Origin of the sequence: Streptomyces caelestis (assembly GCF_001279005.1) — a bacterium.
In the GTDB taxonomy this organism is placed as follows: Bacteria; Actinomycetota; Actinomycetes; order Streptomycetales; family Streptomycetaceae; genus Streptomyces; species Streptomyces heliomycini.
Window position 1 is genome coordinate 54,568 of sequence record NZ_LGCN01000221.1, and the last position, 43,135, is coordinate 97,702.

The following is a 43,135-nucleotide window of genomic DNA, read 5'->3' on the forward strand; positions in this document are numbered from 1 at the left end:
CGGCCGGCGCGGGCCGTGGCCGTAGGCTCGCCGCATGAGCGAGATCGGCCTGCGGGAGCGCAAGAAGCGGCGGATGTACCGGACCGTGTCGGACATCGCCGTCCGGCTCTTCCTGGAGCGCGGCTTCGACGCCGTGTCCGTCGCCGAGGTGGCGGCCGCGGCCGAGATCTCCAAGCCGACGCTCTTCCGGTACTTCCCGGCGAAGGAGGACCTCGTCCTGTACCGGATCGCCGACCACGAGGGCGAGGCGGCCCGGGTGGCCGCGGAGGGGCCGACGCCGGTCGAGGCGCTGCGGCGGCACTTCCTGGACGGACTGCGGCGGTGCGATCCGGTCACCGGGCTCAACGACGATCCCGAGGTGCTGGCCTTCCACACGCTGCTGTACGGCACACCGGCGCTGGTGGCGCGGCTGTACGGGCATCTGGAGCGGTCCGAGGAGGCACTGGCCGGGGCGCTCGGGGGCGGGCTCGACGCGCGGCTGGCGGCGGGGCAGATCATCGCCGTACGGCGGATCCTCGCGCAGGAGAACTGGCGGCGGATCGCGGCGGGGGAGCGGGTCGAGGACGTGCGGGACGACGCGGTGGCGGCGGCCGGGCGGGCGTTCGGGGCGCTGGCGGAGACGCTGTCACGATTGTTGGACTGAGTAAAAAATGTAACTCGGTTGCTTTACTTGGTACGCTCGGTGGAATGACACCACCCGAGCACGCCCTCGACCGGGAACGCGCCCACCACGACCGCTGCCGCACCGCCCTCGCCGCCATGGCCGCCGGCGCCGACGAACGGGTCGTCACCGGCGAGGACGTCTCCGCCTCCGGAGCCGACGCCGAGGTCCTCGGGTACCGGCTGCGCAGCCACGCCGAGGAACTGCGGGAACTGCCCCCGGGGCCGCTGTTCTTCGGGCGGCTGGACTTCGCGCGGGGCGACACCGGTCACCCGGGGCAGAGCTACCACGTCGGACGGCTGCGGATCACCGAGCACCCCGCCGCCCCGCCCCTCGTCGTCGACTGGCGGGCGCCCGTCTCCCGCGCCTTCTACCAGGCCACCGCCCGCGATCCGCAGGGCGTCGCCGTGCGCCGGCGGTTCGGCTGGGCGCCCGGCAGCCGGGGCGACTCCGCCGATCTGACCGGTCTGGAGGACGAACACCTGGAGCGGGGGGAGGAGCGGGTCAGCGACATCGTCGCCCGGGAGATCGAGCGGCCCCGCACCGGCCCCATGCGGGACATCGCGGCCACCATCCAGCCCGAGCAGGACGACCTCGTCCGCGGGGACCTCGGCCTCTCCGTGTGCGTGCAGGGCGCCCCCGGCACCGGCAAGACCGCCGTCGGCCTGCACCGGGCGGCCTACCTGCTCCACACCCATCCGCAGCGCGTCCGGCGCGGCGGGCTGCTCGTCCTCGGCCCCAACCCCACCTTCCTCTCCTACATCTCCGAGGTCCTGCCCGCCCTCGGCGAGACCGGGGTGCGGCAGTCGACCCTCGCCGAGGAGATCGCCCGGCACCCCGTCACCGGGACCGACGACGAGCGCACCGCCGTCGTCAAGCACGACGTCCGGATGGCCGAGGTGCTGCGCCGGGCCCTGTACGCACGGGTGCGCACGGCCCCGGCCGGCTCCCTCGCCGTGCCCGACGGCTCGTACCGCTGGCGCCTGGAACCGGAGGAGCTGGCGCGGATCGTGACGGAGGTACGGGCCGGGCAGCCGCCGTACGGCGTCGGGCGGGAGCGGGTGCGGGCCCGGATCGTGCGGGCCGTGCGGGAACGGGCCGAGCGGCGCGCCGGCCCGCGCGGCACCGCCTGGGAGCGCCGGATCGAGCGGGCGCGGCCGGTGTCGGCGTACGTCGACGGCGTGTGGCCGCGTGCGCGGGCGGAGGAGGTGGTGGCCGGGCTGCTGGGCGATCCCGAGGCGCTGGCCGTCGCCGCCGAGGGGCTGCTGGACGACGGGGAGCAGAAGGCGGTGCGGTGGACGGGACCGCCGCGGTCGTGGAAGTCGGCGCGCTGGTCGGCCGCGGACCTGGTGCTGCTCGACGAGGTCGCCGGGCTGGTCGAGCACCCCGAGGGGTACGGGCACGTCGTGGTCGACGAGGCCCAGGACCTCTCCCCGATGGAGTGCCGGGCCATCGCCCGGCGGACCGCCTTCGGCTCGCTCACCGTGCTGGGCGACCTCGCGCAGGGGACGACCCCCTGGGCGGCCCGCTCGTGGCCGGAGGCGCTGCGGCACCTGGGGAAGCCGGACGCGCCCGTGACCCCGCTGACCACGGGCTTCCGGGTGCCGCGGGCGGTGGTCGCGCTCACCAACCGGCTCCTGGAACGGCTGGACGTCGACGTGCCGGCGACCCGCTCCCCGCGCGGCGACGGCGAGCTGCGCACGCGGCGGGTCGCCGGGCCGGACGGGGTGCCGGACGCGGTCGTGGCCGCCGTGCGGGACGCGCTGGGGCGGGAGGGCTCCATCGGCGTCGTGGCGGCGGACGCGGACGTGCCCCGGCTGCGGCGGGCGCTGGCCGGGGCGGGGGTGGAGGCGTCGGGTCCGCAGGCGCCGGGCGCACGGGTCGCGGTGGTGCCGGCGAGCCTCGTCAAGGGCCTGGAGTACGACCACGTGGTGGCCGTCGAACCCGCGGCGATCGCGGAGGCGGAGGAGCGGGGGCTGCACCGGCTGTACGTGGTGCTGACCCGGGCGGTGTCCCGGCTGGAGGTGGTGCGGGCGCGGGAGCTGCCCTTCTGACGCCCGCTCAGCGGCGGGCGAGCACCTCGGCGACCCGGGTGAAGCCGTCCGTGCCGTGCCCGAGCGCGATGACCCGCCGGGCCTGTCCCTCGATCACCCGCATCACGCTCGCGTCGATGCCGTGGGCCTCGGAGGCGTGGACGACGTGGGCCATGGTCGAGGCGGCCGAGGTGATCGGGTTCAGCTCGCCCGAGTACGTGCCCGCGTCGGTGTCGGCCGCGAACTCGGTGAACAGGGGCGGGAGGATCGCGGCGATCCCCTGGGCGAAGGGGGCGAGCTCCGTCGCGGTGACGCCCTCCGCGCGGGCCACGGCGAGGGCGTGGGTGTAACCGGCCATCGCCGTCCAGAAGACGTCGAGCAGCGCGATGTCGTACGCCGCCGCCCGGCCGATCTCCTCCCCGAGGTGGGTGTGGCTGCCGCCGAGCGCCGCCAGCACGGGCCGGTGCTCCCGGTACAGCTCCTCGGGGCCGCTGAGGAGGAGGACCGCGTCGTCCGTGCCGATGGCCGGGGTCGGGGTCATGATCGCCCCGTCCAGGTAGCGGACGCCGTGCCGGCCGGCCCACTCGGCCGTGTCCCGGGCGCGTCCGGGGGTGTCGGCGCTCAGGTTCACGACCGTGCGGCCCTTGAGGGCGGCGGCGACGGCCTCCTGGCGCAGCACCGCGTCCGAGGCGTCGTAGTTCACCACGCAGACGACGGTGAGCGGGGCGGCGGCGACCGCCTCCTCGGGCGAGGCCGCCGAGGCCGCGCCCCGGGCGGTCAGCTCGGCGTCCCGGCCGGGCGTGCGGTTCCAGACGGTGGTGCGCACCCCCGCGTCCAGGAACGCGCCGGCCAGCGCCCGGCCCATCGGACCGAGACCGAGGACGGTGACGGAGGGCTGGTCGGTGTGCGTGGACATGTTAGAACTCCCTTGATATTCATGGCAATTACTGAGGAAAGGGGCGGGGCATGGTGCACCGGCGCCACGATCCGGACGTCTGCGGGGTGACCGCCGCGATCGCCGTGATCGAGGGCAAGTGGAAGACCACGCTGCTGTGGCTGCTGGAGTCCGGCCCGCACCGGCCGGCCGCACTGCGGCGGAAGGTGCCGGGCCTCACCGAGAAGGTGCTGACCCAGGCGCTGCGCGAGATGGAGGCGGACGGACTGGTGCGCCGGGAGGTGCACGACGTACTGCCGCCGAAGACGGTCTACTCCCTGACCGCGTTCGGCCGCGAGCTCGCCGGGGCGCTGGCTCCCCTGTCCGACTGGGGTCACCGCCGCCTGGAGAGGCTGACCGGGGCCCCGGCCTCCTGACGGGCGGCCGTTCCCGCTCCCTTCCCGTCCGGCGCCCGCAACCAGGTTCGCCGGGCGCCGCCGCGCTGCCAAGTACGCACAAAAAAGTGCGTGTGCCCGCCGTCGGGACGCCTCGTGGCGCTCGTGCGGCCGCGTTAGGATCCGGTGTTCCGCACGCAGGCACGCAGGGGAGTCACGTGAGCGAGACCGAGGGCACCGCCGCCCCCCGCCCCCTGCTGCTGGCCGACGGCCGGCCGGCCGCGCGGGCCTGGTCGCTGGACCCCGCCCTGCGCCACCTCAACCACGGTTCGTTCGGCGCCGTACCCCTGGTCGCCCAGGAGCGGCAGCAGGAGTTGCGCGCGCGGATGGAGGGCGCCCCGGTGGTGTGGTTCTCCGAGCTGCCGCGGCGGCTCGCGGCGGCCCGGGCCGACCTCGCCGCCTTCCTCGGCGCGGACCCCGGCGACCTCGCCCTGGTGCCGAACGCGAGTGCCGGCGCGAGCGTCGTGTACGCGGGCCTGGACCACCGGGGCGGCGGGGAGATCGTCGTCACCGACCACGGCTACGGCGCCGTGACGACGGGCGCCGAACGGCTGGCCCGCCGCTGGGGCGGCCGGGTGCGCACCGCCGGGGTGCCGCTGGACGCCGACGAGGAGCAGGCGTACGAGGCGGTGATGGCCGAGGTGGGCGAGGCCACCGGGCTCGTCGTCCTGGACCAGGTCACCTCGGCGACCGCCCGCCGGCTGCCGGTGGAGCGGATCAGTGCTCAGACGCGGCGGCGCGGCGTCCCGCTGCTCGTGGACGGCGCGCACGCGCCCGGCCTGATCGCCGCCCCGCTCGAGGGGTGGGACGGCGACTTCTGGACGGGCAACCTGCACAAATGGGGCTGCGCGCCGCGCGGCACCGCGGCCCTGGTGGCGCGCGGTCCGCTGCGGGAGGGGCTGTACCCGCTGATCGACTCGTGGGGCGCCGCCGACCCGTACCCCGACCGCTTCGACCAGCAGGGCACGCTCGACGCGACCGGCCCGCTGGCCGCGGCGACGGCCCTCGACTTCGTCGACCGCGTCTGGGGCTGGCCCGCCGCCCGCCGGTACATGGACGAGCTGGCCGGTTACGGCGCGCGGATCGTGGGCGCCGCGCTCACCGAACTGACCGGTGCGGACGCGTCCGTCGACGTCGGCATGCCCGTGCCCGGCATGCGGCTGGTGCGGCTGCCCGACGGCCTCGGCGAGAGCCGCATCGCGGCCGACGCCCTGCGCGACCGGGCCCCCGCGGAGCTGGGCGTCGAGGCGGCGTTCACCAGCTTCCGCGGAGTCGGCTACCTGCGGCTGTCCGCGCACGTCTACAACACGGCCGAGGACTACGAGTACTTCGCCGAGAAGTGCGTCCCCGTCCTCGGCGAGTGGGCCCGCGCGGCCCGGTGAGGGGTGCCGCGCGGGCGGCCCGGTGACGCTTCGCGGCCCGCCGTTCGCGCCACGGGTTCCCGCCGTTCGCGGCAGGCCTCCCGCCGGGCCGGGCCGGGCCGGGGCGTCCGGCGGCGGGCCGGCGTCGGTCCCGTTCCTCACCGGGGCGCCGTCGGGCGGGCCGGTCACGCCTTTCGGCCGGCCTCCCGCGCCACGCGCTCCAGACGGTCCCGGTAGGCCTTCCACCAGGCCGGATCGTCCGACGGCAGACTGGTGCCGGTCGGGCTCTCCCCCGCGGCGCCGTCCATGAGTTCGCGGAGGATGTCGGCGTGGCCGGCGTGCCGGTGGGTGTCGGCGATCACGCGGACCACGGCGTGGTGCAGCGTCAGCTCGTCCCTGCCGTCCGGCCACCACGGCACCCGGCCGGTCGTGTCCAGCGGCAGCGCCTCGATCGTCGCGTCCGCGTGCGCCCACGCCCGGCGGTACAGACCGGTGACGTCCTCGCGCGACTCCTCGGCGGTGGCCCACATGTCCCCGTTCGGTTCCGCGCCGTCCGCGAGCCAGGGCATCGGCTCGCCGGACGGCCGGCCGAAGGTGTCGCCGAGGTAGCCCAGTTCCACGCCGGCCGCGTGCTTCACCAGCCCCAGCAGGTTGGTGCCGGTCGGTGTCAGCGGGCGGCGGACGTCGTACTCGGGGAGGCCGTCGAGCTTCCACAGCAGGGCGTCGCGGGCTTCCTGGAGATAGCGGCGGAGGTCGGACTTGGCGGCATCGGTCGCGGCGGTCATGCGGGCCAGTCTGCCGTGCGCGGCCCGCCGGGCCGGCGGCCTTCGCGCACGAGGGTGCCTCCGGGCACATCGTTCACCTCGCGCCGGGCCCGGTCCTCTCGGCGAACGCGTCGCCGGTCCCGGGGCCCGGCGACGTCCACCGGCCCGGCGGTGCCGTCGACGAGGGCGAGCACGAGGCCGCGGGTCGGCCCGAGGCCGGTCCGCACCCGGTCGTCCGCCGCCGGGGCGCGGCCGGTGACCGAGGGGCGTGACGTCGGGACGAGGAACGCGGCCCCGTCCCGGAGGAGGGAGAACGGGACGGGAGGGGCGCCGTCCGGAGGCCGACGTCGTTCTCGGGTCTCGCGCGGGTGTCCCGCACCCGTTGCCCGAGTCCGCGCGGCGGAGCGTCCGTCATGGCTTCTCCCCGCCCTGGTGCACGTCAGCGTGCGAGGGCGGCCGGCGACGCGGCCTCCCAGGCGAACCCGTCCGGGTCGGTGAAGGCGCCCGCGCCGCCGCCGATCACCAGCCGGTGCGATCCGCCGCCCTCCTCGGGGACGCCGAGGTCCTTGGCGAGGGCACGGCGCCGGTACAGCGCCAGCTTCACGGGGCTCGACGCCCCGCCGGCGAACTCGGCGTACGTACGGCCGAAGCTCTTCGCCACGGTGAGGCCCCGCGCGACGTAGAACCGCTTGCTCGCGGCCACGTCCGCGACGCCGAGCAGCAGCACGATCTCGTCGATCCGCCGGGTGACGGGGCCGCGGTCCTTCTTCGCCGAGGTCGCGACCTTCCAGATCGTCCCGTCCGGGTCCCGCACGACGCCCCCGTACCCCCAGAGCGACTTCGCGGCCGGCTTCAGCGGTACGGCGCCGGCGTCCACGGCGGTGCCGATGAGGCTGTCGACGTCGCCGGGCTGGGAGACCGTGAGCCCCAGGGTGAACCCGCGAAACCCGTGCGTGGCCTCCTCCGAGGCCCGCAGACGGATCTGCCCGTCCAGCCCGAAGGCGGCGGAGTGGAAACGGCGGGCGGCCGCGGTGTCGGCCACGTCGAGGGTCACGCTTTCGATGGATGCCATGCCCACCACGCTAGGCGCGCGCGGCCGTCCGGGGCTTCTCGAATCCTGACCGGTCCTCCCCGTGGCGGCGGTCTCAGCCCTTGACGGCCTCCGCGATCCGCAGGGCGGCCTCGGCCGGGGTGAGGCGGGTGGTGTCGACGACCTCGGCGTCGGCGTGCAGCCAGGTGCGGGCCGCCTCGGCGTAGGGCTCCAGGTGGCTGAGGCGGAACGGGGAGTCGGGGCCGAGGACGGTGTCCCCCGCGATGCGCGCGCGGAGGGTCTCCCGGTCGGCGTGCAGGACGAAGTGGCGTACCGGGACGGCGTGGCGGGCGAGGCCCGCGCTGATCTCGCGCCAGTACTCCTCGACCAGGACGGTCATGGGCATCACCAGGGTGCCGCCGGTGTAGTCGAGGACCCGGCGGGCGGTCTCGACGACGAGCGGCCGCCACGGCGGCCAGTGCTGGAAGTTGTCCGTCATGGGCAGCCTTGGTGTGATGTCCATGAGCGTCTCGCCGACCTTCTCGGCGTCGAACACCCGTGAGTCCGGGAGCAGTCGCTGCACGAGCGCGGCGGTCGTCGTCTTGCCCGCGCCGTGGGTGCCGTTGATCCATACGATCATGGCCCCACGCTAGCGCCCCACGTGTCCGCACCCGCTCGGCCCACGGCAGGGCCATGGCGTGCCGGCCGGGCCGCGTGCGCGGGAAGTCCCCGGCCCGGGCGAGGAAGTCACCGGCGTCCTCGGTGAGGTGCCGTCCGTCCGGGCGCGTGCTTCACGATCCCTCCTCGCCGCGGGCGCGCACGGGCGGTTTCCGGCTCCCGAGCGTGCCGTGGCGCACTTTTGCAAGCAGGTGCTTGCAAGAGTTAGCGCGATGGGGCAGTGTGGAGGCATGGCCTCGCTCAACGTCGGCAATCTCGGTGAGTACCTGCGCGAGCAGCGGCGCAGCGCACAGTTGTCGCTGCGGCAGCTCGCCGAGGCCGCCGGGGTGTCCAATCCGTACCTCAGCCAGATCGAGCGCGGGCTGCGCAAGCCGAGCGCGGAGGTCCTGCAGCAGGTCGCCAAGGCGCTGCGGATCTCCGCCGAGACGCTGTACGTCCGGGCCGGGATCCTCGATGCCGAGCGGGACCGGTCCGAGGTGGAGACGCGGGCCGCCGTCCTCGCCGATCCCACGCTGACCGAGCGTCAGAAGCAGGTGCTGCTCCAGATCTACGAGTCGTTCCGCAAGGAGAACGGGTTTGGGATCGCCGAGGACGGTGAGACGACGCCCGCGGATCCCGCCGACGCCCCGGCGGACGGCACGATCGGCGACGGCGACAGCGACACCGGTCCGCGGCGGACGGCCGGCTGAGCCGGACCAGGGCGCCGGCCGCCCGCCGCGGACCACATGAAACCCCCAGTCGACAACGCATCCGGGAGGACCCTCACCATGGCCATCACCGACGATCTGCGCAAGACCCTCAGCGACCCGACCCCGCTCTACTTCGCCGCCGGCACCGCCGACCTCGCGCTGCAGCAGGCCAAGAAGGTGCCGGCCCTGGTGGAGCAGCTGCGCGCGGAGGCCCCGGCCCGTATCGAGGCCGTGCGCAACACCGACCCCAAGGCCGTCCAGGAGCGGGCGACCGTCCGGGTCCGGGAGACGCAGGAGACGCTCCAGACCAAGGTCGGCGAGCTCTTCGGCTCGCTCGACACCGACCTGAAGAAGCTCGGTGAGAGCGCCCAGGACCTCGCGCTGCGCGGGGTCGGCATCGCCGCCGAGTACGCCGTCAAGGCCCGGGAGACCTACGAGAAGGTCGCCGAGCACGGCGAGCAGGCCGTGAAGACCTGGCGCGGCGAAGCCGCCGAGAGCATCGAGGACATCGCCGTCGCGGTCGAGCCGCCGGCCGAGCCGAAGCCCGCGCCCCGGCTGGAGCCGGTCGAGGTCAAGGACGACAAGCCCGCCGCCGCCGGGGACGCCGAGGTGAAGAAGCCCGTCGCCAGGAAGCCCCCGGTGCGCAAGGCCACGGTGAAGAAGCCGACGCCGCCCGCGAAGTAGCAGGAGGCGGGGCGGAACCGGACGGGCCGGGCACTCTCGCGGTGCCCGGCCCGTTGTCCGGGTAGCCGACCGCCGGATGCGGGTACGGTGACGGCGTAGAGGACGAGCCGAGTCTGGTGGTGGACGTTGTGCTGATGCAGGGCTTCGCGGGGTTCATGTGGTTGCTGAGCGTGGCCCTGATCGTGTTCAGCGGCTTCGCGCTGATCGACGCCGCCACGCGTCGTGAGGACGCCTACCGCGCGGCGGACAAGAAGACCAAGCCGTTCTGGCTGCTCGTCCTCGGCCTCGCCTTCGTGGTGAACCTGATCTTCAACATCCTGTCGTTCCTGCCGGTCATCGGACTGATCGCGACCATCGTGTACATGGTCGACGTCCGCCCGGCCCTGCGCGGTCTCTCCGGCGGTGGGCGCTCCCGCAGGGGCTCCAGCAGCGACGGCCCCTACGGCCCGTACAACGGCGGCCGTTGACGGGGGGCGGCCCCGCCGTTCACGCCGCCCGGTCCAGCAGCAGCACCGCCACGTCGTCCGTCAGCTCGCCCCCGTTGAGGTCCCGGACCTCGTTGACGGCGGTGCGCAGCAGCTCCTCCCCGCGCAGTCCCGCGGAGAGCCGGCGGCGGATCATCTCCACCATGCCGTCCTGGCCGAGCCGCTCCCCGGTGTCGCCGACCCGGCCCTCGATCAGGCCGTCGGTGTAGAGCATCAGGCTCCACTCGGCGCCCAGCTCCACCTGCGTCCGCGGCCAGCGGGCGCCCGGCAGCAGGCCGAGCGCCGGGCCGTTGTCGTCGTACGGCAGCAGACGCGCGGGGTGTCCGGGGCGGGCGAGCAGCGGCGACGGGTGGCCGGCCAGGCACAGGCCCGCCCGGCGGCCGTCCGGCGCGATGTCCACCGCGCACAGGGTCGCGAAGATCTCGTCGTCCGGCCGTTCGTGCTCCAGCACCTGCTGCAGCGTGCCCAGCAGCCGGTCCCCGCACAGCCCCGCGAGGGTCAGCGCGCGCCAGGCGATGCGCAGCTCCACACCGAGGGCGGCCTCGTCCGGGCCGTGCCCGCAGACGTCGCCGATCATGGCGTGCACGGTGCCGTCCGGGGTGCGGACGACGTCGTAGAAGTCCCCGCCGAGCAGGGCGCGGGAGCGGCCGGGGCGGTAGCGGGCGGCGAACCGCAGCGGGGAGCCGTCCAGCAGCGGGGTGGGCAGCAGGCCGCGTTCCAGCCGGCGGTTCTCCTGGGCGCGCACGCGGCCCTCGGCGAGCCGCCGCTCGGCGGAGTCGGACCGCTTGCGCTCCACCGCGTACCGGATCGCCCGGCTCAGCAGCCGGCCGTCCAGCTCGTCGCGGACGAGGTAGTCCTGGGCGCCCACCCGTACGGCCTCCGCGCCGCGTTCGGCGTCGTCGGCGCCGGTGAGCGCGAGGACGGCGTGCCGGGGCGCGAGCTCCAGGACGTGTTTGAGCACGGCGAGCTCGTCGTCACCGTCGCCCGCCCGGCCCGGCGCGGGCAGCGCGAGGTCCAGCAGGATGCAGTGCACGTCGTCGGTCAGCAGCCGTCCGGCCTCGGTGAGGTTGCGGGCGGTGCGGACGCGGATCGGCTTGCCGGACCGGTCGAGCAGTTCCGGCACGATCGGCGACCCGCCGGGGTCGTCCTCGATCAGCAGCAGCGTGAGGTGGGCGGGGGCGGGCGTCTCGGGCCGGTCCGGCGCGGAGCCGGCCCGGTCCGTGGCGTTCTCGGACGGGTTGGCCGCGCGCGGGGCCGTCACCTTGGCCTCCGAGGAGTCCTGGGCGGAGCCGCCGTTCGGTGCGGCGGCCGGCGCCTGACCGCTTTCCGCGGCCGGGATCGTTCTCTGCCGCGGTACGGGTGCGGGCATTGTCGCGGGTTCCTTCCCTCCCCCCGAGGGCACGGTGGGGGCTTTGGCCGTAGGCCCGTGCCCGGCTCCCACCTCCGGGTGCGAGCAGGGGACGCCCCCTTCGAACGGGGACCATAGCGGCTGACGGCGCCGCGGCGGAATGGTGCGAACCACGCCGCTCCGCCCTCGGCCACCGTCATATGCCGCGTTCACCAGCGCAGTTGGACAGGGTGCGGACGCCATCGGGATGACGAACGTCACGTCCGCGGGGGTCCGGTCGCGAGATCGACGTGTACTGGGTCACATGGCGCGTGTCACCGGGCAGTTGAGCAGGCGGGTGAGCAGGCGGTTGAGCAGGCGGCCGAGGGGGCGGTCGGGAGGGTGCGAACCGCTCAGCCGTCGTCCGCGTCCGGCCGTACCACCCCGAGGATCGGCATCGATCCGGCTCCCGCGAGCGTCACCGTCCGCCCGGGGCGCGGGGCGTGCACCATCGTGCCGTCCCCGACGTACATCCCCACGTGGCTGGCGTCGTCGAAGTAGATGATGAGGTCGCCGGGCCGCATGTCCTCGACGTCGACGCGCTTCAGCTGCTGCCACTGCGCCTGCGAGGTGCGCGGCATGCTCCGTCCGGCCGAGATCCAGGCCTGCGAGGTCAGTCCGGAGCAGTCGTACGTGTTCGGCCCCTCGGCGCCCCACTGGTACGGCTTCCCGATCTGCGCGGTGGCGTACGCGACGGCCTTGCCGCCCTGCTCCGTCGCCTTCCCCCTGATCTCGTCGAGGATGCCGGAGCCCAGCCACGAGGCCTGCGCCTCGGCGGCGGCCTGCTGCTCCAGCAGGGCCAGGCGCTCCTTCTCCTCCTCCTCCAGCTCGGACTCGAGCTTCTCGGCCGCCTCGATCCGCTTCTCGATCTTCTTCTGCGCCTCGGCCTTGGCCCGGCGGCCCGTCTCGAGCTTCTTCATCTGCGCTTCGGCGTCCTGCGCGTACTGCTCCAGGTCCTGCTGGGTGCGGGTCATCTCGCCGAGCAGGCCCCTGGTCGCGTGCTCGCCCTGGCGCACCCGGCCCGCGCCGTCGAGGAACTCCTGCGGATCGTCGCTCAGCATCAGGTGGGCCTCGGGCGGAAGCCCGCCGCCGCGGTACTGGGCGGCGGCCGCGGCGCCCGCGCGGGCCTTCAGCTCGTCCAGCCTCTCCCGGCCCTCGACGATCTTCTTCGCCAGCCGGACGACCTGGGCGGACTGCTGTCGCGCCTTCTCCTCGGCGGCGTTGTACTCCTCGGTGGCGACGGCCGCCGCGCGATAGAGCTTGTCGAGCTTCTCGCGCACCGCCTCCAGGTCCCGGTCGGAGACCACGGTGACGCTCGCGGTCGTGCCGGGGGGCGGCGGGGGAGTGGGAGCCGCGAACGCCGTACCGGGCGACGCCAGCACGGTGACCGCGCAGACCACGGTCACGGCCGCCGTGAGCAACCCTCGCCTGCCCGTCCGCATGACGCACACCCCCGTTGATTAACCGTCAGTAACATACGGTCGCCCAGGGGATGCTGCCATGCCGACGCGCGAAACGACAGAGGGAGTACCACCCGTCTTCCCCCGTCCGGCGTCTCCGGCCCGTCCCTCCCCGGCGCGGCGGCCGTCCCGCCCGTGGGACGAACGGCTCACGGAGATCGTTCCCGGCCCGCGTCGCCACGGAGCCGGGGGTCACCCGAGCGGCGCCAGCGCCTCCCACCGCACCGTCACCTCCCCCTGCCGCCACCGCCCCGGCCCGTCCGCCACCGGCCAGTCGGCCGTGAGGTCGCGCACCGTCCGGATCCAGCGCTGCCGTGCGCCGTAGGCGGCGTAGGGCGCGGCGGCGGCCCAGGCGCGGTCGAAGTCGCGCAGGAAGGCGTGCACCGGCTCGCCCGGCACATTGCGGTGGATGAGCGCCTTCGGCAGGCGTTCCGCCAGGTCGGAGGGGCGCTCCAGGGAGCTCAGCCGGGCCGCGAAGGTGACCGTGCGCGGCCCCTCCGGGCCGAGGGCGACCCAGACGTGCCGGCGCCCGATCTCGTCGCAGGTCCCCTCGACCAGCAGCCCGCCGCGCGAGCCCGTCGCCGGGTCGGCGGGCGCGAGCCGCGCGCACAGCCGCCGCCACACGGCGGCGACCTCGGCCTCGTCGTACTGGCGCAGCACGTTCGCCGCGCGGACCAGCACCGGCCGCCCGGGAACCGGGACCTCGAAGCCGCCGCGGAGGAAGGCCAGCCCCTCGCGCTCGTACGGCCGTGCCGCCGCGACCCGGGCCGGTTCGATCTCGACGCCCGTCACGCGCGTGCGGGGCGCCGCGGCGCGCAGCCGGTGCAGCAGCTCGACCGCCGTCCAGGGGGCCGCGCCGTAGCCGAGGTCGACGGCGACGGGATCGGCCGCGCGGCGCAGCTCCGCGCCGTGCGTGGCCGCGATCCAGCGGTCCATGCGGCGCAGCCGGTTGGGGTTGGTGGTGCCGCGCGTCACCGTGCCGACGACGGGGGTCCCCCCGCCCGGGCGGAGCCGGGAGCGGGGGAGGGAGACGGCGCGGGCGGGTGTCATACGGACGAGTATGCGGGTGCCCGGCGGCCGCACCGCCGTGCGTCACGCGGCCCGCTCTCGAACGGTTGAGCGACGATCGGTAATGATTCGGCAAAAAGCCGAACCGGAGAGATCGTCCGGAAATGGAGGACGACCCTTCGGCGTTGACGCCGCCGAGGGACGCACACCCTCCGACAGTCATGCCCGCAGCGAGGAGGAACGCCACGTGAGCCAGTACATCGCGAGGCTCGGGCGGCGCTCCCCCGCCGCGCCCCCGCGCCTGCGACTGCACCGCAGGCCCCGCCGCGTGGCCATGCTCTCCGTGCACACCTCCCCGCTCCACCAGCCGGGCACCGGCGACGCGGGCGGCATGAACGTCTACATCGTGGAGCTCGCGCAGCGCCTCGCCGCGATCAACATCGAGGTCGAGATCTTCACCCGCGCGACCGCCGCCGCCCTCCCGCCCACCGTCGAACTCGCCCCCGGCGTCCTCGTCCGGCACGTCGACGCGGGCCCCTACGAGGGCCTCGCCAAGGAGGAGCTCCCGGCCCAGCTGTGCGCCTTCACCCACGGCGTGATGCAGGCCTGGGCCCACCACCGCCCCGGCCACTACGACCTGGTCCACTCCCACTACTGGCTCTCCGGCCACGTCGGCTGGCTCGCCGCCCAGCGCTGGGGCGTGCCCCTGGTGCACGCCATGCACACCATGGCCAAGGTCAAGAACGCCAACCTGGCCGCCGGCGACACGCCTGAGCCCGCCGCCCGCGTCATCGGCGAGACCCAGATCGTCACCGCCGCCGACCGGCTGATCGCCAACACCGCCGAGGAGGCCGGCGAACTCGTACGGCACTACACGGCCGACCCCGGCAAGGTCGCCGTCGTCCACCCCGGCGTTAACCTGTCCCGCTTCCGCCCGGCCGACGGCCGCGCCGCCGCGCGGGCCCGCCTCGGCCTCCCGAAGGACGCCCTGATCCCGCTCTTCGCGGGCCGCATCCAGCCTCTCAAGGCCCCCGACGTGCTCCTGCGCGCGGTGGCCGCCCTGCTCGGCGAGCGCCCCGAACTGCGCTCGCGCCTCTGCGTCCCCGTGGTCGGCGGCCCCAGCGGCAGCGGCCTCGCCAAGCCGGAGGGGCTGCAGAAGCTCGCCGCGCGGCTCGGCATCGCGGACGTCGTACGGTTCCACCCGCCCGTCGGGCAGGAGCAGCTCGCGGACTGGTTCCGCGCGGCGTCCGTCCTCGTCATGCCCTCCTACAGCGAGTCCTTCGGACTGGTCGCCATAGAGGCGCAGGCCGCCGGCACCCCGGTGCTCGCGGCGGCGGTCGGCGGCCTCCCGGTGGCCGTACGGGACGGACACACCGGCTTCCTCGTCCAGGGCCACGACCCCGACGCCTACGCGCGCGTGCTGCGCGACTTCGCCGACCACCCGCACCTCGCCGACCGCATGGGCGAGGCCGCCGCCCGGCACGCCCAGTCCTTCGGCTGGGACACCGCCGCCGCGACCACGGCCGACGTCTACACGGCCGCCACCCAGGCCCACCGCCGTCACGTACGCTCGACCCATGGCTGACAAGGCGGCGGAGGCAGCGCAGGTCATCGAGGACGTCCTGAAGGACGCCGAGCTGGAGTGGGAGAGCCCCGCGCCCGGCAGTTACGTGGTGAAGCTCCCCGGCACCCGCAAGCTCTCCACGACCGTGTCCCTGATCGCGGGCCGGCACACGCTCTCCCTGAACGCCTTCGTCATCCGCCACCCCGACGAGAACGAGGCCGGCGTCCACCGCTGGCTCCTGGAGCGCAACCTCAAGCTCTTCGGCGTGAGTTACGCCGTCGACCCGCTCGGCGACGTCTACGTCACCGGCCGCCTGCCCCTGGCCGCCGTCACCCCGGAGGAACTCGACCGCCTCCTCGGCCAGGTCCTCCAGGCCGCCGACGACAGCTTCAACACCCTCCTGGAGCTGGGGTTCGCCTCGGCGATCCGCAAGGAGTACGACTGGCGGGTGTCACGCGGGGAGTCCACCCGCAACCTGGACGCGTTCACGCACCTGCTGCGGCGCCCCTCGGAGGGGTGACGACCGCGCAGGTCACCGCACGGGTCCCGAACGGGCATGCGATCGCGGGCTGTTAGTCTGCCGCGATCCGGACCCCGGGCTCAGGGGTCCCGTGCATGAAGAGGACGTGCATGCGCACAGGCAGATCCACCCTCATGGCCGCGCTCGCCGGAGCGCTCGCCCTCGGGGTGTGCACCGCGACGCCCGCCCAGGCGGCCGACACCGGCGTCACGGTCTCGAAGATGGTCGTGAACAAGGGCAAGCCCATCATCGTGGGCGTCTCCGAGGAGAAGTACCCCGGCGTCAGCTTCCGCATGACCTGGCCCGCGGGCTACTCGTCCGGCGACATCACCGCGTTCCCGTACCTGTACCACGACACCACGGCCGCCAAGGGCGCGGAGAGCGGCATCCGCACGGGCCACGTCATCTACTACGACGACACCCCCGGCTCGGCGAACGTCGAGGGTGATCTCTACATCGACCCCCGCTGGACCCTGGACTCCACCAAGGACGCCACCACCTGGAAGATCGCGGTCAACGTCCGTCTCTGGGCCCCGGGCTCGGAGACCAGGCTCAAGGCCGAGGAGAACCTGACCGGCCTCGGCACGGTCCAGGTCAAGCGCGCCGCGCGGGCCACCGTCAACGCCTCGCCGGAACCGGTCGCCAAGAACGGGACGCTCACCGTGACGGGCAAGCTGACCCGCGCCGACTGGGGCAAGGAGGCGTACGTCGGCTATCCCGACAAGCTGGCCAAGCTCCAGTTCCGCAAGGCGGGCACCAGCGCCTACACCACGGTCAAGACGGTGCGGGCGAACTCCACGGGCTCCCTGAAGACCACCGTGAAGGCCACCGTCGACGGCTACTGGCGCTGGACGTTCGGCGAGACGTCCACCACGGGCGGGGCGACGGCGGCGGGCGACTACGTCGACGTGAGGTGACGCGGACGCCCTCCGGGAGAGGGCGGCCCGCTTCCCCGGGAGCTACCGGCCGCCCGCCCGGTAACGCCCCGGCGTGACCCCGACCAGCCTCCGGAAGTGCCGGGGGAGGTGCGCCTGGTCGTAGAACCCGGCGGCGACGGCGGCCTCGCCCGGCGACCGCCCCTCCAGGAGCAGCCGCCGGGCGCGGCCCACCCGGCGGGACGTCAGGTACTGGTGCGGCGCGATGCCGTAGGCCCCGCTGAACGCCCGTACCAGGTGCGCGGGATGGGCGGACAGCGCCTCACCGGCCTCCGCCAGGCCGACGCCCTCCACGACCCGCTCGTCGAGCAGCTCCCGCAGCCGCCGCGCCGGCACGGGATCCCGCCGGGGCGCGCCGAGGACGTCCCGGGACCGCAGGTGCTCCCGCAGCCGCTCCCCGACGAGCGTCAGCCTGCTCTCGGCCTCCAGCTCGTCCCCGGGCCGCACGAGCGCGGCGTGCACCTGCCCGACGCGCCGCCGCAGCAGGGGATCGCGCAGATCGGGCCGGTCGACGGCGGCCCCGATGAGGCCGTCGGCGAGATGGCGGCCGTCGAGGTACAGCACCCGCTTGCGGAAGCCGCCGGGGGTGGCGGGGGCCCCGTTGTGGGGGACGTGCGGCGGCAGCAGGGACACGGTGTCGTGCGGGGTGCCGTGCTCGTGCCGGTCGAGGTCGTACCGTACGGCGCCGTCGTCGACGATGAGCAGCGTCCAGGCGTCGTGGACGTGCATCGGGTACGCGTACTCGGTGAAGCGGGCGTGGAACACCTCGACGACGCCGTCTCCCCGGGGGGCGATCAGCGCGGAACGGACGTACCGTCGAAGGGGACTTCCGGTCGAGCGGAGGGCGCCGTCCCGCGTGGACGGCGCCCAACCCCGCATCCCGGTGCCCGCCGATTCCCCCCTCCGGCACTGACAGGAGAAGACGGCCCATGGCCACAGAATCCGAGACCCCGGTACTGGACACCCTCGCCGCGATGACGGTCGACTCGGTCGAGCGGTGCGGACTGGACCAGGAGACGTTCATGCTCACCCGCATCGCGGCCCTCGCCGCGTCGGACGCCCCGCCGATCTCCTACGTCGCGCACATCGACCCCGCCGTCCGGTCCGGCGTGACCGCCGAGAAGGTGCAGGACGTCCTGGTCGCGATCGCGCCCGTGGTGGGAACGGCCCGCGTCATGACGGCGGCGGCGAACATCGCCAAGGCCCTCGGCATCACGATCGCCGTCGCCGACGCCGAGACGGAGGGCCGGGCGTAGGGACGCCCGGCGGGTCGGGCGGCCGCCGCGGATCCCGCGGCGGCCGCGAGCCGCGACCTGTGCGGTCACCCCCGCCGAAGGCGGCCCCCGGCGTCGCGGGCGGACGGGGTCGGCGTGGGCGGACCACGCCGACCGGCCTGAACGAGGCGTGGAAGCGCCCCGCGGAGAGTCCGGCGAACCCGCCGCGCCCGTACCGGCGCGGCCGTGTTCCGGAGGTGAGTCGTCCGCCGACCGTGGGGTGCGAAGCCGTCACGACACGGGCAGGACCGCCAGCCACTCGGTCAGGAGCCGGTTGACCTCGTCGGGGCGTTCCTGCTGGATCCAGTGGCCGCAGCCGTCGAGGATGTGGGAGGAGACCAGGCCCGGCAGCGTCACCGGGTACGCCTCGATCGCGTCGGCCAGCCAGGTCGTGGAGGCGTCCTGGCCGCCACCGGCGAACAGCGACGGCTGGGTGATCGGGGCGCCGTCGAAGGCGGCGAGGTCCTCCCAGTCGCGGTCCATGTTCCGGTAGCGGTTGAGCGCGCCGGTCATCCCCGTCCGCTCGAACTCCCCGGCGTAGACGTCGAGGTCCCGCTCGCTCAGCCAGCCGGGCAGCCGGCCCGCGGGGAACCGGTCGCGCATGGTCCCGCCCCTGCCGACGAAGTGCGGGTCGGGAGCGCCGGGCGCGGGCATGGTGTCGGCGGACAGCGCCGCGTAGAGGCCCGCGAGCCAGCCCCGTACATCGGGCTCGATCTCCGCCTCGGCACGGCCCGGTTCCTGGAAGTACGAGACGTAGAACTCCTCGTCCCCGCCCATCCCGGCGAAGACGTCACGGGGCCGGGGCCCGCCGCGCGGGGTGTAGGGAACGCTCAGCAGCCCCACCGCGCGGAACACGTCCGGCCTGAGCAGCGCGGAGTTCGCGGCGATGTTCGCGCCCCAGTCGTGTCCGACGACCACCGCCGACTCCTCGCCCAGGGCGTGCACGACGGCGACGTTGTCCTCCACCAGGTCGAGCATCCGGTACGCCTCCGTCGCGGCCGGCCTGGAGGAGCGCCCGTAGCCACGCACATCGACGGCGACCGCGCGGTACCCCGCCGCGGCGAGGGCCGGCAGCTGGTGCCGCCAGGAGTACCAGGACTCCGGAAACCCGTGCACGAGCAGCACCAGCGGCCCGGCCCCCTGTTCCGCGAGATGGATCCGCCCTCCCGGCGAGGGCACCAGCCGGTGCGTGATCTCCGTGGCGTGCCGCGACATGCGCCCTCCTTCGAACCCGGTGGTCTTCCCTGCCCCGATCATGCGGAAGACCACCCCGGGCACCCGAGCACGTTTGCCGATCCGGCAAACCCCGACTCCGTGCGCCGAGGTTCGCCGGACAACGGTGTGTCAGGCATGACGGCCAAAACTCCTTGCGCCCCAAGTGCCAAGGACTGAAGATCAGTTCAGCATTCCGACCGGATTCTCGAAAAGTGGGGGGAACATGAACGGCAGATACCGCGCCGCCACGGTGACGGCGGGAGCCCTCGCGCTCTCGTTCGTACTCGGCGGGGTCCCTGGTGCCGCCTACGCGGCGGACGAGGGTCCGGCCCCGGCGACGTCGCTGAGTCGGGAGGGGTACTGGCCCCTGGAGGCGGCACCCGGTGGAGTCGCACCCAACGTGCAGTCGGGGGGCCTGCCGCTGACCCTGAACGGCGATGCCTGGATCTACCACCCCGACGACCCCCTCTTCGGGGACCCCGCCCTGGTCGGTCAGGGCGACCTCAGGCTCGACGGAGACGGCGACTGGGCGGAGACGTCCGCGGCACCGGTCGGCGGGGACGGGAGCTTCACCCTCGCCGTCCGCGCCCGCCTGGCCGCGACCGACGACAGGACGCAGACCGTCCTCTCCCTCCCGGGCTCGCACACCGACCGCCTCGCGATCCGGTACCAGGCGGAGAGCGGCAAGTGGGAAGTCGTGGTGTCCACGGAGGACGAGGCGAACGCTCCGCAGGTGGTCATCGCCGAGGAGCAGACCCTGCCCAACGACGACCCCAACGACGTGGGCGAGCACCTGGCCGTCGTCTTCGACGCCCCCGCCCACGAGCTCCGCTTCTACGTGGACGGACAGCTCTCCTACACGTCCACCGCCGTGGACACGACCTCGTGGACGGCCTCGGGCGGTCTCCAGGTGGGCCGTTCGGCGATCCGGGGTGAGTACTTCGCGGGCTCGGTGGACGAGGTGCGCGCCTACTCCGGCGTCGCGGACCCGTCGAAGATCAGGATGATGTCCGCCCTGACTGGAGTTCCCGACCTCTGAGCCGCGGCTTGATGAAGCCCGGACAGCACTCCTGAGCCCTGCGCGCGGATCGCGGATCGTCCGCGCGCGGGGGCGGTTGCCGTGCTCCGCTGCTCCACCGCAGGATTGGACGATGTCCCGCTCGATAGGCGCACATACCGCCGATCCGTGCCCCAAGTGCCGCGTCGAGGAAGTCCGTATCGGCACCCCCTCCTCCTCCCGAGGACGGGATGTCGTCGACTACCGCTGCGACCGCTGCGGGCGCACGTGGTTCCGGCCGGTGGAGGACGACCTGGACGTGTACGACACCGTCAGGGTGGACCTCCCGGACGTCACGCTCTACGGCACCGTCCGGCAGGTGGAGGACGACCGGGTCCAGGTACGCGACACGGACAGCGGCCGGATGCTGTGGGTCGACCTGTGGAGGGTCATCCTCTACTGAGCCCCGCCCGACCTGCGTCACGCGGTGGAGCTGCGGCATCAGGGGAGTCATGGCCGACGAGTACTTCTTGCTGGTGTGCGACGACGTGCCGCATGACGTGGTGCTCACCGACCCCGGCACGCGCACGCTGGACGTCGTCCACGTCATACGGCGGCTGACAGGGCTGAGCCTCTGGCACAGCAAGGTTCTGGCCGTACAGGTACCCGCCGTGATCCTCGCCGGCGTGCCGCAGGAAGACGCCGAGTCGGCCGTCACGGCTCTCCGCGACGCGGGAGCACAGGCCGAGGCGAGACAACAACCGGAACCGGACCTCCTCAAGCCCTGACCACGCCCCGACCGAGCGCTGGACGGCCCAGAGACGGCCCAGCTGGGCAGCCAGGTCGAGCCGCCTTGTCAGTGCGCACGGCTAGGGTGCGCCCACCAACCGGCACAACGCTCTGGGGGAGGGGCTTCGGGAGCCAAGACGGGATTGCTGGTGTACGCGGACGGCGACGTCGCCGGGTGCGTGTGAGAGTCGGTGTTCCGCGCCGGAGAGGGCGCGTTCGCAGGCCGAGGCCGACCGCAGCATGGCGTGTGCCTCGGCGGCAGGCAGGAGCGGGTCGTCTCGCACCGTGAAGAGAGGTGTGGCTCAGCCGTTGGGCGGAGTGGCTGTCGGGCTCGCGTCGAAGTCGTACTCCAGGACGTACGAGGCGGCGTCCAGTGTCATCTCGTTGATCTCGACGGGGCGGCCCTCGGCCGTGAAGGCGGTGCGGCAGATGAGGATGACCGGTGTGCCTGCCGCCAGGCTCAGCTGTTCCATCTCGTCCTTCGACGGCATGCGTGAGCGGATCTCTTCGCGGAAGTGCACCGGCTCGCAGCCGAGTTCGGCGAGCCTGGCGTACGTCCCGCCCGGGCCGGTGTCTTCCCGGGTGATCGCGGATCCGGCGACCAGGGGCAGGGGGAGGTAGCTCGTCGCGAGCAGGACCGGCTTGCCGTCCAGGACGAAGCGCCGGCGCCGCACGCACGTCGTCCCGTCGGCGGCCAGGTTCAGGGCCGCGCCGATGTGCGCGGGTGCCGTCTCCTCGGACACGGTGACCCGGTCGACCTCGAGTGCCCGGTTCTCGATGTCCGCCGACCAGATGGAACGGCCGTTGCCCCACTGGTCGTGGGCCAGTCGGTGGATGCCCCGGCGCCGGATCGGGCGGAACGCCCGGACGAACACGCCGGCGCCCTTGCGGGCTTCGGCGATGCCCTCGTCCCGGAGGACGCTCAGGGCCTGTCGGGCCGTCATGCGGGCCACGCCGTACGTGGTCATGAGGTCGTTCTCCCCCGGAAGCCGATCACCGGGACCGTACTCGCCCGACTGGATCGCCTCGCGCAGGGAGTCCGCGATCCGCTGGTACTTGGGCCGACGGTCGTCGGTAGTGGCCATTCCGGAACCCTCCTCGCCTCTCTAGACACCTTAGGCCATAGGTCGGGCGCTCGCTTGCTGCGTGTAGCCGCACCCCGCCTCTTTCCGGCAGTCCCCGAACGACTTGCTTGACATCTCTAGAGATGTAGCGGAAAGCTGAAGATGTCTAGAGAGGTTCTGCTGTGATCCCTGGAGGCGAGAGGCGTCCGTATGCCGTCGTTCGCCGTCGGCCCCTCTTCGATTCCGGTGACGGCAGGGCCGTGACCGGAATCAGCAGGCGCCGACCGAGAGGGCTCGGCGGCCGAGATCAGCGCTGTCGCGGTCGCGACGGCAACGGCGAGGAGTGAGCGCGGATGACCTTTGCGATCGACCGTCACCCCTGTGAGGGGTCACCGAGGCTCGGGTCGATGACCTTGCGTCCGATCCCGGAGTCCGTCCCGCGGGCGCGACGCTGGTTCCGGAAGTTCATCGCCCCGTACCGCCCGCTCTGTTCGGTCGACGACTGCGTGCTGATGATCTCGGAACTGGTGACCAACGCGATCCTCCACGGGCGGTCCGAGGAGGAGTGGGTGGTGCGGGTCGAGTGGTTCCGGGAGGGGACCTCGCTGCGCGTGGAGGTGCACAATCCCGGATTCCCGGCGAGCGTGCGCCTCCGTCGGCCGGACGCGGACGACGCGCACGGGCGCGGGCTGTTCCTGGTCGACTCCCTCGCCGAGTCCTGGCACACCGGGCCGAGCCCCTTCGGGGGAACGGTCGTCTCCTTCGTGCTGGCCGGCGCCTGGCCCCATGGACCTCATTCCGTGCCTGGTCCGGCGCCTTCCAGGTGAAGGCCGGGATCCTCGTGCAGCCCCGCTCATGACCGAGCAGGGTCCCAACGACGGCCCCGAGACAGCGAAAAGCCCCCTGCCGACGGAGAACCCGCAGGCAGGGGGCTACTTCGTGGGCGCTTACTTCTTCTTGCCCTGGTTCTTGACCGCCTCGATGGCGGCGGCGGCCGCCTCCGGGTCGAGGTACGTGCCGCCGGGGGTGACCGGCTTGAAGTCGGAGTCGAGCTCGTAGGAGAGCGGGATGCCCGTCGGGATGTTCAGGCCCGCGATGTCGGCGTCCGAGATGCCGTCGAGGTGCTTGACCAGGGCGCGCAGGCTGTTGCCGTGGGCGGCGACCAGGACCGTGCGGCGGGCGAGGAGGTCGGGGACGATCGCGTCGAACCAGTACGGGAGCATCCGGACGACGACGTCCTTCAGGCACTCCGTCCGCGGGCGCAGCTCCGGCGGGAGGGTCGCGTAGCGCGGGTCGGAGAACTGGGAGTACTCGGCGTCGTCGTCGAGCGGGGGCGGCGGGGTGTCGTAGGAGCGGCGCCACAGCATGAACTGCTCCTCGCCGAACTCCGCGAGGGTCTGCGCCTTGTCCTTGCCCTGCAGGGCGCCGTAGTGACGCTCGTTCAGGCGCCAGCTGCGGTTCACCGGGATCCACAGGCGGTCGGCGGCCTCCAGCGCGAGCTGCGCGGTGCGGATCGCGCGCTTCTGGAGGGAGGTGTGGAGCACGTCGGGCAGCAGGCCGGCGTCCTTGAGCAGCTCGCCGCCGCGCGTCGCCTCCTTCTCGCCCTTCGGGGTGAGGTTGACGTCCACCCAGCCGGTGAACAGGTTCTTCTCGTTCCACTCGCTCTCGCCGTGGCGGAGGAGGATCAGCTTGTACGGTGCGTCGGCCATGCGTCCGAGCGTAATCGACGTCACGCGGGGGTCGCGCGCCCCGCCCGCCTGGCGGACGGTTGACGGGATCTGTTAATCGAGTGGTCTCCCGGCTCCCCCATTTCGTAAGGTGTGCTCGCCGCATCAGCCGCTTACATCTGTTCTACGGGGGTTCCATGTCAGTCGCCGGAGTGAGACGTGCCGCGCGCGAGTCCGTCTCGGGGCTTCCGCGTGCGTTCTGGTGGCTGTGGATCAGCACCCTCGTCAACCGGCTCGGGGCGTTCGTCGCCACCTTCATGGCGCTCTACCTGACGCTCGACCGGGGGTACTCCGCCTCCTACGCGGGGCTCGTCGCCGCGCTGCACGGGCTCGGCGGGGTGGTCTCCTCGCTGGGCGCGGGCGTGATGACCGACCGGATCGGCCGGCGGCCCACCCTGCTGGTGGCGCAGACCGCCACCGCCCTGTCCGTCGCGCTGCTCGGCTTCATGCGGGACCCGGTCGCCATCGCGGCCGTCGCCTTCCTCGTCGGCATGGCCTCCAACGCCTCCCGGCCCGCCGTGCAGGCGATGATGGCGGACCTCGTGCGGCCCGAGGACCGGGTCCGGGCCTTCTCGCTCAACTACTGGGCCGTCAACCTCGGCTTCGCGATCTCCTCCGCGGGGGCCGGGTTCATCGCCGAGTACAGCTACCTCGCCGGGTTCCTGATCGAGGCGCTGATGACGCTGGTGTGCGCCGTCGTCGTCTTCCTGAGGCTGCCCGAGTCGAAGCCGGTCCGGAGCGTGGAGGCCGCCGCGCGGGAGGACGGCGTGGGGCTGGGGACCGTGCTGCGGGACGGGCGGTTCATGGGGGTCGTCGGGCTGTCGTTCCTCATCGCGCTGATCTTCCAGCAGGCGTCCGTCGGGTTGCCCATCGCGATGGGCGAGGCCGGGTTCACACCGGCCGACTACGGCATGGCCATCGCCGTCAACGGCGTCCTCATCGTGGTGCTGCAGATTCCGGTCACCCGGTTCATCGAGCACCGGGACCCCGGGCGGCTGCTGGTGATCTCGTCGCTGCTCGCCGGGTACGGCCTCGGCCTCACCGCGTTCGCCGGGTCGGTCGGCGTCTTCGCCCTCACCGTGTGCGTGTGGACCCTCGCCGAGATCGTCAACGCCCCGACCCAGACCGGGCTCGTGGTACGGCTCTCCCCGGTGCACGGACGCGGGCGCTACCAGGGCATGTACACCATGTCCTGGGCCGTGGCCGCGCTGGTCGCGCCCCTGATGGCGGGGTTCGTCATCGACCGGTTCGGGTCCGTGTGGCTGTGGGGCCTGTGTGCCGTCATCGGCACGGTGGCCGGCCTCGGATACGGGCTGCTGATGCGCCGGCTGCCGCAGGGGGCGACGGAGGCGGCGGTCGTCGAGACGGGGGACACGGGGGAGAAGGGGGACACGGTCGAGGCGCTGCCCGGGGCCAGGGCGTCCTGAGCGGGGCCGAGGGCCCCGGCGCCCACCGGCGCCGGGGCCCTCGGCCCTACGGAAGTCCTACGAAGTCAGCCGCACTGGCACGGGTTGCCCGACTGGCAGCCGCAGCCGCAGCCCGAGCCGCAGCCGCAGGCGGCGATCAGGGTGAGGTTCCTGATCTCGGCGGGCTGCTCGGTCTCCCGCTCCCGCGCGGGGTCGGGCGTCGTGCTGGGGGAATCGGCCATGGGTCCCTCCTCGGGGGCTGGCACCTGTGCACACCTGCCCCCATTGGACGCCCGCCCCGCCGGGCGCATCAACGGCGCATGGGGGCTCGTACGCCCTCCGGCCGGGCCCCGTCGCGCGGGTGAGCCCCCGATCAGGCCCCTTCCGCCCCCGTCACCGCCTGGATCTCCGGCTGCAGGTCCGCCTGGAGTTCGTCCGCGTGCTCACCGGTGACCAGGTACACCACCCGCTTGGCGACCGAGACCGCATGGTCGGCGAAGCGCTCGTAGTACCGGCCCAGCAGCGTGACGTCGACGGCCGTCTCGATGCCGTGCTTCCAGCGGTCGTCCATCAGGTGCCGGAAGAGGGTGCGGTGCAGCAGGTCCATCTCGTCGTCGTCCTGCTCCAGCTGGAGCGCCAGGTCGACGTCCTTGGTGATGATCACCTCGGCCGCCTTCGCCATCAGGCGCTGCGCGAGCTGGCCCATCTCCAGGATCGTGGCGTGCAGGTCCCGCGGGACCCCGCGCTCCGGGTAGCGCAGCCGGGCGAGCTTCGCCACGTGCTGGGCCAGGTCGCCCGAGCGCTCCAGGTCGGCCGACATCCGCAGCGAGGTGACGACTATGCGCAGGTCGGTCGCCACCGGCTGCTGGCGGGCCAGCAGGGCGATGGCCCGGGCCTCCAGGTCGTGCTGGAGCTCGTCGACCTTCTGGTCGGCCTCGATCACGCTCTCCGCCAGCTTCAGATCGGCGTCGAGGATGGCCGTCGTGGCGCGTCCGATCGCCGACCCGACCAGCCGGGCCATCTCCACCAGACCGTCGCCGATCGAATCAAGTTCCTCGTGGTACGCGTCACGCATCAGGGGTTCCTCTCGTGCGTCTCTGTCCGGGCTTCAGGGGCCTGGTCTCCTCCCCACGCTCCCACGTTCCGTCCCGTACGCGTCCGATTCCGGCCCCTCACGTGAACCGTCCCTGGCTCCAAGGTGAACTCTGGGCGACGAGTGTTCGAGCTCGCCCTCCGACGGCTGTGGGCACCGCCCGCGCCATGCCTAACCTGGTCGCATGGACGTGAACGCGGCGGTCGCCGCAGTGGCGGCGATCGCCGGAGTGCTCACCGGCGTCATCGCCATGCTGGCGTTCCGCTTCAGCGAGCGGGAGCAGAGGCGCCCCACGCGCACCTCCCTGCACACCGACCCGGTGCTTCCGCCGGGGGTGGACACCGTGCTGTCCGTGCTGCGCTCGTCCGCCGTCGTCCTCGACGAGGCCGACGGCGTGGTCAAGGCCAGCTCCGCCGCGTACGCCCTCGGGCTGGTCCGCGGCGGCAAGCTCGCCGTGGAACCCATGATGCAGATGGCCCGCGACACCCGGCGCGACGGCGAGATACGCCAGGTCGAGCTGGACCTGCCCCGCCGGGGGACCGGACGCGGCGAGGCCCTCGCGGTGTCCGCGCGGGTGGCGCCGCTCGGCTCCCGGCTGGTCCTGCTGCTCGTCGAGGATCTCACCGAGGCCCGTCGCATCGAGGCGGTGCGACGCGACTTCGTCGCCAACGTCAGCCACGAGCTGAAGACCCCCGTCGGGGCGCTCTCGCTGCTCTCCGAGGCCGTGATGGACGCCTCCGACGACCCCGAGGCGGTGGAACGGTTCGCCGGGCGGATGCAGATCGAGGCGACCCGGCTGACCAGCCTGGTGCAGGAGCTCATCGACCTCTCCCGGGTGCAGAACGACGACCCGCTGGAGGACGCCGAACCCGTCCGCGTCGACGAACTGGTCGCCGAGGCCGTCGACCGCTGCCGGCATCAGGCGGGCGCCAAGGAGATCACCATGGCCTCGAACGTCCTGGCGCCCGAAGGGCTCGATCAGGACGGTGACGGGCGACGGGCGGGAGGAGCCGCCGACCTGCGCGTGTGGGGCAACCGCGGTCAGCTCGCCGCGGCGCTCGGCAACCTCGTCGAGAACGCGGTCAACTACTCACCCGCCCGCACCCGCGTGGGCATCGCGGCCCGTACGGTCGCGCAGCCCGGCGGGAACCTGATCGAGATAGCGGTGACCGACCAGGGCATCGGCATCTCCGACAAGGACAAGGAGCGCATCTTCGAGCGCTTCTACCGCGTCGACCCGGCCCGCTCCCGCGCCACCGGCGGCACGGGGCTCGGCCTCGCGATCGTGAAGCACGTGGCCGCCTCGCACGGCGGGGAGGTCACGGTGTGGAGCGCCGAGGGTCAGGGCTCCACCTTCACCCTGCGGCTGCCGGAGGCCCGTGCGGCCCGCGACCGCGCCCCTCAGATGTCCCACCGGGACGACACGTCCCACCGGGACGACACCCGAGGCCTCGACGGTGAGGCCGGACGGGCGTCCCACCCATCCCCCCACTCTTCCGATCCATCCGCGTACGAAACGCTTCCCTCCCCGGAGGTCCTTCCGTGACCCGAGTGCTCGTCGTCGAGGACGAGGAGTCCTTCTCCGACGCCCTGTCGTACATGCTCCGCAAGGAGGGCTTCGAGGTCGCCGTCGCGACCACCGGGCCCGACGGACTCGACGAGTTCGAGCGCAACGGCGCCGACCTCGTGCTGCTCGACCTGATGCTGCCCGGGCTGCCGGGCACCGAGGTGTGCCGCCAGCTGCGCGGCCGTTCCAACGTCCCCGTCATCATGGTGACCGCCAAGGACAGTGAGATCGACAAGGTGGTCGGCCTGGAGATAGGGGCCGACGACTACGTCACCAAGCCGTTCTCCTCGCGGGAGCTGGTGGCCCGCATCCGCGCGGTGCTGCGCCGTCGCGGGGAGCCGGAGGAGGTCGCTCCGGCGGCGCTCGAGGCCGGGCCGGTGCGGATGGACGTCGACCGGCACGTGGTGACCGTGGGCGGCACCAAGGTCGACCTGCCGCTGAAGGAGTTCGACCTGCTGGAGATGCTGCTGCGGAACGCGGGGCGGGTGCTGACGCGGATGCAGCTCATCGACCGGGTGTGGGGGGCCGACTACGTCGGTGACACCAAGACGCTCGATGTGCACGTGAAGCGGCTGCGGGCGAAGATCGAGCCGGATCCGGGGGCGCCGCGGTACCTGGTGACGGTGCGGGGGCTGGGGTACAAGTTCGAGCCGTAGGCCTTTGGCGCGGCGTTAGCCGGTGCCGGTGCTGTGGCTGGACGGGGGCGTTGCGCAGCCCGGCGCCTGCGGGGTGCCGGTGCGCCCACCCGTGCCGCCCTGGGGGCACCTCCCAGGCCCTTGAGGCACTGGGGGAGGCACGACTGCCCGCACTTGCGCAGCGAAGGGCGGGACCCCGAACAGGGGTCCCGCCCTTCGGCGTCGTACGGAGGCTCAGTGGCCGGCCGACTCGCTGGCGGAGGCCGCGTCGGTCGGGGTGCCCGACTCGGCGCCGGTCTCCGTCGACTCGCCGGTCTCCGTCGACCCGCCGGTGCCGGCGGCCTCGCCCGTGGCGCCGGCGGCCGGCTCGCCGGAGGACTCCGCCGACGGCTCCGTCGAGGCGCCCGGCGCGGCGGCGGCCTCGGTCGGGCCCCACTTCTCGAAGAAGCGCTCGGCCGGGAAGACGAACGCGCGCAGGCTCACGTCACCGGTCCTGCTGAAGGTGAAGGTGACCTTCTGGGCGTTGCCGTCCTGGACGGCCTCACGGCTGCTGGGCAGGACGGCGGCCGCGTTGCCCTCGCCGCCGAGGATCAGCGAACCGCCGGCCGGGACGGTGAGGCTGCCGCCCTCGGCGGGGGTCAGCTCGGCGGTCTTGCCGGTGCCGGGGATGGTGACCGACTCCAGCGTCTCGTCGGTGCGGCCCTCGTTGAACAGCGTGGCGGAGACGACCGCCGGGCCCGTCGACTCCAGGTCGGGCTGGGTGATGACGGTGACGTTCTGGACCTTGAGGTCGCCGACGGTCGTCGACGCGTTGTCCGGCTTGATCTCCAGGGTCTGGGCGTTGTTGCCCGCCGCGCACGCGGAGAGCGAGGCGATCGAGAACGCGATGGCGGCGGCGGCGAGAGCGCCGCGTCGAAGGCTGCTGCTCACGGCGGCGGCAACTCCTTGACTCGAGCGTTTGGCGACCGGATGAAGCCGCCCTAAGGGTCTGTCAGCGGCCTCAGGTTACCGAGCCGTTCCCGCGCGGCCGCACCCGACCCTCCCGAGACGTCCCGCGTTGACCCGGGAAGGAGGGCTCCGAGCCCCCGTCACCGTCTCCCCGGCGGTCCGGAGGGGACGCGCCTCGTCTCTCGGGTCACAAGTGACTCGCCGGTCACTCGAGTCGCTTTCCGTCGCCCTCCCGCGCCATTCCCATAGGCGGCGCGCATTTCTCGTGAAGGAATGAGCGGGGGGATCCGGAATTGATCACCGGTCCCTCATCCCCACGCCGCGTGATCAATTCCGGATTCGGCCGGAACCCGGCTCCGCGCACCGAACGGAGTAGCGGAAGTCGAGCACATGGAACCGGACATATGGGGATGTTCAGCCACTCGTGCGGGGTTCCGGATGTGTGTAACGTGCGCGTTTCGCTCGCGTCGGACAGGTGCTCCGACCTGCGAATACCTGCTTCCGCCAGGCGTCCGCAGCACGTTCGTGTCGCTGTTGTCAAGCCCCGAGAATGGCCCTGACCTGCGAAAACGCCATTCAGAAGACGCCGTATCCGTGTTACCCTGGATAGCCACGGAAGGGGTACCTGTCACATGACGTTCAAGGTTGGCGACACCGTGGTCTATCCCCATCACGGGGCCGCGCTGATCGAGGCTATCGAAACTCGCCAGATCAAAGGCGTGGACAAGACCTACTTGGTGCTGAAGGTCGCCCAGGGCGACCTGACGGTACGTGTGCCAGCGGACAATGCGGAGTTCGTCGGCGTACGTGATGTGGTCGGTCAGGACGGGCTGGACCGGGTCTTCGAGGTGCTGCGCGCTCCGTACGCCGAGGAGCCCACGAACTGGTCCCGTCGTTACAAGGCAAACCTGGAGAAGCTCGCCTCGGGCGATGTCATCAAGGTCGCGGAAGTCGTGCGTGACCTGTGGCGTCGTGAGCGCGAGCGCGGACTCTCCGCCGGTGAGAAGCGCATGCTCGCGAAGGCGCGTCAGATCCTGGTCAGCGAGCTCGCCCTCGCGGAGAACACCAACGAGGACAAGGCCGAGGCCCTGCTCGACGAGGTGCTCGCCTCCTGAGATTCCTGGGGTGCGGCTCGCGGTCGCAGCGCGCAGCCCACTCTCAGCACATCGAAATGCCGCGGTGCCCGATGACGTCATGGACGTCGCCGGGCGCTGCGGCATGTCCGCACCCGGACGCCTCGACCACGTTGCACTTGCGTCGCGCCGGGGAATGTGTCATGACTCACGTCCCCACCCCTGGCGTACCGGGCCCGGGCGGTCGACTCGACCAGAATCACGGAAGGGGCTGGTCAAGGCGGAACGCCCGGCACTGCCCCCGCTCCGGGAGCAGGGGGTACGCCCAGGCCATACCCACGTAGGCCGAGCACACAAACCTGACAGGAACCGATGTCTGCCGATCCGCTCCACCCGCCGTCGACGAACCCCGCATCCGGCCGCACGACCGCCCGCACGGCGGCCGTGATCCCGGCCGCCGGCCGTGGTGTACGCCTCGGTCCGGGCGCCCCCAAGGCGCTCCGCGTGCTGGGCGGCATGCCCATGCTCATCCACGCCGTCCACGCGATGGCCGACTCCCGCGCCGTCTCCCTGGTCGTCGTCGTGGCCCCGCCCGACGGCGCCCCCGAGGTCAGGTCGCTGCTCGACGCGCACGCGCTGCCCGAGCGCACCGACGTCGTCGTGGTCCCCGGCGGTGAGAGCCGCCAGGAGTCCGTGAAGCTCGGCCTGGACGCGCTGCCGCCCGGCTACGACATCGTCCTGGTGCACGACGCGGCCCGCCCGCTCGTCCCCGTGGACACCGTCGACGCCGTCATCGAGGCCGTGCGCGACGGAGCGCCCGCCGTCGTGCCCGCACTGCCGCTCGCCGACACCGTCAAGCAGGTCGAGCCCGCCGCCCCGGGCGAGCCGGAACCCGTGGTCGCCACCCCGGACCGGTCGCTGCTGCGGGCGGTGCAGACCCCGCAGGGCTTCGACCGGGCCACCCTCGTGCGCGCGCACGAGACGGTGCGCGGCGACGTCACCGACGACGCGAGCATGGTCGAACAGCTCGGCCTCACCGTCGTCACCGTCCCCGGGCACGAGGAGGCCTTCAAGGTCACCCGCCCCCTCGACATGGTCCTCGCCGAGGCGGTCCTGGCCCGCAGGAGGCACAACGATGGCTTCTGAGGCGTACCCCCTGCCCCAGGTCGGCATCGGCACCGACATCCACGCCTTCGAGGACGGCCGCGAACTGTGGTGCGCCGGCCTGAAGTGGGAGGGCGAGGGCCCCGGCCTCGCCGGCCACTCCGACGCGGACGTCGTCGCCCACGCCGCCTGCAACGCCCTCTTCTCCGCCGCCGGCCTCGGCGACCTGGGCCGGCACTTCGGCACCGGACGCCCCGAGTGGTCGGGCGCCTCCGGCGTCACCCTGCTCACGGAGGCCGCGCGCATCGTCCGGGAGTCCGGCTTCCGCATCGGCAACATCGCCGTCCAGGTGGTCGGCCCCCGCCCGAAGATCGGCAAGCGCAGGGAGGAGGCCCAGAGGCTCCTCTCGGAGGCGGCGGGCGCCCCGGTCTCGGTCTCCGGCGCCACGACCGACGGCCTGGGCTTCCCGGGCAGGGAAGAGGGCCTCATGGCGGTGGCGACGGCGCTGGTCGTACGAGAAGGGTGAGCCGTCCGACCGGAGGGGCGCGGGGCCGCGCCGGACACGCGGCTCCGCCGCATGGGCGCGACAGGCACCCACCGGCCCGCGCGTGACATATGTCGTCGAAACCGCCGGAGGCGCACCGCACGCCCCCACGCCTACTACCCTGGTGTCGTGACCATTCGCCTGTACGACACCAGCGCCCGGCAGATCCGTGACTTCACCCCGCTCCGGCCGGGCTGCGTCTCGATCTACCTGTGCGGTGCCACCGTGCAGGCGGCGCCCCACATCGGGCACATCCGCTCGGGCCTGAACTTCGACATCATGCGCCGCTGGTTCGAGTACCGCGGCCTGGAGGTGACGTTCGTCCGCAACGTCACCGACATCGACGACAAGATCATCACAAAGTCCGCCGAGCAGGGCCGCCCCTGGTGGTCCATCGGCTACGAGAACGAGCGCGCCTTCACCGACGGCTACCGCGCCCTCGGCTGCCTGCCCCCGACCTACGAGCCGCGCGCCACCGGCCACATCACCGAGATGGTCGAGATGATGCGCGGCCTCATCGAGCGCGGGCACGCCTACGCGGCCGACGGCAACGTGTACTTCGCCGTCGCCTCGTTCCCCGAGTACCTGGGACTGTCCAACCAGGAGCTCGACAACCTGCTCCAGCCGTCCGGCGAGGGCGAGACCGGCAAGCGGGACCCGCGCGACTTCGCGATGTGGAAGGCGGCCAAGCCCGGCGAGCCGAGCTGGGAGACGCCGTGGGGCCGCGGGCGTCCCGGCTGGCACCTGGAGTGCTCGGCCATGGCGCACAAGTACCTCGGCAGCGTCTTCGACATCCACGGCGGCGGCCTCGACCTGATCTTCCCGCACCACGAGAACGAGATCGCCCAGGCCAAGGCCTACGGCGACGAGTTCGCCCGCTACTGGGTGCACAACGCCTGGGTCACCATGAGCGGCGAGAAGATGTCGAAGTCGCTCGGCAACTCCGTGCTGGTCGGCGAGATGGTCAAGCGCTGGCGGCCCGTCGTGCTGCGCTACTACCTCGGCACCCCGCACTACCGGTCGATGATCGAGTACAGCGAGGAGGCCCTGCGCGAGGCCGAGTCCGCGTTCACGCGGATCGAGGGCTTCGTGCAGCGCGTGACGGAGCTGGCCGGGGGCGTCGTCGAACCCGCCGCCGAGGTGCCGCCCGCGTTCGCCGAGGCGATGGACGACGACCTGGGCGTCCCGCAGGCGCTCGCCGTCGTCCACACCACCGTCCGGCAGGGCAACAGCGCGCTGGCCGCCGACGACAAGGAGGAGGCCGTCGCGCGCCTCGCCGAGGTCCGCGCCATGCTCGGCGTGCTCGGCCTCGACCCGCTGGACCCGCACTGGGCCGGCGGGAGCGACCGCGGCGAGGACCTCCACGGCGTGGTCGACACCCTCGTCCGTATGGTCCTCGACCAGCGCGAGGCCGCCCGCGCCCGCAAGGACTGGCCGACCGCGGACGCCATCCGCGACCAGCTGGGCCGGTCCGGTCTGGTGATCGAGGACGGCCCGCAGGGGCCGCGCTGGAGCCTCGGCCCGCGCTGAGGGCCGGCCCTGTCGACCCCGGCATCCGAAGATCGACTGTGCCGTCCGGGCCTCCGGGCGGCACACTTCATAGGCGGACCGGCGCACAGGCGGACCGCCACACCTCACAGACGTACGCACATACGCACCACCCACGACCTCATGGAGACGGATACCTCATGGCCGCGAACAACCGCCGCATGTCCGGCAAGAAGGGCGCGCAGGTCGGCAGTGGCGGCCAGCGGCGCCGGGGCCTGGAAGGCAAGGGACCCACGCCGCCCGCCGAGATGCGCAAGGGCCACGCCAAGCAGCGCGCCGCCCAGGCGAAGGCGCGCCGCGCCGTGGGCCGCACCCCGCAGCGGCGCGGCGGGGGCCGCTCGACCTCCGAACTCGTCGTCGGCCGCAACCCGGTCGTCGAGGCGCTGCGCGAGGGCGTGCCCGCGTCCACGCTGTACGTCCAGCAGTTCATCGACAACGACGAGCGGGTGCGCGAGGCGCTCCAGCTCGCGGCCGAGCGCGGCGGGATCAACCTCATGGAGGCCCCCCGCCCCGAACTCGACCGCATGACCAACGGCCTGAACCACCAGGGCCTGGTCCTCCAGGTCCCGCCGTACGAGTACGCGCACCCCGAGGACCTCGTCGCGAACGCCCACGACGAGGGGCGGGACCCGCTGATCGTCGCCCTCGACGGGGTCACCGACCCGCGCAACCTCGGCGCCGTCGTCCGGTCCGTCTCCGCCTTCGGCGGCCACGGCGTCGTCGTGCCCGAGCGGCGCGCCGCCGGGATGACCGCCGGCGCCTGGAAGACGTCCGCCGGCACGGCCGCCCGCACGCCCGTCGCCCGCGCCACCAACCTGACGCGCGCGCTGGAGGCGTACCAGAAGGCCGGCATCACGGTCGTCGGCCTGGCCGCCGACGGGGAGGCCGAGCTCGGCGACCTGGAGGCGCTGAGCGGGCCGGTCGTCGTCGTCGTCGGCAGCGAGGGCAAGGGGCTCTCCCGACTGGTCGGCGAGACCTGCGACTTCCGGGTGCGGATCCCCATGCCGGGCGGCGCGGAGTCCCTCAACGCCGGTGTGGCGGCGGGCATCGTGCTGTACGAGGCGGCGCGTCGGCGGGCCTGATTCCGAAGGCCGGGGGAGGACGCCGGTCGGAGGCCGGCGCAGCCGTGCGCAGCCGCGCAGCGTGCGAGTGCGGCGGTCGGGGGGTGCCGCCGGTGTGGCGGCGGGCGTCGTGCTGTACGTGGGGTGGCGCGTCGGCGGGGGTGAACGGGCGTTCGTCGAGGTCGCCCGTACGGGGTGTTCCGGGCGGTCCGGGCAGGCTTGACGCGGTCCGGACACTTCCGGCGGGTCACGGCAGTGTCCTAACGCCGTGTCACTCGGTTAGATGAGTGTGGACACCAGAACACCCCGCACACCCACGGGGGACCGCTCGTCGGGACTCGACGACGCTCCCGCGCTGAGCATGGTGAAGGTGCCGAGCGATCCGGCGCAGGTCATCGTCAATCACGCCAGCTTCCGCGTGCAGCTGGGCGCCTCGGCGCGGCGCACCCCGTCGCCGCGGATCGCACGGCACCTCGGCGCCGCCGAGGACACCGCCCGCATCCCCGTCGTCACCACCGTGGGCACGCCGGGCCAGGCCGGCGCCCGCCGCCGGCCCGTCGTCTGGAGCGGCCGGTCCGCGCCCGACGACACCGGCGCCCACCGACTGCTCCAGGCCGTACGGCACGAAGGCGTCCGCCACGCCGACGAGCCGCTCGCCGACGTCGGAGCCACCCGGGTCATCCCGCGCACCGGCGCCGGGTACGACCCCGCCGACGACCCGGACACCCAGCCCCTCGAGACCCCGTTCGTCGGCGCCCAGCGCCGCCCCGCCGACGGACCCCTGCTGCCCCCGATGCGCCCGGTCGGCAGCGCCTACGACGAACCCGCCTACGCCTGCGCCGACGAGTCCGAGGACACCGGCCGGCACGCCAGGCGGCACGGCGACGACCCGGCCCGGCACGCCTACTACCCCGGGCGCCGGATGAACCTCGGCGTCGTCCTGCTCCCGCTGCGCGTCTTCCTCGGCGGCATCTCCGTCTACGCCGGAATGGGCAAGCTGTGCGACCCCCTCTACTTCGAGGGCGGAAAGCGCGGCTCCATGGTCAAGTGGCTGCACACCCTGCACCCCTGGGAAGTCGCCGAACCACTGCGCCAGTTCGCCCTCGAGCACCCCGTCGGCTCCGGGCTGGCCATCGCCTTCGCGCAGATCGTCGTCGGCGTCCTGACCGCCCTCGGCTGCTGGCAGCGCCTGGCCGCCGTCGTCGGGGCGACGCTCTCGGCCGCGCTGCTGGTCACCGTCAGCTGGAAGAGCGTCCCCGCCTACGAGACACCCGACATCATCTACCTCGCCGCCTGGTCGCCGCTGATCATCGCGGGCGCCCCCGTCTACTCCGTCGACGGCCGCCTCGCGGCCGGGGCCTGGCGCCGGCTCGGCCCCCGCGCCGACCTCTGGGACCTGCGCCGGTACGTACTGCGCCGCGGAGCCCTGATCACCTTCGTGGTCTGCGGGCTCAGCATGCTCGTCGGCTCACTGCTCGGCGGCGCCGTACGGGACGCCGACCGCGTGGTCGTCCCCGGGCCCGGGGAGGCCCCGCGCAACGAGCTTCCGGGCTCCCCGCTGCCGGAGGAGCCCGGTGAGCGCCAGAAGGAGAAGCGGACCCCCTCCGCCTCCACCTCGCCCACCCGGGAAGCCGCTTCAAAGGAGGCGAGCCCGTCCGCCGGCGCCACCACCCCCGGCGCGACCCAGGGCGCCGGCGCGACCACCGGCACGCCCAGCCAGACCCAGGGCAGCGTCGGCCAGGCCCCGCCCCAGCAGTCCTCCCCGGTCGGCCAGGCGCCGAGCACCAGCTCCGGCCCGACCTCGGGCGGCGCCGACGCCTCCGGCGGCAGCGGCACACCGAGCGGCGGCAACGGCGGCTCCTCCTCCGGAAAACCCGGGCTGGTGGGCGGTCTCCTGGGATAGGACGGCCACCCGCGTACGACAGTGGGGTCCCGCACGGACGACGTGCGGGACCCCACTGCCGTCGGACGGCGGCTACGGCCGGCCGGTCCGCCCGGCCGACCACGCCGCGGACGCCGCGGACGCCGCGTACGGCCACAGGACGAACTCCGGAGCACGGCCGGGGACGCCCACCGTGAGGAAGGGCCCCCCGGCGTCCGGACGATCGACGCGCTTCTCCGGGCCGAGCAGCTCCGTCCAGCGGTGTGGCGAGGGGCGGAAAAACGTCAGCGGCCTTGTGCCGCCAGCTCCTTGGCCGCCTCGGACAGGTCCTTCGCGGTGTCGATCGCGCGCCAGTAGGAGCCCTGGGGGATCGGGAAGCCGGCCAGGCGCCGTTCGCGCGCGAGACGCGGAAACGTGGTGCGCTCGTGGTCGCCGCGCTCCGGGAGCAGGTCGGTGAACTCGGGGGAGAAGACGTACACGCCCGCGTTGACCTCGAAGGCCGACGGCGGGGCCTCGATGAAGTCGGTGATGTGACCGAAGCCGTCCGTGCGCACCGCGCCCCACGGGATGCGCGGGCGGGCCAGGGCGAGGGTCGCGACGGCGTCCCGCTCGGTGTGGAAGTCGGCCATGTCGCGCAGCGAGAAACGGGTCCAGATGTCGCCGTTGGTGGCGTACCAGGACCGGTCCGGGTGCGGGAGGCGGGCGGCGGCGTACTTCAGGCCGCCGCCGCGGCCGAGGGGCTCCGTCTCGACGACGGTGGTGACGGAGAGGGGCAGGTCGGCGGTGTCCAGCCACTCCTGCAGGACCTCGGCGAGGTGACCGCAGGAGACCACCACGTCCGTCACGCCCTCCTCGGCGAGCCAGGAGAGCTGGTGGCCGATGATCGGGGTTCCCGTGCCGGGGATCTCGACCATCGGCTTGGGGCGGTCGTCGGTGTACGGACGAAGCCGGGATCCCTGGCCTCCGGCCAGGACTACGGCCTGTACGGGGCGGGCGACGGCACGCGGATCGGTCATGCCCGCACTTTACGCGGCGGTTGCGGAGGGTCCGGCGTGGGTGCGGGCCGACGCGTCATGGGGTGCCCCGTGTTGCCGTGCGCCGGGGGTGTTCGCACGGCCCGGCGCTTGCGGGGCGCCTTCCCCTGAGGGCGTCCCCCAGAGCCCACCCGTGTCGCTCTGCGGCACGACTGCCCGCGGAGGGCGGAGGGCGGAGGCGGCAGTGGTCAGCTGTTGGCCGTGGTGACTCCCGAGGCGAAGGAGGTGTCGCAGACCGGACGGGCGTAGGACTGGGCCTTGGTGGGGCCGTAGACGCGGACCGCCGCCTTGCCGAGGGCGCGGGCGATGGACGCGCAGTGCTTCGCCAGCGACGGGCGGTCGTTCACGGCCTGCTGGAGGTGGGTGAGCGCCACGCCCGGGTTCTCCTCCTGCAGTTCGACCAGCAGCTTGTCCCGCAGCACGTGTTGCGGCGCCCGGGCGTCGGCGCGGGAGGACACGCCGGAGGCGACCGTGAGCACGGGGCTCGAGGGGGTCCCCGACCAGTTGACCTGCGCGACCGCGAGCGTCCCGGAGAACACCAGGACGACGGGCAGGACGAAGGCGAGGGAGCGGCCGATCCGGCGGGCGGGGCCCTGGCCGCGACGCGTCTGACGGTTAGTGGAGTGCTTCACGCGAGTGAGGGTAGCGCCCGGTAGTGGAAAGAAAACATTCCGTCACCGTTACGGGGGACACGGAACCCGAAACTCCGGGCGGTGTGTTGACGTATGCCGTTCGAAACGAGCCGGTGTGCCGGGGTATGTGTCGACAACGCGAAGGGCCCCGCAGCGAACTGCGGGGCCCTTCCACGCGACAGCGTCAGTCGGACAGGCGCGCACCGGTCGACGTCGAGAACACGTGGGTCTCGCCCCCGCGCGGCACGACGTGCAGCACGCTGCCCTTCTCCGGGACGTCACGGCCGCCGACGCGGACGACGATGTCCTTGGACTCGCCGCCGAGCTGCGCGGTGCCGTAGACGAACGCGTCGGAGCCCAGCTCCTCGACGACGTTGACGGTGACGGCGACACCCTGGTCGGAGCCGGCGCCGGCCACGTCGAAGTGCTCGGGGCGGACGCCCACGGTGACGGTCTTGTCGCTGGTCGCGGAGAGCGCGTCACGCTGCACCGGCACCACCGAGTTGCCGAACTTCACACCGCCGTCGGCGACCGGGACCTCGACCAGGTTCATGGCCGGGGAGCCGATGAAGCCGGCGACGAAGAGGTTCGCGGGCTTGTCGTACATGTTGCGCGGGGTGTCGACCTGCTGGAGCAGACCGTCCTTGAGGACCGCGACGCGGTCGCCCATGGTGAGGGCCTCGACCTGGTCGTGGGTGACGTAGACGGTGGTGATGCCCAGACGGCGCTGCAGCGACGCGATCTGCGTACGGGTGGACACACGGAGCTTGGCGTCCAGGTTGGACAGCGGCTCGTCCATGAGGAACACCTGCGGCTCACGCACGATGGCGCGGCCCATCGCGACACGCTGGCGCTGACCACCGGAGAGCGCCTTCGGCTTGCGGTCCAGGTACTCGGTGAGGTCGAGGATCTTCGCGGCCTCCTCGACCTTCTGCCGGATCTCCGTCTTGTTGACGCCGGCGATCTTGAGCGCGAAGCCCATGTTGTCGGCGACCGTCATGTGCGGGTAGAGCGCGTAGTTCTGGAACACCATGGCGATGTCCCGGTCCTTCGGCGGCAGGTGCGTGACGTCGCGGTCGCCGATGCGGATGGCGCCGCCGTTGACGTCCTCGAGCCCCGCGAGCATGCGGAGCGAGGTGGACTTGCCGCAACCGGACGGGCCGACCAGGACGAGGAACTCGCCGTCCGCGATGTCGATCTCCAGCGCGTCGACGGCGGGCTTGGTGGAACCGGGGTAGATCCGGGTCGCCTTGTCGAACGTGACAGTGGCCATGGTGAATGGTCCCCTTCTACCGGCAGGAACGTGCCGGACGATCCGAGTAGGAAGGTGATGCCACGACGGGTGTTCCGTTGTGGTGTGGTCCACAGGGGTGAACTGGCACAGGACGGTACCGGGCGTTCATCTGCTTGTCAGTAGTTCCAGGGCTGTGAATTTCACGGAAACTTTCGACCGCCGGGATGACGGCCCGGTTGCGAGGGGGATCACCGCCCGGCCGCGTACCGGTCCGCCAGCACCCGCACCGCCGCCGCGACCGCCTCCCGCAGCCCCGCCGGGCCGAGCACCTCCGCCTCGACGCCGAGCCGCAGCAGATCACCGGTCGCCACCGCCTCCGACTCGACGGCCAGCTCCACCTCCACCCAGCCCCGCCCGTCCGCCGGCCCCGCGTCCGCGAGCGCCCGCACCCCCGCCGCCCCGCACTGCATCGGCAGCAGCTTCTGCCCGCGCGGTGACAGCCGCAGCCGGGCCGTGCCCTGCCGCGTCGCCTCCTCCAGCCGCCGGGAGGACTCCGTCCAGTACGCGGCCAGCTCGAAACCGGCGGGCCGGGTGAACCCCTCGCCGGTCTCCGTCACCGCCCGGAACCGCGACACCCGGTAGGTGCGCACCGTGTCCTCCGCCAGTGCCACCAGGTACCAGATGCCGCCCTTCAGCACGAGGCCCAGCGGGCGCACCTCCCGGTGCACCTCGCCGCGCCAGCGCCGGTAGTGGGTCCGGAGCACCCTGCGCTCCCACACCGCCCGCGCGATCGGCTCCAGGTACGGCACGGGGTCGGCGTCCCGGAACCAGGCCGGCGCGTCCAGGTGGAACCGTTCGCGCACCCGCCGCGCCTGTTCCGCCAGTTCGCCCGGCAGGGCGGCCTCCATCTTCAGCTGGGCGCTCGCCAGCACGGCGCCGAGACCCAGGTCCCTGGCCGCTCCCGGCAGTCCCGCGAGGACCAGCGAACCGGCCTCCGCGTCCGTCAGCCCGGTGAGCCGCGTGCGGTAACCCTCCATCAGGCGGTAACCGCCCTCCGGCCCGCGTTCGGCCCGCACCGGCACCCCGGAGGCGCCGAGCGCCTCGATGTCCCGGTACACGGTGCGCACCGACACCTCCAGCTCGGCCGCCAGCTCGGGGGCGGTCATCCGGCCGCGGTTCTGCAGCAGCAGGAGCAGGGAGAGAAGCCGGTCGGCGCGCACGGGAGCCATTGTCCCGCCGTACCTGACAGAAGGTGTCAGGTACGGCCGGAAGAGTGGAGGCACACCGTCGGCCACACCGAAAGGGAACACCCATGCCCACCACCAGGACCACCGGCCACTTCACCTTCGCCGACTGGAAGGAGAGCGCCGTCACCGGCGAGGACGGCCTCCCCCGGCTGGCGAACGCCACGGTCACCAACGCCTTCTCGGGCGGTATCGAGGCCGAGGCCACCACCTGCGACTACGCGATCACCTACCTGGCCGGCGAAGCCGGCGCCTTCGCCGGAATGGAGCTCGTCGCCGGCCGGGTCGACGGCCGCGCCGGCGCCTTCGTCCTGGAGGAGCGCGGCCGCTTCGAGGACGACGGCACCGTCCACTGCGGCTTCGAGGTCGTCGAGGGCTCGGGCACCGGGGAGCTGACCGGCCTGCGCGGCACGGGCGGGTTCACCTACCGGCACGGGGAGACGAAGGTGGCGTACACCTTCGAGTACGGTCTGGAGTGAGCGGGCGGGGTTCATCTCCTCCCCCAAGTGCGTGGCTCGGCGAAACCGGCTCTGTGTACAGTGGACCAGCCTTCGCGCGCGCCGCGCGGCGCCTCCTTAGCTCAGCTGGCCAGAGCAACGCACTTGTAATGCGTAGGTCGTCGGTTCGAATCCGACAGGGGGCTCAGTGACACCCCAGGTCAGTCCTGACCTGGGGTTCTTCATGCCGTACGGCCGCGCAGGCGGCGCGCGATCTCCAGGTCCGCCTCGTCCAGGGGGCGGCCCTCCTCGACCTCCCACAGGCAGTTCTGCAGCACCCGGCCGTACGTCCACGCGCGCGCCCGCGCGCGATCCAGGGCGAGGACGTCGGTCATGGCGTCGAAGCGCCAGGCGATGTCGTCGGCGTCGAAGTTGTTGGCGAGGGCGGGCCAGAGGTCGAAGCCGGGGTCGCCGGCCAGGGGTTTGGGGTCGATGGCGAGCCAGGGGGCGCGGTCCGCGGCGAGGACGTTCTCGTCGTGCAGGTCCCAGTGGAGCAGGCGGTCGCCGGGCTCGTCGGCGACCTCGCGCACGGCGGCGGCGCAGTCGGCGACGAGGCTGCGGGCGGCCGGGTCCGGGATGCGGTCCAGGGCCGCGGGGGTCCGCTCCAGCATGGACCGGGCGATGTCGCCGAGGCGGCGCATGCCGGCGGGGGCCGGGGTGGTGTGCAGGTGGGCGAGGAGGCGGGCGATCACCAGGACGCCCTCGTGCGCGTCGGGCCGGTGGGCGAGCATCCGGGAGGCGTCGAGGCGTTCCAGGAGCATGGTGCCGGTGGGTTCGTCGTGGTCGAGCAGGCGGACCGCCCCGTCGCCGTTCCACAGGCGCAGGGCGGTCGGTTCGCCCTCGCTCTCGTGGTCGCGGATCTGGAGCTTGAGCACCGCGGGGGTGCCGTCCGCGCGGTCGACGGGGAGGACCAGGGCGCTCACGCCGTGCATGGGCGTCCCGGTGACGCGCAGGTTCCAGCGGCGCAGGAAGGATGTGGTGAGGTCCGGGAGGGCGGCGATGAAGGCGCGGCCCGCCTCCTTGTTGTACTTCTCCTGGGTGGCGGCGAGTTCCGCGGGGACGTCGATCACCCCGTGCACGGTAGTGGCGCCCGCCACGGTTCCAGAACGACTTTTCCGGTCGTGCCCCCTGTTCTTCGGGGCCCGGTGGGCGGCGGCGGTCTCGGTGGGGGCGCGCGGTTCGGGGGTGCGGGCCGGGTCGGAGCCGTCCGCCCCGCGCGTCGTCCCGGGTCCGGGGCCGGTGTGACGTGCGCGGTGTCTTCGCGGGTCGGACGGGGTGTCAGTGCCGGGGTGCACCATGGGGCCATGGCGAGGAGAGCGGTGGGCGGTACGGGAGTGAAGGCGGCGCGCCGCCCGGAGCTGCGGTTGCCCGCGCTGGAGCGGTACGAGGGGGGTGGGCTGGAGCCGGACGGGGACTACGACGGGGTGGAGTTCCGGGAGGCCGACCTCACCGGGCAGGACGGCGGCGGGGCGCGCTTCATGGACTGCGCGCTGACGGAGTGTGTGCTGGACGGGGCGCGGCTGTCCCGGGCGCGGCTGCTGGACTCGGTGCTGGCCGGGGTCCGGGGCGTGGGCACCGATCTGGCCGGGGCGACCCTGCGCGACGTCGAGCTGACCGACGCGCGGCTCGGGGGGACGCAGTTGCACGGGGCGGCGCTGGAGCGGGTGCTGATCCGGGGCGGGAAGATCGACTTCCTGAACCTGCGCTCGGCCCGGCTCAAGGACGTGGTCTTCGAGGGGTGTGTCCTGGTGGAGCCGGACTTCGGCGGCGCCCGGCTGGAGCGGGTGGAGTTCGTGGACTGCGCGCTGAAGGACGCGGACCTGTCGGGGGTCACGCTGAAGGACGTGGATTTGCGCGGGGCCGCGCCGCTGGAGATCGCGCGGGGGGTGGACCGGTTGTCGGGGGCGGTGATCAGCACGGCCCAGCTGCTGGACCTGGCGCCGGTGCTGGCGGGGGAGCTGGGGATCGGGGTGGAGGGG

The 43,135-nt window shown here is 73.2% G+C and carries 45 protein-coding genes and 1 tRNA gene; 27 read left to right on the forward strand and 19 right to left on the reverse strand.

What is annotated here, in order from left to right; genetic code table 11:
- Positions 1 to 34: 34 nt before the first annotated feature.
- Positions 35 to 643, forward strand: coding sequence for a TetR family transcriptional regulator (locus ADK41_RS27220; protein ID WP_030829389.1), 609 nt, complete (start codon positions 35 to 37; stop codon positions 641 to 643).
- A gap of 44 nt (positions 644 to 687) precedes the next feature.
- Complete coding sequence (locus ADK41_RS27225) at positions 688 to 2,715, forward strand: HelD family protein (RefSeq protein WP_030829386.1); 2,028 nt, start codon at positions 688 to 690, stop codon at positions 2,713 to 2,715.
- A gap of 7 nt (positions 2,716 to 2,722) precedes the next feature.
- Here the strand turns inward: ADK41_RS27225 and ADK41_RS27230 are convergent, their stop codons facing one another.
- Positions 2,723 to 3,610 carry an NAD(P)-dependent oxidoreductase gene (locus ADK41_RS27230; protein WP_030829383.1) on the reverse strand — a complete coding sequence of 296 codons (888 nt, stop codon included), beginning with the start codon at positions 3,608 to 3,610 and terminating at the stop codon, positions 2,723 to 2,725.
- Between the two features lie 50 nt (positions 3,611 to 3,660).
- Here ADK41_RS27230 and ADK41_RS27235 point away from each other — a divergent pair, with 50 nt between their 5' ends.
- Positions 3,661 to 4,005 (forward strand): winged helix-turn-helix transcriptional regulator, encoded by a 345-nt coding sequence (locus ADK41_RS27235; protein ID WP_030829379.1) that lies wholly within the window; start codon positions 3,661 to 3,663, stop codon positions 4,003 to 4,005.
- 176 nt (positions 4,006 to 4,181) lie between these two features.
- The gene (locus ADK41_RS27240) at positions 4,182 to 5,405 is read left to right on the forward strand and encodes an aminotransferase class V-fold PLP-dependent enzyme (RefSeq protein ID WP_030829377.1); all 1,224 of its coding nucleotides are present in this window, start codon (positions 4,182 to 4,184) and stop codon (positions 5,403 to 5,405) included.
- Positions 5,406 to 5,569: 164 nt separating this feature from the next.
- Here ADK41_RS27240 and ADK41_RS27245 read toward each other — a convergent pair whose 3' ends face one another.
- From ADK41_RS27245 to ADK41_RS27260, 3 genes are all read right to left on the reverse strand, one after another.
- Positions 5,570 to 6,169, reverse strand: a complete 600-nt coding sequence (locus tag ADK41_RS27245; RefSeq protein ID WP_030829374.1) for a DinB family protein — start codon at positions 6,167 to 6,169, stop codon at positions 5,570 to 5,572.
- Between the two features lie 418 nt (positions 6,170 to 6,587).
- Positions 6,588 to 7,220: a glyoxalase gene (locus ADK41_RS27255; RefSeq protein ID WP_030829368.1), complete on the reverse strand. Its 633-nt coding sequence runs from the start codon at positions 7,218 to 7,220 to the stop codon at positions 6,588 to 6,590.
- A 73-nt stretch (positions 7,221 to 7,293) separates the two neighbouring features.
- Positions 7,294 to 7,818, reverse strand: a complete 525-nt coding sequence (locus tag ADK41_RS27260; protein WP_030829365.1) for an AAA family ATPase — start codon at positions 7,816 to 7,818, stop codon at positions 7,294 to 7,296.
- Between the two features lie 268 nt (positions 7,819 to 8,086).
- On the opposite strand from ADK41_RS27260, the gene ADK41_RS27265 reads away from it, so the two are divergent.
- The 3 genes from ADK41_RS27265 (at position 8,087) to ADK41_RS27275 (ending at position 9,696) form a co-directional block, all read left to right on the forward strand.
- Complete coding sequence (locus ADK41_RS27265) at positions 8,087 to 8,545, forward strand: helix-turn-helix domain-containing protein (RefSeq protein WP_030829362.1); 459 nt, start codon at positions 8,087 to 8,089, stop codon at positions 8,543 to 8,545.
- Positions 8,546 to 8,623: 78 nt separating this feature from the next.
- On the forward strand, positions 8,624 to 9,229 hold the full coding sequence (locus ADK41_RS27270) for a hypothetical protein (RefSeq protein WP_030829359.1): 606 nt from the start codon (positions 8,624 to 8,626) through the stop codon (positions 9,227 to 9,229).
- A 134-nt stretch (positions 9,230 to 9,363) separates the two neighbouring features.
- Positions 9,364 to 9,696, forward strand: coding sequence for a DUF2516 family protein (locus ADK41_RS27275; RefSeq protein WP_030829356.1), 333 nt, complete (start codon positions 9,364 to 9,366; stop codon positions 9,694 to 9,696).
- Between the two features lie 19 nt (positions 9,697 to 9,715).
- Here the strand turns inward: ADK41_RS27275 and ADK41_RS27280 are convergent, their stop codons facing one another.
- The 3 genes from ADK41_RS27280 to ADK41_RS27290 all read right to left on the reverse strand — a co-directional run bounded on the left by ADK41_RS27280 (position 9,716) and on the right by ADK41_RS27290 (position 13,497).
- Positions 9,716 to 11,083 carry a PP2C family protein-serine/threonine phosphatase gene (locus tag ADK41_RS27280; protein ID WP_030829353.1) on the reverse strand — a complete coding sequence of 456 codons (1,368 nt, stop codon included), beginning with the start codon at positions 11,081 to 11,083 and terminating at the stop codon, positions 9,716 to 9,718.
- 371 nt (positions 11,084 to 11,454) lie between these two features.
- Entirely contained in the window at positions 11,455 to 12,543 is a 1,089-nt protein-coding gene (locus tag ADK41_RS27285) for a C40 family peptidase (protein WP_030829350.1), read from the reverse strand.
- Positions 12,544 to 12,753: 210 nt separating this feature from the next.
- On the reverse strand, positions 12,754 to 13,497 hold the full coding sequence (locus tag ADK41_RS27290; protein WP_051843245.1) for a hypothetical protein: 744 nt from the start codon (positions 13,495 to 13,497) through the stop codon (positions 12,754 to 12,756).
- A 319-nt stretch (positions 13,498 to 13,816) separates the two neighbouring features.
- Here ADK41_RS27290 and mshA point away from each other — a divergent pair, with 319 nt between their 5' ends.
- The 3 genes from mshA (at position 13,817) to ADK41_RS27305 (ending at position 16,570) form a co-directional block, all read left to right on the forward strand.
- Complete coding sequence (mshA, locus tag ADK41_RS27295) at positions 13,817 to 15,154, forward strand: D-inositol-3-phosphate glycosyltransferase (protein WP_030829345.1); 1,338 nt, start codon at positions 13,817 to 13,819, stop codon at positions 15,152 to 15,154.
- Positions 15,147 to 15,653, forward strand: coding sequence for a YbjN domain-containing protein (locus tag ADK41_RS27300; protein ID WP_030829343.1), 507 nt, complete (start codon positions 15,147 to 15,149; stop codon positions 15,651 to 15,653). The genes mshA and ADK41_RS27300 overlap by 8 nt, the downstream gene beginning before the upstream one ends.
- 110 nt (positions 15,654 to 15,763) lie before the next feature.
- On the forward strand, positions 15,764 to 16,570 hold the full coding sequence (locus ADK41_RS27305; protein ID WP_030829341.1) for a hypothetical protein: 807 nt from the start codon (positions 15,764 to 15,766) through the stop codon (positions 16,568 to 16,570).
- Positions 16,571 to 16,612: 42 nt separating this feature from the next.
- Here the strand turns inward: ADK41_RS27305 and ADK41_RS27310 are convergent, their stop codons facing one another.
- Positions 16,613 to 17,467 (reverse strand): AraC family transcriptional regulator, encoded by an 855-nt coding sequence (locus ADK41_RS27310; protein WP_030829325.1) that lies wholly within the window; start codon positions 17,465 to 17,467, stop codon positions 16,613 to 16,615.
- Positions 17,468 to 17,517: 50 nt separating this feature from the next.
- Between ADK41_RS27310 and ADK41_RS27315 the strand changes: the two genes are divergently transcribed.
- Positions 17,518 to 17,844, forward strand: a complete 327-nt coding sequence (locus tag ADK41_RS27315) for a carboxymuconolactone decarboxylase family protein (RefSeq protein ID WP_030829324.1) — start codon at positions 17,518 to 17,520, stop codon at positions 17,842 to 17,844.
- Between the two features lie 249 nt (positions 17,845 to 18,093).
- Here ADK41_RS27315 and ADK41_RS27320 read toward each other — a convergent pair whose 3' ends face one another.
- Positions 18,094 to 19,077 (reverse strand): alpha/beta fold hydrolase, encoded by a 984-nt coding sequence (locus ADK41_RS27320; RefSeq protein WP_030829323.1) that lies wholly within the window; start codon positions 19,075 to 19,077, stop codon positions 18,094 to 18,096.
- 223 nt (positions 19,078 to 19,300) lie between these two features.
- Here ADK41_RS27320 and ADK41_RS27325 point away from each other — a divergent pair, with 223 nt between their 5' ends.
- The 3 genes from ADK41_RS27325 (at position 19,301) to ADK41_RS27335 (ending at position 20,862) form a co-directional block, all read left to right on the forward strand.
- Positions 19,301 to 20,116, forward strand: coding sequence for a LamG domain-containing protein (locus ADK41_RS27325; RefSeq protein WP_030829322.1), 816 nt, complete (start codon positions 19,301 to 19,303; stop codon positions 20,114 to 20,116).
- A gap of 112 nt (positions 20,117 to 20,228) precedes the next feature.
- Positions 20,229 to 20,537, forward strand: coding sequence for a hypothetical protein (locus ADK41_RS27330; RefSeq protein WP_030829321.1), 309 nt, complete (start codon positions 20,229 to 20,231; stop codon positions 20,535 to 20,537).
- A gap of 49 nt (positions 20,538 to 20,586) precedes the next feature.
- The gene (locus ADK41_RS27335) at positions 20,587 to 20,862 is read left to right on the forward strand and encodes a ribosomal protein L7/L12 (RefSeq protein ID WP_030829320.1); all 276 of its coding nucleotides are present in this window, start codon (positions 20,587 to 20,589) and stop codon (positions 20,860 to 20,862) included.
- Between the two features lie 303 nt (positions 20,863 to 21,165).
- On the opposite strand, the gene ADK41_RS27340 is transcribed toward ADK41_RS27335, so the two are convergent.
- Entirely contained in the window at positions 21,166 to 21,948 is a 783-nt protein-coding gene (locus ADK41_RS27340; RefSeq protein ID WP_030829317.1) for a GntR family transcriptional regulator, read from the reverse strand.
- Between the two features lie 332 nt (positions 21,949 to 22,280).
- Here ADK41_RS27340 and ADK41_RS27345 point away from each other — a divergent pair, with 332 nt between their 5' ends.
- On the forward strand, positions 22,281 to 22,754 hold the full coding sequence (locus ADK41_RS27345) for an ATP-binding protein (protein WP_051843239.1): 474 nt from the start codon (positions 22,281 to 22,283) through the stop codon (positions 22,752 to 22,754).
- 120 nt (positions 22,755 to 22,874) lie between these two features.
- Here ADK41_RS27345 and ADK41_RS27350 read toward each other — a convergent pair whose 3' ends face one another.
- On the reverse strand, positions 22,875 to 23,636 hold the full coding sequence (locus ADK41_RS27350) for a phosphoglyceromutase (protein ID WP_030829309.1): 762 nt from the start codon (positions 23,634 to 23,636) through the stop codon (positions 22,875 to 22,877).
- 155 nt (positions 23,637 to 23,791) lie between these two features.
- Between ADK41_RS27350 and ADK41_RS27355 the strand changes: the two genes are divergently transcribed.
- Complete coding sequence (locus ADK41_RS27355) at positions 23,792 to 25,081, forward strand: MDR family MFS transporter (RefSeq protein WP_051843238.1); 1,290 nt, start codon at positions 23,792 to 23,794, stop codon at positions 25,079 to 25,081.
- Between the two features lie 65 nt (positions 25,082 to 25,146).
- On the opposite strand, the gene ADK41_RS42250 is transcribed toward ADK41_RS27355, so the two are convergent.
- Together ADK41_RS42250 and phoU are read right to left on the reverse strand one after the other, a co-directional pair.
- Positions 25,147 to 25,302 carry a hypothetical protein gene (locus ADK41_RS42250; RefSeq protein ID WP_167353487.1) on the reverse strand — a complete coding sequence of 52 codons (156 nt, stop codon included), beginning with the start codon at positions 25,300 to 25,302 and terminating at the stop codon, positions 25,147 to 25,149.
- Positions 25,303 to 25,433: 131 nt separating this feature from the next.
- Positions 25,434 to 26,135 (reverse strand): phosphate signaling complex protein PhoU, encoded by a 702-nt coding sequence (gene phoU / locus ADK41_RS27360; RefSeq protein WP_030829303.1) that lies wholly within the window; start codon positions 26,133 to 26,135, stop codon positions 25,434 to 25,436.
- Between the two features lie 202 nt (positions 26,136 to 26,337).
- Between phoU and ADK41_RS27365 the strand changes: the two genes are divergently transcribed.
- Both ADK41_RS27365 and ADK41_RS27370 read left to right on the forward strand, forming a co-directional pair.
- Complete coding sequence (locus ADK41_RS27365; RefSeq protein WP_030829300.1) at positions 26,338 to 27,699, forward strand: sensor histidine kinase; 1,362 nt, start codon at positions 26,338 to 26,340, stop codon at positions 27,697 to 27,699.
- Positions 27,696 to 28,376, forward strand: a complete 681-nt coding sequence (locus ADK41_RS27370) for a response regulator transcription factor (RefSeq protein WP_030829297.1) — start codon at positions 27,696 to 27,698, stop codon at positions 28,374 to 28,376. Before ADK41_RS27365 ends, ADK41_RS27370 begins: the two co-directional genes overlap by 4 nt.
- Before the next feature lie 213 nt (positions 28,377 to 28,589).
- Here ADK41_RS27370 and ADK41_RS27375 read toward each other — a convergent pair whose 3' ends face one another.
- Entirely contained in the window at positions 28,590 to 29,285 is a 696-nt protein-coding gene (locus ADK41_RS27375) for a hypothetical protein (RefSeq protein ID WP_030829294.1), read from the reverse strand.
- Positions 29,286 to 29,935: 650 nt separating this feature from the next.
- Here ADK41_RS27375 and ADK41_RS27380 point away from each other — a divergent pair.
- From ADK41_RS27380 to ADK41_RS27405, 6 genes are all read left to right on the forward strand, one after another.
- Positions 29,936 to 30,418, forward strand: coding sequence for a CarD family transcriptional regulator (locus tag ADK41_RS27380; RefSeq protein ID WP_003953493.1), 483 nt, complete (start codon positions 29,936 to 29,938; stop codon positions 30,416 to 30,418).
- A 330-nt stretch (positions 30,419 to 30,748) separates the two neighbouring features.
- Positions 30,749 to 31,522 carry a 2-C-methyl-D-erythritol 4-phosphate cytidylyltransferase gene (gene ispD, locus ADK41_RS27385; protein ID WP_030829290.1) on the forward strand — a complete coding sequence of 258 codons (774 nt, stop codon included), beginning with the start codon at positions 30,749 to 30,751 and terminating at the stop codon, positions 31,520 to 31,522.
- Positions 31,512 to 32,006 (forward strand): 2-C-methyl-D-erythritol 2,4-cyclodiphosphate synthase, encoded by a 495-nt coding sequence (ispF, locus tag ADK41_RS27390; RefSeq protein WP_030829287.1) that lies wholly within the window; start codon positions 31,512 to 31,514, stop codon positions 32,004 to 32,006. Before ispD ends, ispF begins: the two co-directional genes overlap by 11 nt.
- 147 nt (positions 32,007 to 32,153) lie before the next feature.
- A complete protein-coding gene (gene cysS, locus ADK41_RS27395; protein ID WP_030829284.1) occupies positions 32,154 to 33,554 on the forward strand; it encodes a cysteine--tRNA ligase in 1,401 nt (466 codons plus the stop codon).
- 158 nt (positions 33,555 to 33,712) lie between these two features.
- Positions 33,713 to 34,654 carry a 23S rRNA (guanosine(2251)-2'-O)-methyltransferase RlmB gene (gene rlmB, locus ADK41_RS27400; protein ID WP_030829280.1) on the forward strand — a complete coding sequence of 314 codons (942 nt, stop codon included), beginning with the start codon at positions 33,713 to 33,715 and terminating at the stop codon, positions 34,652 to 34,654.
- A 262-nt stretch (positions 34,655 to 34,916) separates the two neighbouring features.
- Entirely contained in the window at positions 34,917 to 36,536 is a 1,620-nt protein-coding gene (locus ADK41_RS27405; RefSeq protein ID WP_078662021.1) for a DoxX family protein, read from the forward strand.
- A gap of 263 nt (positions 36,537 to 36,799) precedes the next feature.
- On the opposite strand, the gene ADK41_RS27410 is transcribed toward ADK41_RS27405, so the two are convergent.
- The 4 genes from ADK41_RS27410 to ADK41_RS27425 all read right to left on the reverse strand — a co-directional run bounded on the left by ADK41_RS27410 (position 36,800) and on the right by ADK41_RS27425 (position 40,644).
- Positions 36,800 to 37,531, reverse strand: a complete 732-nt coding sequence (locus tag ADK41_RS27410) for a nucleotidyltransferase family protein (RefSeq protein WP_030829273.1) — start codon at positions 37,529 to 37,531, stop codon at positions 36,800 to 36,802.
- Between the two features lie 206 nt (positions 37,532 to 37,737).
- Positions 37,738 to 38,181, reverse strand: coding sequence for a hypothetical protein (locus ADK41_RS27415; protein WP_030829270.1), 444 nt, complete (start codon positions 38,179 to 38,181; stop codon positions 37,738 to 37,740).
- Between the two features lie 184 nt (positions 38,182 to 38,365).
- Positions 38,366 to 39,454 (reverse strand): ABC transporter ATP-binding protein, encoded by a 1,089-nt coding sequence (locus ADK41_RS27420; RefSeq protein ID WP_030829267.1) that lies wholly within the window; start codon positions 39,452 to 39,454, stop codon positions 38,366 to 38,368.
- A 209-nt stretch (positions 39,455 to 39,663) separates the two neighbouring features.
- Entirely contained in the window at positions 39,664 to 40,644 is a 981-nt protein-coding gene (locus tag ADK41_RS27425; protein WP_030829264.1) for a helix-turn-helix transcriptional regulator, read from the reverse strand.
- Positions 40,645 to 40,727: 83 nt separating this feature from the next.
- Between ADK41_RS27425 and ADK41_RS27430 the strand changes: the two genes are divergently transcribed.
- Together ADK41_RS27430 and ADK41_RS27435 are read left to right on the forward strand one after the other, a co-directional pair.
- Positions 40,728 to 41,138: a DUF3224 domain-containing protein gene (locus ADK41_RS27430; protein ID WP_030829261.1), complete on the forward strand. Its 411-nt coding sequence runs from the start codon at positions 40,728 to 40,730 to the stop codon at positions 41,136 to 41,138.
- Between the two features lie 90 nt (positions 41,139 to 41,228).
- A tRNA-Thr gene (locus ADK41_RS27435) sits at positions 41,229 to 41,302 on the forward strand.
- Positions 41,303 to 41,338: 36 nt separating this feature from the next.
- On the opposite strand, the gene ADK41_RS27440 is transcribed toward ADK41_RS27435, so the two are convergent.
- Positions 41,339 to 42,226: an aminoglycoside phosphotransferase family protein gene (locus ADK41_RS27440; RefSeq protein ID WP_078662024.1), complete on the reverse strand. Its 888-nt coding sequence runs from the start codon at positions 42,224 to 42,226 to the stop codon at positions 41,339 to 41,341.
- A gap of 234 nt (positions 42,227 to 42,460) precedes the next feature.
- On the opposite strand from ADK41_RS27440, the gene ADK41_RS27445 reads away from it, so the two are divergent.
- Positions 42,461 to 43,135, forward strand: a 675-nt coding sequence (locus tag ADK41_RS27445) for a pentapeptide repeat-containing protein (RefSeq protein WP_106979496.1), incomplete at its 3' end; no start/stop codon positions are given.

Excerpts from the sequence above, each read along its gene's own strand:
- ADK41_RS27330 (WP_030829321.1), top strand. The coding sequence starts at position 20,229 with ATGTCCCGCTCGATAGGCGCACATACCGCCGATCCGTGCCCCAAGTGC.
- ADK41_RS27345 (WP_051843239.1), top strand. The coding sequence starts at position 22,281 with ATGACCTTTGCGATCGACCGTCACCCCTGTGAGGGGTCACCGAGGCTC.
- ADK41_RS27260 (WP_030829365.1), bottom strand. The coding sequence starts at position 7,818 with ATGATCGTATGGATCAACGGCACCCACGGCGCGGGCAAGACGACGACC.
- ADK41_RS27380 (WP_003953493.1), top strand. The coding sequence starts at position 29,936 with ATGACGTTCAAGGTTGGCGACACCGTGGTCTATCCCCATCACGGGGCC.
- ADK41_RS27275 (WP_030829356.1), top strand. The coding sequence starts at position 9,364 with ATGCAGGGCTTCGCGGGGTTCATGTGGTTGCTGAGCGTGGCCCTGATC.
- ispF (WP_030829287.1), top strand. The coding sequence starts at position 31,512 with ATGGCTTCTGAGGCGTACCCCCTGCCCCAGGTCGGCATCGGCACCGAC.
- ADK41_RS27245 (WP_030829374.1), bottom strand. The coding sequence starts at position 6,169 with ATGACCGCCGCGACCGATGCCGCCAAGTCCGACCTCCGCCGCTATCTC.
- ADK41_RS27265 (WP_030829362.1), top strand. The coding sequence starts at position 8,087 with ATGGCCTCGCTCAACGTCGGCAATCTCGGTGAGTACCTGCGCGAGCAG.
- ADK41_RS27235 (WP_030829379.1), top strand. The coding sequence starts at position 3,661 with ATGGTGCACCGGCGCCACGATCCGGACGTCTGCGGGGTGACCGCCGCG.
- ADK41_RS27420 (WP_030829267.1), bottom strand. The coding sequence starts at position 39,454 with ATGGCCACTGTCACGTTCGACAAGGCGACCCGGATCTACCCCGGTTCC.
- ADK41_RS27320 (WP_030829323.1), bottom strand. The coding sequence starts at position 19,077 with ATGTCGCGGCACGCCACGGAGATCACGCACCGGCTGGTGCCCTCGCCG.
- phoU (WP_030829303.1), bottom strand. The coding sequence starts at position 26,135 with ATGCGTGACGCGTACCACGAGGAACTTGATTCGATCGGCGACGGTCTG.
- ADK41_RS27280 (WP_030829353.1), bottom strand. The coding sequence starts at position 11,083 with ATGCCCGCACCCGTACCGCGGCAGAGAACGATCCCGGCCGCGGAAAGC.
- ADK41_RS27335 (WP_030829320.1), top strand. The coding sequence starts at position 20,587 with ATGGCCGACGAGTACTTCTTGCTGGTGTGCGACGACGTGCCGCATGAC.
- ADK41_RS27340 (WP_030829317.1), bottom strand. The coding sequence starts at position 21,948 with ATGGCCACTACCGACGACCGTCGGCCCAAGTACCAGCGGATCGCGGAC.
- rlmB (WP_030829280.1), top strand. The coding sequence starts at position 33,713 with ATGGCCGCGAACAACCGCCGCATGTCCGGCAAGAAGGGCGCGCAGGTC.
- ADK41_RS42250 (WP_167353487.1), bottom strand. The coding sequence starts at position 25,302 with ATGGCCGATTCCCCCAGCACGACGCCCGACCCCGCGCGGGAGCGGGAG.
- ADK41_RS27430 (WP_030829261.1), top strand. The coding sequence starts at position 40,728 with ATGCCCACCACCAGGACCACCGGCCACTTCACCTTCGCCGACTGGAAG.
- ADK41_RS27355 (WP_051843238.1), top strand. The coding sequence starts at position 23,792 with ATGTCAGTCGCCGGAGTGAGACGTGCCGCGCGCGAGTCCGTCTCGGGG.
- ADK41_RS27270 (WP_030829359.1), top strand. The coding sequence starts at position 8,624 with ATGGCCATCACCGACGATCTGCGCAAGACCCTCAGCGACCCGACCCCG.
- ADK41_RS27225 (WP_030829386.1), top strand. The coding sequence starts at position 688 with ATGACACCACCCGAGCACGCCCTCGACCGGGAACGCGCCCACCACGAC.
- ADK41_RS27315 (WP_030829324.1), top strand. The coding sequence starts at position 17,518 with ATGGCCACAGAATCCGAGACCCCGGTACTGGACACCCTCGCCGCGATG.
- ADK41_RS27410 (WP_030829273.1), bottom strand. The coding sequence starts at position 37,531 with ATGACCGATCCGCGTGCCGTCGCCCGCCCCGTACAGGCCGTAGTCCTG.
- ADK41_RS27405 (WP_078662021.1), top strand. The coding sequence starts at position 34,917 with ATGAGTGTGGACACCAGAACACCCCGCACACCCACGGGGGACCGCTCG.
- ADK41_RS27365 (WP_030829300.1), top strand. The coding sequence starts at position 26,338 with ATGGACGTGAACGCGGCGGTCGCCGCAGTGGCGGCGATCGCCGGAGTG.
- ADK41_RS27255 (WP_030829368.1), bottom strand. The coding sequence starts at position 7,220 with ATGGCATCCATCGAAAGCGTGACCCTCGACGTGGCCGACACCGCGGCC.
- ADK41_RS27230 (WP_030829383.1), bottom strand. The coding sequence starts at position 3,610 with ATGTCCACGCACACCGACCAGCCCTCCGTCACCGTCCTCGGTCTCGGT.
- ADK41_RS27285 (WP_030829350.1), bottom strand. The coding sequence starts at position 12,543 with ATGCGGACGGGCAGGCGAGGGTTGCTCACGGCGGCCGTGACCGTGGTC.
- ADK41_RS27325 (WP_030829322.1), top strand. The coding sequence starts at position 19,301 with ATGAACGGCAGATACCGCGCCGCCACGGTGACGGCGGGAGCCCTCGCG.
- ADK41_RS27350 (WP_030829309.1), bottom strand. The coding sequence starts at position 23,636 with ATGGCCGACGCACCGTACAAGCTGATCCTCCTCCGCCACGGCGAGAGC.
- ADK41_RS27220 (WP_030829389.1), top strand. The coding sequence starts at position 35 with ATGAGCGAGATCGGCCTGCGGGAGCGCAAGAAGCGGCGGATGTACCGG.
- ADK41_RS27290 (WP_051843245.1), bottom strand. The coding sequence starts at position 13,497 with ATGGACCGCTGGATCGCGGCCACGCACGGCGCGGAGCTGCGCCGCGCG.
- ispD (WP_030829290.1), top strand. The coding sequence starts at position 30,749 with ATGTCTGCCGATCCGCTCCACCCGCCGTCGACGAACCCCGCATCCGGC.
- ADK41_RS27310 (WP_030829325.1), bottom strand. The coding sequence starts at position 17,467 with ATGCGGGGTTGGGCGCCGTCCACGCGGGACGGCGCCCTCCGCTCGACC.
- ADK41_RS27300 (WP_030829343.1), top strand. The coding sequence starts at position 15,147 with ATGGCTGACAAGGCGGCGGAGGCAGCGCAGGTCATCGAGGACGTCCTG.
- ADK41_RS27425 (WP_030829264.1), bottom strand. The coding sequence starts at position 40,644 with ATGGCTCCCGTGCGCGCCGACCGGCTTCTCTCCCTGCTCCTGCTGCTG.
- ADK41_RS27305 (WP_030829341.1), top strand. The coding sequence starts at position 15,764 with ATGCGCACAGGCAGATCCACCCTCATGGCCGCGCTCGCCGGAGCGCTC.